We start from the raw sequence: 56,913 nt of genomic DNA on the forward strand, positions 1-56,913 counted from the left end.
GCGTGGTGGCCGGTGGGGCGGCCGGCTCTATGCTGCTCGGATGATCAAGCCGATCGAACTGGTGATATTCGACTGTGACGGGGTTCTGGTCGACAGCGAGCGCATCGCTGTCCAGGTCCAGGTGGCTCTCGGCGGCGAACTGGGCTGGCCGCTCACCGAAGAGGAGGTGGTGGCCCGGTTCATCGGGCGTTCGCATGCCGCCATCCGTGAGCAGATCGCCGAACGGCTCGGTCAGCAGACGGCCGCGGTGTGGGCGGAGCGGTTCGAGCAGTTGCATCGTGAGGCCGTGGACGCAGGCCTTGCTCCGGTCGACGGGCTGGTCGAAGCGCTGGACGAGCTCATGTTGCCGACATGTGTGGCTTCCAGCGGCTCCCATGAGAAGATGCGGCACACCCTGGGCCGCGTCGGCCTGTACGCGCGTTTCGAGGGCCGTATCCACAGTGCCACCGAAGTGGCGCGGGGCAAGCCCGCTCCTGACCTGTTCCTCTACGCCGCCGAGCGCATGGGTGTCGCCCCGGCCGCGTGTGTGGTGGTCGAGGACAGCCGGCCCGGGGTACAGGCCGCCCGCGCAGCCGGCATGCGGGCCCTCGGTTACGCCGGCGGGCTCACTCCGGCCGCACACCTCGAGGGCCCCGGCACCGTCGTCTTCCACGACATGCGCAAGCTGCCCGCCCTGCTGCGCGAGTTGTGACGCGGGACTCCTGCCGTGTCCCTCCGGCAGGAGGGCCGTCTGCCGCCCGGCTGCATCACCTCACGGGTTTTTCGAGGAGCGTGAACGACTTGGTGGGGCCGCCCGGCTGAGGCTTTGCTTCCGTGTGGCCGACGACCTGGTAGCCGGCGTCAAGGTAGTACGCGGTCAGACGGTCGTTGCCTGCCAGGCAGTCGAGGCGGGTCAGCGTACGGCCCACCTCGGCCACGCGCCGTTCAGCGGCCCGCAGAAGCAGCCGTCCCGCTCCCGGAAGGGCGGCGGTGTGGTCCACCATCAGGCGATGCACATAGCCGGCCGTCGGGGGTTGCGGGCCCCAGGCGTCCGGATCCTCCCACCACAGCTCCCAGGCCCCGACCGTACGGCCGTTGTCTTCCGCGACCCAGACTTCGCCGTCCTTCATGATCCGTCGGAAGTGGTCCTCGCCCAGTTCACCGGGCTGCCACTGGCCGGTGGTGCCCCGGGAGTTCATCCACCGGGCGGCATCGTCCCGCAGGCGTACGAGAGCGGAAAGGTCGGCGCCCGAAGCCGGGCGGAAGCGCAGATCATTCACCCGCCGATCCTGTCATGGCAGCCCGGTGCCGCTTCCTGTGGGTGGGTGTGCGCCTTCGGCTGACTCGCCGGGTGGCACGTTCCGGATTCGCGTGTGCTCGGGACGCACGCGGTGAGCCGGTCCCTTGCCGCCCGGCTCCGGCGTCGACGGGTGGTGCCGGGTGGTGAGAGCACCAGGCTGGCGGTGCCTGGCACGGGGACGAACTGCCTAGGCTGGCCAGTGAGTTGACGCCATCCGGTGCAGAAGACAGGAGACGAGACCCATGGCCACGGAGACCGCCGCCCTTGCGATCGCCGAACACTTCCTCACCGCGTTTCAGGCCCGGGACTGGCAGACACTGCATGGTCTTCTCGCGGACGACATCACGTGGACCATGCCCGGAACGGGCACCATCTCCGGCACCGTCCACGGCGCCGAAGCGGTCGTGGAGCGGGCCCGACACATCGCGGGCCGGGGCCTGCGCACCGAGCTGCTGCATGTACTCCTCGGCGCACACGGCGCCGCCCTCTCGCTTCACAACACGGCAACCGCCCCGGACGGCCGCCGACTCGATGAGTACCTCGCGACCGTGCTGACCACACGCAAGGGACGCATCACCGCCATCGACAGCTATCTGTCCGACGTCGACGGCATGAGTTCCTTCTTCACCGCGCCCCCCGGTCCGGCAGAAACCTGAAGCCCGGCTGGTGACGCGACTGGCGCCCGAGAGCGCGGATGAGGCCGCCCTGGAGTCCGTCGCCCACCGCATCGGGTTGCTGGTGGAGGCATGTGAGGCGACGGCTGCGCTGGTTCAGGCCGCGGCCGACGGCGACGTTCCGCTGGCCCGGGTGCTTCGGGAGGTGCCGCCGGTACGCACCGTGCGCCGGGTCGCCGCCCGGGTAGCCGGCCGTGAGATCGCCGAGGGCGATGTGGTGCTTCTGGATGTCGTGAGCGCCCAGCGCACGCACCCCATGCCCCAGGCCGCCCCGCTGCTGCTGCCCCGCCTGGGACTGCGCCTCCGCGGCGGCTCTGGCGGCGAAGGGCTTCCAGGCGATCGGCACCACCAGCCTCGGCGTTGCCGCGGGCACCGGACTGCCGGACGGGGCGGCCGCCACCGCCGACGCGACCCTGGCCCTGGCCCGGCGACTCGGACGCGGTTCCTTCCTGTTCACGGTCGACGCCGAAGGAGGCTTCAGCGATGACCCGGAGGACGTGGCCGAGCTGGCCCGAGGGCTGCACGACGCAGGGGCCGCGGGCGTCAACCTCGAGGACGGCCGCCCGGACGGCACGCTTGCCCCTGCGGATGTGCAGGCCGCGAAGACCGCCGCCGTCAAGGCCGCCGTGCCGGGGCTGTTCGTGAACGCCCGCACAGACACCCACGGGCTGGGGCGCCAGGAGGAAGAGACCGCCCTCCGTCTCGCCGTCTACGAACAGGCCGGTGCGGAGGGTGTGTTCGTGCCGGGGCTGTCGGATCGGGACGCAATCGCCGCCCGGACGGCGACCCTCACCGTCCCGCTGAACATCCTGTACGTGCCGACCGGCCCCACCCTCGCCGAGCTGGCCGCGCTGGGCGTGCGCCGGGTGAGTCTCGGCTCGCTGCTCCACCGCACAGCCCTGGCTGTGGCCGTGACCACCGCCACCACCGTCCGAGACGGCCGCCCGGCGGAATGCGGGACACCCGCCTACGCGGAAGTACAGGCGTTGAGTGTGCTCGACGAGAGTGCGCAGAGGTACATGTGACACCGCCCGCGTCCGAGGTGGGCGAGTGGCTGGTGTCTGTCGGAGAGCTGTCGCTGAGGGGCGGTGCCACGTCCCGGCCCCGCACTCCGCCGTGAGGCGCGACGGTACTGTGCCCCGCCGACTTGGGGCGGACGGCCCGGGCCCGCACCTGACCGTCCTGGGACCACACGAAGCCCCCGCCAGGCCCCCGTGGACCGGGACCGGGAGGCTGGCCTCAAGCGTCGTGATCGCGCGTCGGGAAAAAAGGCCCTCCGGATACCTGTCACATCCTGATGAGCCGGTCCGTCAGTGCGGTGAAGGAGCCGACCAGGCCGATATGAAGGAGCACAGCCATGACGAACCCCTCGATCTCCCGGATGCCGAACCCGGCCGAGTTCGTGCCCGAGCTGAACGACATCAGTGCCGCACTCTTCAGGGCCACGGGCAACCGCTCGGTGCCGCGGGTCACGATGAACCTCGTCCACCTGCGTGCCGGGCAGATCGTCGGCAACACCTACCTGACGATCCTGAACACCGGTTTCCTGCGGAAGGCCGGCGTGTCCGAGGAGCGCATCACCGCCGTGTCCTCGTGGCAGGACGCTCCGTACTTCAGCGATGCCGAACGTGCCGCCCTGGCCTTGGTCGAGGCCACTCTCCAGCCCGCTGCGCACGGCAGGGAGCGCGTTTCCGACGGACTGTACGCCGAGGTGGCCAAGCACTACGACGAGAAGGCGCTGGCCACCCTCACCATCGCGATCGGTCAGATCAACTTCTTCATCGCCCTGGCCGTCATCGGCAAGCCGCAGCCGGTCAGCTCTCTCGCGGACGAGCAGTGGGACTGACCTGGTCCGTCCGCTGCGGAGGCCGGCCCTCCGCGGGCACGACGACGACGCGCTTGACGTGTCGCTCCAGGTGCCTGTCAGGCATGGGCGGCGTCAATAATTGCCTCTTTGGGATTCGCAAAGTATTCATATGAGGGGAAATTCGGCCCTCTATGGACGATTTGGCGACGCGGCCAGCCCGTGTGGGTAGAAATTCCCTGTCGCCCCCGCCTGCCGCCACCTGCCCAAACGGAGTCCGATCGGGTGTGTGTGCGACTCCCGGATCTGTGTGCGGAGGGTAATTCCTGCCATCACCATACAAATGCTCTCTTGTGGTGAAGTGGTCCACAGGAAGACGATCGCTCCTCGTTCCAGTGGCCTACCTGCGAGGAGTTCTCATGAGCGAGCGCTTGAGTCTCGGCCCCGATGCCGCACGGCAACTCGCCAACACGACCAAGACGACACCGCAGATGCGCGGCATCACGCCGCGCTATCTGCTGCGCGCGCTGCCCTGGGTGGACGTCGAGTCCGGCGTCTACCGGGTCAACCGGCGCCGTACGTACGTCCTGGGCGACGACCGCATCAGCACGACCGACGACGGCACGCCGCGCGTCATCGCGGGCGACCTCCGTGAACTGCCGTACCTGCGCGAGGCGGACGACACGCTGCTGGAGGAACTGGCGGGCGCGTTCACACAGGTGTCCTTCGAGCCGGGCGAGGTACTGGCCCAGGAGGGTGCCCCGGCCGACCGGTTGTGGGTGATCGTGCACGGGCGCGCGGAGAAGCGCGCGACCGGGCAGTACGGCGCGGACGCGCTCCTCGACGTCATCGGCGACGGCCAGTACTTCGACCTCGGCGCGTGGACCCGCGACGAAGCCATGCCGTACCGGGTGCACGCACTGACCGCCGGTGTCGCCCTCTGCCTGGAGCGCGCGGAACTGGCCCGGCTCAGCGAGCGGAACGAGACCTTACGGGGCGCGGTGGACGCGTACGTCGCCGGCGCCCACGTCATGGCCGGTGCCGAGGTGCCCGTCGACCTCACCGCGGGACACGACGGCGAGCCGGACCTGCCTGGGACGTTCGTCGACTACGAGGACACGCCCCGCGAGTACCACATGACGCTCGCGCAGACCGTGCTGCGCGTGCACACACGCGTCTCCGACCTCTACAACGGGCCGATCGACCAGACGCGGGCCCAGGCGAACCTCACCGTTCACGCACTGCGCGAACGGCAGGAAGCCTCGATGCTGTACCACCCGGAGTTCGGGCTCTTCCACAATGCCGCCCCCGGGCAGCGCGTACAGACACGCACCGGCGCGCCGACCCCCGACGACCTTGACGAGCTGCTGACGCGGGTGTGGAAGCAGCCCGCGTACTTCCTCGCCCACCCGAAGGCGATCGCGGCGTTCGGCCGCGAATGTACGCGCCGGGGCGTGCCCCCGGTGATCGAGAACCGCTTCGGCAGCCCGCTGCTGACCTGGCGCGGGGTGCCGCTGCTGCCGTCGGACAAGGTGCGGTTCTCCGGAGGCGCGGGCGTGGGCACGACCGAGATCCTGCTGATGCGGCTGGGGGAGGCGGAGCAGGGCGTGGTGGGCCTGCGGCCGTCGAAGGTGGCCGACGAGGTCGAGCCGGGCCTCGCGATGAAGAACATGGGCGTGGACCAGAAGGGCATCACGTCGTACCTGATGACGGCGTACTTCAACGCGGCGGTACTGGTGGAGGACGCACTCGCGGTGCTCCAGAACGTCGAGGTGTCCAAGTACCATGACTACTCCTGACGCCGCCGGGTCGGCCGGCCTGACGGCTCTCACCGCTCCGGCCCTCACCACACCGGCCGCCCTGACCCCTCCGGTTCCGACCCCTCCGGTTCCGACCGCTCCGGATCCGACCGGGGTTCCCGGGCTCACCGGTCAGGCCATGACTCCCCAGCCGTCCGTCGCCTCCCAGGGCTTCTCGCCCGAAGCGGCCCGCCGGGACGTACCGATCCTGCACCGGACGGTCAACGGCCACCCGTTGATCTGGCTGGACAACGGCGCCACCACACAGAAGCCCCGTCAGGTGATCGAGACGCTGGCGGCGTTCTACGCCTCTGCCAACTCGAACATCCACCGGGGCGCGCACACCATGGCGCGCGAGGCGACGGAGATGTACGAGGCGGGCCGGGCCGGGGTCGCTCGCTTCCTGGGCGCGCCCGTGCCCGAGAGCATCGTCTTCACCCGGGGCACGACCGAGGCGATCAACCTGGTCGCCCAGAGCTGGGGGCGCGCCAACCTCGGCCCCGGAGACGACATCCTGGTGCCGGTGCTGGAGCACCACGCGAACATCGTGCCCTGGCAGTTGGTCGCCAAGGAGACACGAGCGCGCGTCGTACCGGTACCCCTGCGGGCGGACGGCAGCATCGACCAGGACGCGTACGCCGATCTGCTCTCCGCGCGGACCAGGCTCGTGGTCATCAGCCACGCCTCGAACGTCCTCGGCACCGTGCCACCGGTGCGGGAGATGACGGCTCTGGCCCACCGTTACCAGGCGAAGGTGCTGGTGGACGGGGCTCAGGCGGTGGCCCACTTTCCTGTCGACGTACAGGACTTGGACGCCGACTTCTACACCTTCTCCGGTCACAAGATCTACGCCCCCACGGGCATCGGCGCCCTGTACGCCAGGCCGGAGATCCTCCAGACCATGGCGCCGTGGCAGTCGGGCGGCAACATGATCGAGTCGGTGAGCTTCGACCGTACGACGTACGCCCCCGTCCCTCACCGCTTCGAAGCCGGCACCGGCCACATCTCGGGCGTGGCCGGACTGCTGTCCGCGCTCAACTGGCTGACGGGCTTCGACCGCAAGGCGGTGGCGGACTACGAGACACACCTGATGGCCTACGCGCAGGAGGCGTTGGCCAAGGTCCCGGGTCTCGAACTGCTGGGCCCGGCGGCCCAGCGGATCGGCGTACTGACCTTCACCCTGCCCGGTCACACCCCGACCGAGATCGCCGACTGGCTGGACCACGACGGCATCGCCGTCCGGGCCGGCCACCACTGCGCCCAGCCGGCCCTGGCCCACTACGGCCTCGACTCGGCGGCCCGCGCTTCGCTGGCGCTGTACAACACGAGGGAGGAGGTGGACCGGCTGGTGGCGTCGCTGCTGGGGCTCCAGGCCGCCTGAGGCAGGACGCTCGGTGGCCCCCGGACAGGGCTGATGGGTCTGCCCGTGCGACCCCGACCAGGGGTGTACGGGCAGACCCGTCCGGTCCTCGCCGGCCTCAGTCCCGGGTCGGCCGGGCGCAGACGCGCACGAAGAGCCTGCCCGGCAGTACGGTTGGGCGGGCGATGGCGCGCACACGAGTCGGCCGGCGGAGTCCGCGCCGCCGGACCTCCCCAGTGAACTCCGCCCACTGCCGCGCGCTCGCCGCGGGAGGGGTGCGCCCATCACCCCAGTTGGCGCGAACGTGCCAAAATGTGGCCGTTGATCGATGGCAGAGCGCTCGCATGCGGCGGTCCGGGGCGGATGGCGAACAACGTGGGCCATCCGCCAACCAGCGTGGTGTGACTGAGCGCTTCAGTTGGCACTGTCCGCCAGGAGCGTCATGTCCATTCCCGAGATTCCACAGCCCGCGCCCGGCGAAGTGCTGTTGGTGTGCACGTGCTACGAGGACGGCAAGGCCCTGTGGGGCGGACTGCTCAACGAGATCGGGGGCCGCCGAGAAGGCGACGTGCTAGTCCTCGGGGACAGCGGAGTGCGGCTTCACCTGGTCGAAGGGCAGGGATGGGACCACGTGCACGGCGGCAACGTACCGGCGCTCGTCCCGGCCGGTGGCCTCGTGCCGCCGGTCGTCGTCTTGGCGGACATCCCCGTGGTGTACGGCGGGGACGGGCCGTTGCTGGTGGACATGGAGGTGATACCCGGGCGCGGCGTACGGGTCCCCTCGGCTCGGCTCGGTGAGATCGTGGCCGCTGTGCTGGGCGGCGCGCTCGCGTTCGACGACCTGGTGCGCAACACGGACAGGTACGGCATGTACCAGGGGAACGGTGGCCGGCCCGCCTTCCCCGCGCCGACGTCGCCGTCACGCCGGGCCTTCCCGGTACTGCCCTCCACCGCAGCGGCCCTGCTGGTCCGGACCTCCTTCGACGACGAGGACGGCTGGCGAGCCCTGCTCGACGAGCTGGGCGGGGTCGACGAGGACGGTTGGGTCGGCGCGGACGTGGACCCGGACGAGATCGACACGGACCACTACCCGTTCGGGGCGCTGGTCGTCGACGACCGGGTCTTCGAAGGCCTCCTGCCCGGCCAGGTCCCGGCGCTGGTCCCGCCCGAGGAGCACGCCACGTTCGTCGCGCTCGCCGACGGCAGGACCTTTGCCGAGCCCGGCCGACCGCTGACCGTCGTCGACCTGTACGACACCCCGGGGCAGCCCGCCGTACTCCCGTGCCGCATGGTCGGATCGATGGCGTGCAACCTGGAGATCGGCAACATGGACTTCCACGAGTTCGTCGCCGAGGAGGGCGTGGAACCGTGGTGGGAGGACTGATCGGCAGGTCCCCGACCGGGTAGGTCCGGGCGTGGTCGCGAGGGGCAGCCCGATCAGAAGTCGACGCGCTCGGTGTCGTCGATGCGGGCCACCGACTCCTGCTGGAACCGCTTGTTGTATCCCGAACGGATCCGCTCGATCTTGCCGCCGTTCGGTCCGGCATCCCCCTTCGGGTAAAGGAGGGTGACCTTGTACGAGCGCTCGTGCTCGATCTTCCCGTGCACATCGCGATACTGGCCGTAGCAGTTCTCGACGGTGAGGCCGTCGGGGAAGCGCGGGGTGATGAACTTGTCCACGAAGGCACGGAACTGCTTGTCCGTGACAGGCGGGCCGCCGTTCGGTTTGGCGGTGCCGAAGAGGAGTTCGGTCCTGATGTACGGCTCGCCCACGGCGGCGAGGGACGTCGATGCCTTGGACGGGCCCGCGCTCTGGTCATCCAGAGCCCCGTATGCGACGGAGCCGCTCCCGCCGAGGAGCGTGGCGACGAGGGCAACAACGACCATGCGGGTGCGGGAGCCGGGCTTGGATGACACAGGGACGGTTCCTTCCGGTCCTGGCGACAAAGCCCCAGGAACGTAGCGAACCGCCAACCCTGACACACCGCGTTCTACGACCACTTCACTCTGCTGTGTGACGGTCCCGTACCGCGCTGTCGCGGCGGCTGCGGTTCTCCCTCACGAGTCCGTCTGTGCGCGCTGACCAGCGCGTTGACCATTTGTTGATCGCGGTGGGGGAGTATCCAGAAGTCAGCTGCGCACCGTCCTCACAACGGAATGTGCGCGATGTCTCCACCCTGAAAGGGGGTGCGGTGATGAAGCTTCTCTTCGCCCTTCGCAACAAGGTGTCGGCCAACAAGAGCCTGAAGGCCAGCGCCTGGTACTTCTGGTACTAAGCCGACCCGTACCCGTAGGTACCTGTAGAAATCGGTGAGGTCGTCCCCGTCACACGGCGGGGACGACGTCGCCGGCCCTCGGCCTTCCCGGAGACTCCACATGCGTACCACGGTGTTCCATCCACGACTTGCCGCACTGCTCCGGGATCACCTCGGGCAGGACGTCTTCCGGCTCGAACCCGACACCGTCGGAGTCGCCGGGCACGAGGTCGCCGACAGGATCCTCGCGGCCCGCCGGGCCACCGAGACCGAACGGCCCACGTTCAAGCCGCTGCACGGGCGCTCGATCTCGCGTAACGAAGCGTCCTCGGTGATGCGGACCATCGGTGGTGACGTGCGCGAGGCGCTGAAAAGGCCGCGGCCCCGGCCTGAGGACGTCGATCTGTCGGGGGTGTGGCCCCTCACGGGGCATCTGTTCCTGCGGGACCTGATCCTCGGCCAGGACCCCTACCGCCTGCGGATCCTGATGAGCCGCAACCTCGAACTGACCCCCAAGCTCACCTGGGCGGTGATAGCGGCGGGCGCCGCGCTGCCGGGACGGGTGGGGCGGCGTGGCGGTCAAGTGACGGGGATCGGCGGTCTGACGGCGGACGCCACCGGCTATCACGAACGCCGGTACGCCATGGGCATGTACCGGCGCGCGGCGGCCCCCGTGTGCTTCACGGTCTCCACCCTGGTCGCGAACGCGCTGTGGCTCGGCTCGCCGTTCGACTCCGGCACCCCGAACCGGCACATCCTCTACGAGGCCATGCGGCTGCTCCCGCCGTCGTGGAACATTCTGCGCAACGCCTGCTCCGAGTACCCTGCGGTCGACCGGCGCATCGGCGCGGGCGACGACGTCCTCGTCCTGCCCCTCCTCTCCCACCGTGACCCCAAGTTGTGGGAGGACCCGCACGAGTTCCGCCCGGAGCGCTGGGACACCCTCGACCCCGACACCGCCCCTGGCTACCTTCCCTTCGGCCACTCCTCCGAGCGCTGCTGGGGCCGGCACATGGTGATGCCGCTCGCCGAGCTGCTCCTGGACCTGGTACGCGGTGCGGGCCTGGTGGTCAGTTCCGCCCAGACCACGGCCAAGGTTCCCCTCGTCGGTCTGCTCGGTGTGGAGGACGTACAGGTGACCAAGGCGGGCGATGATGCCGTCTGAGCCGTCGCACCACTCGGGGACCACGGAGATCGTGGACGAGTCCTTCGCGTCCGATCCGCACGACGTCTACCGGCGCTGGCGCGAGGAGGGCGGCGTCCGCAAGGTCCGGTTCCTGGGTCCTGCCCCCTTGGCCGGCTGGGTCGTCACCGGCCATGCCGCCTGCCGGGCGGCCCTCGCCGACCCCCGGTTGAGCAAGGACGGCGCGACCGAGGCGTTCGCACGCTACGCCGGTCTCCCCGAAGGCGGCCCCGGCGGAGCGCTCACCACACACATGCTGAACTCCGACCCGCCCCGGCACACCCGCCTGCGCCGACTGGTGCAACAGGCGTTCACCATGCGGCGGGTGGCGGACCTGCGTCCCAGGATCGAGGCGCGTGTCACCGCACTGCTGGACGCCTTGGACGCGCTGGACGGAGCGGACGAGGTGGACATGATCGGCCGGTTCGCGCTCCCGCTCCCGCTCGCGGTGGTCTTCGACCTGTTGGGCGCGGATGCCGACGACCACGGGATTCTTCAGGTCCGGGGCCACTCGGTGAACGGCGACGAAGGAGACGGGGAGGTGTCCGCCCTGACGGCCGAGGCGATGCTGGACTGCCTGCGCGCCCTGGTCGAGGACAAACGCGCGCACCCCGGTGACGACCTCCTCTCCGCTCTCCTCGCCGCACAGGACGACGACGGCCGCCTCACGGAGCAGGAGGTCACCTCCATGGCGTTCCTGCTGGTGATCGCCGGACACCAGACCACCGTCAATCTCATCGCCAACGGTCTGCACGCCCTCCTCACGCACCCCCGGCAACTCGCCGCCGTGCGTGCCGACGCCTCACTGATCAGCGGTCTGATCGAGGAAGTCCTGCGCCACGAAAGCCCGTTCGGCATGGCGAGCCTGCGCCGTACCACGCAGCCGGTCAGGATCGCCGGCACGACGATCCCGGCGGGGGAGTTCGTGCAGATCGCGCTGCTGGCCGGCAACCGCGATCCGGACGTCTTCGTGGACCCCGACCGTTTCGACATCACCCGCGACGCCTCCCGGCACCTGGCGTTCGGCCACGGCATCCACCGCTGTCTCGGCGCACCACTGGCCCGCCTGCAGGCCGAGATCGCGTTCGGCCACGTACTGCGACGCTTCCCCGGCATGCGACCGGCGGACCCGGCGCATCGTGCCCCCCGGTGGCAGAACAATCCGCGACACCGCGGACTGCTCAGCCTGCCGGTCCGGCTGCGCTGACATCGTGCGAGGGGATGGGTTCGTACTCCGCAAACGAGCTTCTCCCGCGTTGCCACCCCTCCACGCGGGTCTCAGGGCAGGTTGATCACGGACGCCCGCGGGACGACCTGCGGGAAGACGGCGGCCTCGCCGAACGGGGACCCGGCCGGGGCCGGCTCCTGCCCGGCGTCCCGATCGCCGACCACGCCAGTGTGGACGGCCTGGACATCGGTAACCGTCCTCGCCGTCCTGGCTGCGCGACCGGCTGAGACCCGCCGGCGACACCGTCCCCTTGCGCCTGGCCACCTCCTCCAGGGCCTGCATGTGGTGCCCGACCACTGACCTCGCAGTCGCCGGCCGCGGCAAGGGCCCCGTAAGGTCACCGCGAGGGCGGGCCCGGCCGCGCCTGTGGAGCCGAGTGGGTGGTTGGGCGACCGGCCGATGCAGGTCCCCGACTGGTGCCTGGCCGCCGTCGGGCCCGCTCTCGTTTCAGGGTATGAGCGCACCGGGCGTTCAGCGGGTGTGCGCGGGGTGGTGACACGGCTGCGCCGACGACGTCCATCTGTTGAGGGGGGGATGGACGCCGTCGGCGTTGAGGGGCCGTTGTGCCGTGGGCGGGGCAGGGCACCCCCGTGACCCTGGCGCGCTTGGGGCACTGGGCCTGTTGAGCGACCGGGATCAATGATGTGCCTGTGCGTCGGCGGTTGTCATTCGCACAGCGTCCACTTCGGTGTGCATTCCGTCCACGGCTGTTCGGGTCGGCAACTGGTCGCGCAGCTCGCTGGGTGTGATGCCGTGTGCGGTGCGGAAGGCCCGGGTGAAGTCGCCGGGGCGCGGGTAGCCCCAGCGGGTGGCTATGGCGTGGATGGGGAGTTGGCGCAGACGGGGGTCGGTGAGGTCCTGGTGGGCGTGGGCCAGCCGCTGGTCGCGTATGTACGAGGCCACGGTCAGCTGCTCTTGCTGGAAGAGGCGGTAGAGGTAGCTGCGTGAGATGTGGTGGGCCGCGGCGATTTTCGCGGGGGTCAGATCCGGATCGCCCAGATGCTGTTGGACGAACGACTTGATGCGCAGGATCAGGGCGCGGTCCTGCGTCTCGGGCGCCAGGTGCGGCTCCGCGTCCACGGCATGGGCGAAGACGGCGGTGACGAGATCGGTGACGACCCTGCCCAGCCGCTCGGCGTCGGCCTCCCGGTAGGAGGAGGTGTCCGAGGCCAGTTGCACGAGCAGCCCCGCGAGCAACGCGCCGATGCCCTCGCGGCCGGATATCCGCCGTCCGACCACCCCGTCCGCGCGGCCGGCCGGGAGGTCCACCGCGGCGCGCGGGATCTCCACCCCGACGATGGTGACCGGGTCGGGACCGGTGGATATCTCGTAGGACCGGGACGAGTAGTTCACGTGGAAGTCGTCGATCCGGTACCCCACGTGCTGCCTGCCCCAGCTTGCCGCGCCGTCACCGCGCCGCAACAGGGACAGGTGGAAGAACTCCGGGTCGGACTGGCGCACGAGCCTCGGCGTCCGGCGGAACACCAGGTGGTCGAAGGTCGCGGGCCACACCGTCACCTCGCCCAGCCCGATCACGCGCTGGTGCCCCCGGTAGTCGGCGCTGCGATCGCTGCTCAGGTGCATCGGTGCGTGCGTACGCCCCAGTTGCTCCGTCCACGCCTCGAAACGGTCGCTCGCCGGCAATTCCTTGGTGGTGAAGACGGTTTCAGGCAACACGAGGGTAGTCAACCACAGGGCTGGGCAGGGCCGTCAGGTGCGCAGCCTGTTCGGGCGCCGCGCTCACGACGCGCCACCAAAGAGCCGACACCACACGCTCCTGGGGGAAGCATGTCCTTGAACCGTCCGGCTGCCCGCCGTCTCGGTCTGCTGGGTGCCGCCACCGTTGCCGCCCTCGTCCCGGTCGTGGGCGTCATGCCTGCCGCCATGGCCGCACCCGCCTCCGCGCCGCTGTCCATCTCCCACTCCACGCCGTCCCCCGACGCACCGCTGAGCCGGGGCTACTCCACCAGCACCATCGAGCTGGCGGTCGCCGACGAAAGCGGCACGGCCAGGGACTACACCGGCCTGCTCGAGGTGTCCCCGGTCGGTCCGAGGGGCCTGGACACCAAGAAGGTCACCGTGGGCGTCAAGGCCTTGAACGCTCCGTCGGTGCCTCCGCGTATCGGCGCCACCGACCACGGCACCGTAGAGGCCGACTTCGGGCCGCTGCACACCCCGATCCGTGTTCCCGCACACACCACCTACCGCTGGCGGATCACCCTCGGTGCCACGCCCTCCTTCCCCCGCCTCGACAGGACTGGCCTGCGAACTTCTCGGTCTTCACCCACCAGGACAGCATCCACAGTCCCCTGGTGGGCCGGACCGACGGCACCATCGCTCTGGGCAGCACCACCGACTGACCCGGGCCGGCCCCGGCACACCGTTGCGACGGAACCAGCCGCGCCGGGACACAACCGGCGCGGCGGAACCGGTACCCAGGACGCGCGGACGGGACCGGCCCACCGTACGGAGGCGGAAGCGGAGACGGGCCGCGCTGGCCCTGATGCGGCCACCGCCGGCCCGGCGCACGGCGTCTCCGGGTCGGCCACGCGGTACGGCAACCCGCCCCACTCGTACGGATGAGCCCGTAGCGGTCCCGGCCGGATCGGCGGGCTACAAGGAAGCCGACTGACTGCGGGGTGGGGGACAGTCAGGTCGGCTTCGCTGGAAGCCGGTTGTCAGTGACACCTCGTACGGTCCTCACATGGGTATCACCTCGGCCTGGTCCATCACCGCCCACAACGACGACTTCATCAGGACACTTGCTCCGCGGCTGCTCCCGCTGATCGCCGCGGAGCGGGACGACCCGTTCACACGTGAACGCTGGGACCGCTGGTGCCGGGAGCCTCTGCCCGACTTCCGGACCTGGTGGAATCCCTTCGGCCGGTCCTGCCGAAGGGAGGCGGACGCGCTGGACTCATTCCACGAGCTGACCGCTTCCGGGGGCCACGTGCAGAAGATGTACGACGGCCTGTCGCCCGACGACGACTTCTCACTGCTCACGGACGTGTGGGACCTGGTAACTGGCGCTGAGGAGATCTTCCTTTCCGTCCAGAGCAAGGAGTTCGCGCTGAGATCCTTCCTTCACGCCACAGGCCCGGAGCGTGCCGTCCTCCTGCCTGGCTGGTGCGGCAACTTCCTGCTCACTTCCGCAGAGGTGCGCGAGACGCTGCCTGCTGTCGAGCGGGCACTGGGCTTCACCCCAGAACAGCGCGCGGCGGCCGAGGACCAGGACTGGCTGGACTACCGCGAGGATGAGGAGAGCGTGTTGGACGGACCGCTCCGGATGTGGCGGCAGGCGGCGGCGGACGCACGCGGCCTGTGTGGGGTGTCCGTAACCATTTACTGAGAGGGAGGGCGACCACGCATCGCCTGCCACGGAAAGCTCCCGGACGGCGCCGAACGCCGCTGACCGGACCTGAGGGCGGGGCACTGCCCACCCACCCGTCCGCGTTAGCCTCCCGGTATGACCGCCGTGTCGTTCTCACCCGCCCGCGCCGCACGGATGACCGCTGACGCGCTGCGTGGGCGTTCCATCGAATGCCCGCAGTCCGGCACCATCCAGGTCAGGGGCGTCACCCCTGACGGGAGCAGTTGGCCCCTCCGTATCCGGTTCACCACGCATGCCGACCGCTGGTCGGTCCCGCGCATGTGGGAGACCGCCTTCGAGCCGGCCGACGTCGTCGACGAAGACGAGCCCTGCACGGGCGAGTTCGGCGACGACCACGCACAGGAACTGGCTGCGAACTGCCTCACCCGGCTTCTGGAGTACCTCGCCACCGGCCCCGGAGGGGGCATCCGTGAAATCGGCGCCTCCCCATGCTGAACCCGGCTGGGGCATGAAGAGGTCTTACGACATCGCCACCGCGCCCTCCGGCGAGATCCAGGACCCCTACAGCGCCCACTGCCATACCCACGGCGTGGCTGACGACGAAGCCGACCCGGTGAAGGCCGACTTCGGCTGCCCGCTGTTGACCAGGCCCCGTGCATCGAGCCCATCGGGACGAGGCCGGTGGCCTCACCGACCCTGACTGGGTGGGGAGGATGCAGGAGGGCCGCGTCCGCTGGACGAGGAGGGCGACGAGGACGCGCGGATCGCGATGGGCCGGGACTGGCGGCCAGAGCGGCTACCGACGCTGCGGGCCGGCGGTAACGAAGCCGGGACCCAGCGCCTGGCCAGACCCACCGCGCCCCGCTACGTTGGCATCTGCCCACAACGGGACAGGAGAGGGGGGCCTCGCGTGACGAGCGGGGAGGGCGTCGGCGGTACATCCGCCACCGCAACAGCCGATACGGAGACCACAACCGGCACGGACCCGCACACGAACCCGGACGCGCAGCCCGACCCGGGTGACGGACCGGACCACTTAACGGGGAGCGATCCGGGGCAAGGTGAAGCCGGCCTCGCCGAGTACCTGTTCTTCTTCCTCGGCCTGTTGCCCACACTCATCGCCGGCACGCGGATCTATCTGATCGCTCACGGCGACCGTACGACCATGCTGGAACTGCTCGGCACGCTCAACGTGAGCGCCCTGGTGCTGGACACCTTCATCCGCTTCATCGGTGTGATCGGCGGGGCGCTGACGGCGTTCCTCCTGATGCGGCTCCTCCTCGAACGCCCGGAATCCCCTCCCCGCACCTGGCTCCGCCGCGTCATCTGGGACCACCGCCGGGCGGCACTCTGGCTGCTCGCAGGCACCTTCGCGGCTTTCATCAGTACCGCCTACCTGGAAGAGTTCTACGACACCGACAACAAGTGGACCTGGCAGCCCGTCGACCTGTTCAGGATCTACGCCTGGCTCGCGGTGCTGTACGTCGGCCGCGCGCTCGCGCTCCGTGCCTGGCGACGCCGGTCCACGTCCCGGCGACCCAGCCTGGACGGCACAACGGACGGCACCACCGAGGACACCTGCGCCCCGGACCCGGCGCAGACACCGGCTGCGCCCGCCCGCAGCCCCTGGCGTATGTGGGGAGTGGCGACGTACACCCTTCTCCCGGTCGCCGTCCTGATGACGTGGTCATTGCTCAAGCAGTCAGACGACCGCATGTGGCTGCCCGCCCAGGTGATCACCCTCGACCGCGTCCCGGCCGTGGTCGTGCAGGAGGGCATTCGGCAGGACCCGGATTTCCCGCATCTGAACGTCGAGCACGACGGTCACTACACCTTCGTCGGCTACGTTCTCGACGACAGCGACACCACGGAGACCATTCTCTCCTCCAACGGAGTTCTGCTGACCACCGACTCCAAGCGCGTCGTCGACCAGGAGTTCTGCCAGTACGAGCCCACCCACGACGTCGCGGAGGACACCCCTGTCATCGACCGCATCCTGAACCAAGACGACTCCTGGAACCCCGGATTCACCTGTGAGGATCTCCTCAAGAAGGCGATCGGGTCGCCTCTGCCTCGATCCGGAAGCACCAACTGATCGTTTCAGGCAGGTCCCGCCACGGCACCTCGTGAGGGCCTGCATCTCCCACGGCACCGTAAACCCGCATCGATCCGGCTCTGGCTCCGCCCATAACCCACCCGCCAGGCCCCAGGACCGACCCGGCCCCGGAGGTCGCCTACCTCGGCGAGGTCCTCGTCGGCTGCACCACCGTGCGCCCGCCCACCGAGGACAACGGCGCCACCGCCACGGTCATCGCGCGCGTCCTGCCCGAGTACCGCCGCCGCGGCCTCGGCACCCAACTCTACGAGCGCTCCGCCGACCAGCACGGCTTCGTCGAGCTCGAGCGCTGTCTGCTGCGTGAGGGCGACACCGTGCCCTGGATCGACCTGCGTCTAACCTCCGGCCACGAAGGCCAGGATGTCGGGTAGCGCCTCGCGCAGGCTCTCGTACTGGCGGTGCACGCCGTCCAACGCGACCGGAGTGTTGACTCCCCACACCGTCATCCCGGCCCGTCGCCCGGACTCGATGCCCGACGGCGCGTCCTCAATGACCAGGCATTCCTCCGGCTTGGCACCAAGTAGCTCAGCGGCCAGCACATAGGGGACCGGCGACGGTTTGCCTTCGTCGACGGCGGCGGCATCCACGAGCACGCGGGGAACCGGCAGGCCGGTCCGGGCGAACCGTCCACGCACCCGATGCTCATAGTTGGACGTCACCAGCCCCCAGCATCCCGAAGGCAGGGTGGACAGCAGCTCGGACGCACCATCGAAGGCCTCGTAGACACCCGACCGAACGTCGTCGTCCTCCAGTTCATGCAGCACAGCCAGGCACTCTTGTGGGTCCCGGCCCGGGGCGACCTCCGCGAAGGTCTCCATCGGCCGCGTCCGCAGCGCCAGCTCGTACACCGCGTCAGGATCCAGCCCGTATCGACCCGCCCACGTCTTCCAGACCTGACGCTGGTTGTCCACCGCGTCGATCAACGTGCCGTCGACATCAAACAGGACGTACTTCCCGGAACTGGGCTGAACGAATTCGCTGGTCACCCGTTGATCATGCCATCGACCCACCCGTCCGCTCGTCACCCAACTGCCGAGCCCCGCAACGCGCGCACCCGAAACGGCGTCAATTACAAGTTGACGGTGACCTATCGTCAACTTACGATTGACGCATGAGTCCACTCGACGTGAACCTCGCCGACCTGATCGCCCGCCTCGATGAAGAGCTGCCCGAGGCCAACGAACTGGCCCGTATCAGCGAGGCGCGACTTCGTGCTCAGACGCTGTCCGATCTCGGTGACCAGCTCATCGACCACTACGTCAGCAAGGCCAAGCAGGCCGGCGCCTCGTGGACCGAGATCGGCGACGCCATAGGGGTGTCCAAGCAGGCCGCCCAGCAACGCCACGCGCCCGCCGCGTTCGAGCGGTTCACCAACCTGAACCGGCACAGCGTCGTACTGGCGCAGGAGGCCGCCCGAACGCACAAGCACGACTTCATCGGCACCGAACACATCCTGCTGGGCCTGCTCGGCGAACCGCGGGGCCTGGCCTATGAGGTGCTGGTGGCGAAAACCGAGTCGGAGCAACGCATCCGCGACGCGATCGAGGAAGCGATGCCGCCGGCCGGGGAGAAGGCGCTGAGGGGTCACATCGCGTTCCGGCCGGAGAGCAAGGAGGTCATCGAGCAGGCGCGCCGCGCTTCGGCCGACCTCGGCCACGACTGGGTCGGCACGGAACACACGCTGCTGGGCCTGATCCGCGTCGAGGAGAGCGGGGCCGCACAGATCCTGCGCAACCTCGGCTTCACGTCGGACGAGCTGCACGAGACGGTCAAGACCGAGATCACCAAACGGCTCGCCGGGCGCGACAAGTAGGAGCGAAACGATCAGCCGCCGCTTGTGGTACACGGTGGGTGAGAGGCAGCCGACACGTCGACTCACTTCCCATGGGAAGCACGGTGGCGGTCCGTTCGGTGTCTTCCTGTCGTCGCCGTGTGGTGGTTGTCACTGTTCCGTCACAGCCTACGGTCGGTGAAACCCATGCCCGCGGTCCGGTATCTCCCTTTGCGTCAGCATGGCCTTCTTAGCAGAGGATGTTCATGAAGCACCGTTATGTCTCCGTCGCCGTCGTCCTCGCCTCCTCCGCCGCGCTCCTCGCCACCACGTGCGGGTCTTCCAGCGCCAGCCCGAGTGGAACGGCAAACGCCCCGGACGTGTACGTCCAAGCCGGTTCGGCCAGCCCCACGGGGTCTGCGGCCTGGAGGCCGTGCTACCTGCCCGCGGGGTACAAGCACTTCTTCAAGCTGGACTCCGCGAAGAGCGTCCGGGGCAGGACCGTGGTGCGCGTCACCCCGGAGACGTGCAAGGTGAACACGGAGAACGACGAGGACGTCGTGTACACCCCGAGTGGAGCGGCCCGGTCGCTCGCCTTCGCGTCCGGCGCCTCCGTCAAGGTCCTCAAGGACACCACGACCGTGAAGGTCGCCCCGAAGTGGCTGGTGAACCACAGGCTCGCCAACAGCCCGTACTTCTACTACCGCGTCAACAGCAAGAGCCAGATCACCGCCATGCAGGAGATCTACCACCCGTAGAGGGGTGAGGCGAGCTTCCTGAAGTCTGCGGTGCGCGAACACATCGGGTGTTGGGGGGGCGCGGCGGTGTGTGGGGGGGGCGGGGGGCGGGGGGGCCAGAGGGGGCGCGCGGGCCGCTCCCCACCCGCAGCCGCGAACCTCGTCCGACATTTCGAACACATCGGGTGTTCGCGGACCGCAGCTGTATGTGGGTGGGCCGGACGACTGGGCGACCAGAGGCGGCACGCTGCTCGCACATTAAAGGGTAAATCGAAAGATAAAAGTAACGGCAAATCCGTGGGTAAATTGTGGTAGGATTCAGTGTGGAGGTGAGCCATGCCGACGGAGGATGAGCTGTTCGCAGCCGTGGACGCGCTGCTCGCGGGAGAGCCGGAGTTGCCCGAAGCGGCCGAACGGACCCGACTGCGCGAAGCGGCCGGGGTCACCCAGGCCCGGCTCGCGCAGGTACTGCAGACGACGACGCAGACGGTGAAGAACTGGGAGGCCGGCCGCTCCGAGCCACGCCCCCCGCGCCGCCAGGCATATCAGCGACTCCTTGACGGATGGGCGGAGCAATTCCCCGCCGACGCCAACCCGGCGACACCCGTGCAGGAACCGGCGGTGCCGGAGGCGCTCACCGGCCCAGCGGCCCCGTCGCCGGAAGCGCGGACCCTGTCCGCGGCCCCGGCACCCGAGGCCGCGGACATGACTGAATCCGAGAACACCCGGGCTCGCCCCACCGCAGGCACCGCAGACACCACTGCTCCGGCTGCCGTGACGCGTCCGGCGCGCACCGCCAAGCCGTCGTCGTCGCGCCACCCGACCGTACGGAAGGCCCCCCCGACAAACAATCCGGCGGGCGGCGCGGATCCACGCTTCGCGCATGGGCCGCTCGCGGTGGTCGACGTCGAGGACGGCCAAGCGGTGGCGTACTGCACTGGCGGCCTGGTCCTGGACGTGCCGGCCAAGTCCCTCCCGGCCCTGGTGGAGTGGACCCTGAAGGAGGCCAAGCTCGGGCAGCCGAGGCTGTCCGGCCCGGGCAAGGACGCCGACCCGCTGCTCGTGCTCACCGAGTCCGCGTTGGAGCGCTACGGCCTGCCGGTCACCCTCACCGATGAGGAGCGGCTCGCCGGTCGGATTCCGGAGGGCCACAAGGTCATCGCACAGCTCGCCCGCGCCGACTGGAAGCTGACCAAGAGGGGCTTCGGACCGTGGGCGCGGATCTACCGCCCGGCGCAGGGCTCGGAGCGGGCCTGCGTCCAGCTGTGCATCCCGTCCTGGCAAGCGCTGGACTCCCGTCACTGGGGCAATGCTGCTCAGCTCGCGCCGGCCGAACTCGCCCGGCTCTTGGGCGTGTACGCCTCCCGCGTGATGACGCCGCGCGGCTCCACGGCCGTGACCGGCCTGGAGCTGATGACCGCGCTGCACCCGCCGACCCGCGCTTCCGAGCCCGACGCCGACGGCCGCCGACACTCCGAGCACAACCCCGGCTCGCTGGGCAAGGACCCGGTGGACTGCGCGCCGTGTGAGGCCCCGGACGGGCACCCGATCCTGGCGGACCTGCCGCGGTTCCACGTGCGCGGTCCCGCGGAGAAGCTGTACGAGGAGGCGTACGACTGGGCACGGCCGATGACCGATGCCGAATGCACCCTGCGGCACCTGGTCGGCATCGACGTGAACGTCGCGTTCGGCGCCGGCGCCAACGGCCTGACCGTGGGCCTCGGTGCGCCCACACACGTCAAGAACCCGGTGTTCGACCCGAAGTTGCCCGGATCGTGGCTGGTCGACCTGTCCCACGTCGACCTGTCCCGGGTAAAGGTCGGCAAGGACAAGTGGGCGGACCTGGACGCGAGTCTGCTGCCCAGCCCCTTCACCCCGAAGGGCGAGGACCCCGAGGGCCCGGCCTGGTACACGACGCCGACCGTGGCGTACGCGGTGGAGCTGGGCTACGAGGTGCGCCCGATCGAGGCGTGGGTCCGCCACGAGAACGGCCGCTATCTGGACGGCTGGTACAACCGGCTCCGTGACGCCTTCCTCGCCACGATGGCCGACCTCGGCGTGCACGCGGACATGGCGCCGGCCGACTTCCTGGCCGCCATGGACGGCTACAAGGACCGCGACCCGCAGCTGGCGATCGTCGTCTCCGCGATCAAGGCCACGGTCAAGGGCGGCATCGGCAAGCTCCGCGAGCGCCCGCGCGGCGAGGGCTGGCGGCCGGGCCGGCCGTGGCGCGCGCTGTCCCGCCCGACATGGCGGCCGGACATCCGCGCGGCGGTCATCTCCCGCACGCGGATCAACCTCCACAGGAAGATCGTCAAGCACGCGGCGTTCACCGGGCAGTACCCGGTCGCGATCCTGTCCGACTGCGTCGTGTACGCGTCCGACGGGCCGTCGCCGCTGGACTTCCTGCCCTACCGGGACGGCAAGCCGCTGCCCGGCGGCTTCAAGCTCGGCATCAACCCCGGCCTGGTCAAGCACGAGGGCACCCAGACCGTCCTGTGGGGCGAAGAGGTACGCGAGCGGTTCAACGCGCCGGAGCTCAACCTCGCCCGGTACATCAAGGACGGCACCGTCACCGACGCCGACAACGGAGAGTAGGGGAGGGCGATGACCCTGTTCGGGGACGGGCTGGACGCCGCGGTGCAAAAGGCGTTCACCCGCCCGGCGCCCAAGAGCGCCGGCGCGCAGATGCGGTACCTGGTCAAGCAGCTCAAGGGCACCAAGGCGGTCGCCCAACTGCTGAGCATCTCCCAGCGCACCGTCGAACGGTACGTGAAGGACCAGATCAAGAAGCCCCGGCCCGACCTCGCCGCGCGCTTGGAGCGCGAGGTGAAGAAGCGGTGGCAGCCGCAGGTCCGCGCCAGGGCGCGCCAGAGGGCGGCGACGACCGGCGGTATCGTCATCGACACCCAGGCCCGCATCGGCTACACCGCGCCCATCGGGTCGACGGACGATGCACGGCTCCGCCACCTGACCGTGGCACTGCCGCCCCGCTACGCCGCCCGCCTCTTCGAAGCCCAGGCGGCCGGTGCCGGCGACCAGCAGCTCACGGAGATCGCGGCCGAAGGGCTCAAGGAGGTGTACTTCCAGGACGATGGCCGCCGGGCCGGCCAGCTGGAGGAGGTCCGCCTCACGGACATCGAGTACGTGGAGTTCGACCTGTAGCAGACGCACCCCGCAGAGCCGGCCAAAGCATCATGTCGAGCCGAAGCACGCTCGTTGCCGCATAGGAAGGCTTGTTGCCACCTGCGAGGCTTCCACGCCGACAGGTCGTTCCTTCTTCTCGGCGTCGAATTCCCGTAATCCGGGGTCAGTTGCTGTACGAGCGCACTGGTCGTCGTCTTGCCCGCGCCATGGGTGCCGTTGAACCACACGATGGTGTCCTCGTCGGTTCCGGTGTCGCCTTGTGAGGGAGCCCCGCCGGCTCGAAGGGGGTCAGTCGATCGGGCCGGCGGTGTCCGTGTCAGGCCGCTCTCAGCCGGTCGGCAGGTAGTTGTAGCACTTCTGGTGGTACAGGTCGTCCCGCAGCAACTCGTACATGTACTGACCGGTTACGGGTCCAACGACGCCGTCCGCCCTGATCCCGTGGTGCTCCTGGAACTCGATGACCCCGTCCTGTGTCCGGGGGCCCCAGACACCGTCGACGGTCACGAGGTCACTCACCGTTCCCATACCGGCCTCCTGGATGGCCAGTTGCACACACCTCACGCCCTGGCCGGTGGCGCCGTAGCGCAGGTTGGCCACGCCCGGCTTCGCCTGAGCGGTTCCGCTCACGGTGACCAGGGCGGCGAACGCCACGGCTGTCGCCGCAGCCGCGTTCACGCATCGCTTCAGAGTTCGGTTCATTCAATCCACCCGTTTCAACGGGGGCGCGAACGCAGACGTCGTTGTCACTGCCCTCGGCCCCCCTGGTAGTAGTGATCACAAGTCGCCGGCCCGGCGCAGGGACGGTGCCGCCCACATGCGGGGCGTCATACGAGGCCCCCCGGCGGTGCTCATGCCGAACGCACGCCGTCGCGGTCGCCTCCCATGCAACCAGCCGACCGGTTCAGCGGGTTGGTGGAAAGCCTCGAACCACTTTCCGCCTCACCGCGAACGTTGTCGATCTTGACGCATAGAACATACCGCCTTTCAGGGGGTGCGCGTACCGGGCCGCGTTCTGCTGGTACTCCGCCCCATCGCCTGCACCGTCGTCTGCTACGGGCGGGACACCAATGGAGATGACTGGTTGTGCTTCGCCGTCCAGCACAACCTTGAGCGCAGTCGCACCGCCGGATGGTGGGAAGGTCCCATCGATGTCAGGTTCCACGGGGCCGGGCGGTAGTGGCATTTACACGTACCATCCCGTAGTGAAGGGTGTGGCCGGCTTCGGGTCCAGCCCTGCAACTCGGTCGGACGACGACCGGCGCAAGAACTGCGGTACGCACCGGCCCTAGGAGGAGCCATGCCTGACGTGCCCCAGAAGTACTCACCCGAAGGAACACCGCTCGCACCGCTGTCGGACTGGCAGCACGTGCCGACCGTCAACTACACGGCGGACACGCCGGCGGTAGTGCGGTGGTGGCGGCACCTGAGGGACGTGATGCCGTGGCCCCGTCGGGCACACCGCCTGACGCGCTGACAACCGAAGGTCCCCAAGGTCCCCGGCGTGAGCGGATTCAGGATGCCAGCCCGTCGACGAAGCAGCCCCCGCTGCCCGGGCCGCCGGATCAGAGGGACGCCAACCAGGCCGCTGTGTCATCAGGGTGGCCGAAGCGGAGGGTGTCGAGAGGGGCGAAGCGGGGATCGCGGACGCGGCGCGGTGGGCCGGGTCGTCGAGCGCACCGTCGCCTGACCCCGCCACTTCAAACGCCTGCGCATACGCTACGAACGTCGCTGTGGTGCGGGGTGGACGCGGGCCCACCGTGGTCGCCTCCGTCGCAGGCGCCGGCGGAGTCGGCTGGGGCTTCCGGGGTGCTGCCCCCGACCCGCGGCTCGGACACCGGCTGGTCGGACCAGGCCAGGCTCCGGCTCCCAAGACCGAAGGCGACGCCGGAGTCGCCGGGCCCCGGCTTCGGACGCCGGCGGGCCGGACGGACCAGGCCTCGGCCGAGACGTCGGCGGGTCGGACTTGTACAACCAGTCCCCGACACCGCACAGTTGGCCGGTATTCGTCCATACGGTCAGGAGTCCCGGCTTGTCCTCCCACACCCCCGTTCCCGCACCCGCCCACGTCGTCGACCCCGCCGGCGGATGCCCGCACGCCCTGAACGCCGACCTTCGGGCCCGGGGGCCCGTAGCGGACGTCGTCCTGCCCGGCGGGGTGCCCGCAGCGGTCGTCCTGGGGCACGACGCGCTCAAGGAGTTCCTCTCCCACCCCGACGTGGCCAAGGACGCCCGCCACTGCCCGGCCCTGAACGACGGCAGGATCCCCGCCGACTGGCCCCTACGGGTCTTCGCCAACGCCCAGGGCATGCACACCGCCGACGGGGCCGACCACCGCCGACTGCGCTCCCTCGTCGGCAACGCCTTCACCGCCCGCCAGGTGGAGCGGCTGCGACCGCGCATCGAGGAACTGACAGCCGGCCTCCTCGACGACCTCGGCCGAGCCGCCGCCGAGGACCCGGACGGCATTGCGGACCTGCGCACCCACTTCGCGCTCCCGCTTCCGATGAGCGTCATCTGCGAGCTGCTCGGCGTGGACCCCGAGCACCGCGGCCGGCTGCACGACCTCACCTACACGGTGGTCATCGCCACCGACACCACCCCGGCGGAGGTGATGGCCGCCGTGCACGAGCTCATGGAACTGCTCGGCACGATCGCAGCCGCCCGCAGGGCCGTCCCCGGCGACGACCTGACCAGCGCCCTGATAGCCGCCCGCGAGGACGGCGGCGACCGGCTCAGCGAGGCCGAACTCATCGGCACCATGCGCCTGATGCTGGTCGCCGGCCACGAGACCACCCTCAACCTGATCAGCAACGCCGTACGGGCCCTGTGCACCCACCGCGACCAGCTGGCACTGGTCCTGGACGGCAAGGCCACCTGGTCGGACGTGGTGGACGAGACGCTGCGCTGGGACGGCCCGGTCAGCTGGTTCCCCTTCCGCTACCCCACCCGCGACCTGGCCCTCGGCGGCACCGTAATCCCGCAGGGCACCCCCGTCCTCGCCGGCTACACCGCCGCCGGGCGCGACGAGGCCTTCCACGGCCCCGACGCCGACCGCTTCGACATCACCCGGCCCGGCGCGGCCCGGCACCTCTCCTTCGGCCAGGGCGCGCACTACTGCGTGGGCGCCCCGCTCGCCCGCCTCGAGGCCACGATCGCCCTGGAACGGCTCTTCACCCGCTTCCCGGACCTCGACCTCGCCATCCCCGAGGCCGAACTGCCCCGCCAGCGCAGCTTCATCGGCAACAGCGTCGAAGCGCTCCCGGTCCGCCCGGTGCGCCCGACCCGGCGCTGAGGCGCGTTTTCCCGCTGACTCCCAGCGGTCTGTGGCAAGGCGCGGACAGTTCTGTCCTCCGCCAGCCCAGCGCCCCGGGGCACATCCCGCCCCCAGATCGGGGAGTTGTGGCCGTCGGCGGGGCGGACGAGGATCTTGGCGCGGACCCGCTGCCCACCGCAGCTCGGACGAACGCCTCCAACTGCTGCGGCGGGCTGTCCCGGTCCTGCGCGGAGATGGCCATGAACGGCCTGACGTCGGTGTTCGCACCTGCCGGACCAGCCACATCGGGGCTGTCGCGCCCAGGCAGCACCGCATCCGGCAGCACCTCGGGATCCGCGGTCAGCGGGTCCGGATCCAGGGCCGCACCAGCCCGGAACACCTTCGGGTACGGCCGCGGCAGCTTCGCCGCGCACACCCCCGGTCGACCCGCCCACCAGCCCCCGGCCCGCCGGCTCGCGCGGCGTGCGGACGTTCCCCGCGCTCAGCTCCGACACATCCCGTGCGAGCCAGTCGGCCACCTTCCGGCCGCCCGTGTCGCTGCAGTCGGTGTTCGCCACCGAGCGAGGTGCTTCAGCTACCCTCGGTATCCCTCTCCCATACCTCACCCACCTGCTGCGATACGCTGTGAAAAAGGCGTCTGTGCCCGCCGGTCTCCCGACGTAGTGACCCCGAACAGTGCGGCCTGGCGGCCACATTTCCTCGGTCAGCGGGAAAATCAACTCAAAAAGTGGCACGGGACAGTTGTCTTCCGCAGGTCCGTTCTCCCGTAGGTCGGTTCTCATGGACCTCAACACCATCACCGAAGTAATCCGGCGACCGTCCGAGCGGCCAGGCACGGACTGGCACGAGGGCGACGCCTGGCTCGCAGGCGGCACATGGCTCTACTCCACGGAGCAGCCGGACCTGCGAAGGCTGATCGACCTGACGGCGTTGCGTTGGGAGCCTCTTGTCCCGACGGACGAGGGCCTGGAGATCAGCGCCACCTGCACCATCCGCGACCTGTACGCCTTCCCGTGGCCGAAGGACTGGACCGCCGGAATTCTCTTCCGGAAAAGCTGTGAGGCATTTCTTTCCTCGTTCAAGGTCTGGAACGCGGCGACCGTCGGCGGAAACATCTGTATGTCCCTGCCCGCCGGCCCAATGATCACGCTGACGGTCGCCCTCGAGGCCCAGTACGAGCTATGGGCGACCGACGGCTCCGTACGTTTCGTCGACGCCCTCGATTTCGTCACGGGCGACCACCGTAACGTTCTCGCCCCGGGGGAAATTCTCCGGCGCGTCACCATTCCGGCGTACGCGCTGCGGAAATGCACCGCGCACCGTCGCTTCACGCTGACCCGGCTCGGCCGTTCTACGGTGTTCCTCATCGGCACGCAACGCCTGGGAGCGAGTGACCTGCTGCTCACCGTCACCGCCGGGACCACCCGGCCGGTCCGTATCGCCTTCGCCTCCCTGCCCGATGCCCGCACCCTGCGGCAGAGCATCGACGCCGTACCGGCCGACGTCTGGTTCGCCGATCCCAACGGGACCCCCGACCACCGCCGCCATCTGACCCACCACTTCGCCGAAGAGATTCGCCGCGAACTCATGGCTGGGGACCTGCCATGACCTACGTCGTGAACGGCCGGAAGTTCGACCGGGAACCGGCCCCGGGCCAGTGTCTGCGCACCTTCCTGCGCGAGCTCGGCCACTTCGGCGTCAAGAAGGGGTGCGACGCGGGTGACTGCGGGGCCTGCACGGTGTGGCTGGACGGAACACCGGTACACAGCTGCATCACCCCCGCGTTCCGCGCGGACGGCCGTGAGGTGACCACGATCGAGGGCCTGGGACGGCCCGGCGCCCCGCATCCCGTGCAGCGGCAGTTCGAGGAGGCCCCGGGGTTCCAGTGCGGATTCTGCACTGCCGGGATGATCATGACGTCGGCGACCTTCACCGAGGAGCAGAAGGCGGATCTGCCCCGGGCGTTGAAGGGGAACCTCTGCCGCTGCACCGGATACCGGGCGATCGAGGACGCCGTGAAGGGCGTCAGCGCGGTGGAGACGGCGGTACCGGGCAAGGCCGTGGGGACGAGCGTCGGCGCGCCCGCGGGCCACGACGTGGTGACGGGTCACGCCGAGTTCACCATGGACACACACATCGACGGCATGCTGCATCTCAAGGTGCTGCACTCACCCCACGCGCACGCCCGGATCGTCTTGGTCGACAGGAGTGCCGCCCTCGCGGTTCCCGGCGTGCACCGGGTCTACACCTGGGAAGACGTACCCCGCAGACGCTTCACCACGGCGATCCACACCGACCACCTCGTGGACCCGGACGACACCTACATCCTCGACGACACGGTCCGCTTCGCCGGCCAGCGCGTCGCCGCGGTCCTGGCCGACACGGTCGGGGCGGCGGAGGAGGGCTGCCGGCGTCTCGCGGTCGAGTACGAGGTGCTGCCGGCGGTGTTCGACCCTGAGGCGGCGATGGCCGACGGCGCCCCCCAGCTGCACGGTTCCCACGATCCGTTCGTCCGCGACCCCGTCCACAACATCCTGGTCGAACTCCATGCGCACATCGGTGACGTCGACGCCGGATTCGCCGCGGCCGACGTGATCCACGAAGGCACGTACTTCTCGCCGCGGGTGCAGCACGCGCATCTCGAGACCCATGGCTCGATCGCCTGGATGGAGGACGGCCGGCTGAACGTCCGCACCAGTTCGCAGTCGCCCTCGATCGCGAAGGTCAAACTGGAGTACCTGTTCGCGCTGCGCCCGGACCAGGTGAGGGTGTTCTGCAAGCGGGTCGGTGGCGGATTCGGCGGCAAGCAGGAGGTGATCGCGGAGGACCTGGTCGCGCTCGCCACCCTGGACACAGGGCGGCCCACCTGTCTCGAGTACACCCGTGAGGAGGAGTTCACCACGGCCTCGCCGCGGCATCCGATGACGCTGACGGTCAAGCTCGGCGCGAAGGCCGACGGCACGCTCACCGCGTTCCAGGTACGCAACGTCTCCAACACGGGCGCCTACGGCAACCACGGCGGTGAAACGGTGTACGCGGGCGGTGCCGCCGTCATGATCTACCGCTGCCCCCACAAGAAGTACGACGCGTACTCCGTCTACACGAACACCGTGCCGAGCGGGGCGCTGCGCGGCTACGGCATGACGCAGCCGGCGTTCGCCGTGGAGTCGGCGATGGACGAACTGGCCCGCGCCCTGCACATCGACCCGCTCGAACTGCGCCGACGCAACATCGTGCGTCCGGGGGAGCCCCTGGTCGCCCTGCACGACGGCCCCGACGACGTGATCTTCACGGAGGACGGACTCGCGGAGTGCATCGACCTGGTGGGCGACGCCCTGGCCCGTACGGCCGGCCAGCCGCCCCCCGGCCCCGAGTGGTTCGTCGGCACCGGCGTGGCCAGCTCTTTGCACGAGACCGCGCCCCCGACCGAGCACCTCTCCGAGGCCTGGGTCACGCTGGGCGACGACCTCATCTACGAACTGGCGGTCGGGACCGTCGAGTTCGGAGAGGGCACCTCCACGGCCCATGTCCAGATCGCGGCCAACCAGCTCGGCACGACACCGTCGCGGATCCGTCTGGTGCAGTCCGACACCGACCGCACGGGATTCGACACCGGAGCCTTCGCGAGCGCGGGCCTGTTCGTGGCGGGCAACGCGGTCCTGCGGGCGGCCAATGCCGTGCGCGACCGCATTCTGGATTTCGCCGCGGCGCACACGGGCGTCCACGTCGTGATGTGCACGATGGACGACGACGGTGTCGTCTGCGGGGACCGGCGGGTGTCGCTGGCCGAGCTCGTCGCGCTGGCCCGGGCGCGTGGAATCCGGTTCACCGCCGCACGCAAGGCATACGGCTCGCCCCGGAGCGTCACCTCCAACACGCAGGGGTTCCGGGTCGCCGTGCACCGCGTGACGGGTGAGATCCGGATCCTGTACAGCGTGCAGGCGGCGGACGCCGGGGTGATCATCAACCCGGCGCAGGTCCGGGGACAGGTGGAGGGCGGTGTCGCCCAGGGGATCGGCTTCGCACTGACCGAGAACCACCATGTCGACGACAGCGGCGTCATGGTCAACCCGAACCTCCGGAACTACCGCATCCCCACCTACGCCGACACCCCCCGTACCGAGGTCCTCCTCGTGGGCTCGGCGGATTCGGTCGGACCCATGCGGGCGAAGGGGATGGCGGAGTGCTGTATCAACCCGGTGGCCCCCGCACTCGCGAACGCGGTCCATGACGCGACGGGTGTCCGCTACCGTGCGCTGCCGCTGACGCCGGAACGCATCTACGGCCGGCTCCTCGCGGAGCAGTCGGTGTCGACAGGGTGAACCACCATGAACACCCAGAAGAACGTGGCTGCCGCGGCCACGGCGATCATCGGCCAGAAGGTGCTGCCCGGGACGGAGCGGGAGTTCGAGAGATGGCAGCAGGACCTCAACGCCGCGGCCGCCTACTACCCCGGATTCCTGGGCGCCGAGGTCTCCCCGCCGACACCGCTGCAACCCGACTGGGTCGTCGTGTACCGGTTCGACTCGGTGGCGCATCTGCAGGCGTGGATCAACAGCGCGACCAGGCAGACGTATCTCGATGTCGGCGCCAAGTACTTCGACGGCCCGGCGACCCAGCAGGTGGTCAGCAGCGGCACCCAGTCACTGGATCCGCTGGTCACCGTGGTGGTCACCCACCGCGTCCACCCGCACCAGATCGACGACTTCCTCGTCTGGCAGCACCACATGGTCCAGGAGGAGAGCAAGTTCGACGGGTTCCGCGGGACCGAGCTCTTCCGTCCCATCGAGGGCCTCCAGGAGGAATGGACCACGCTGTACCGCTACGACAGCGCCGAGCACCTCGACGCCTGGCTGACGTCGCCCCAACGGCGGGAGATCCTTGCCGAGGGCGAGAAGTTCAGCGACTTCACACTGCGCACGATCGACAACTCGTTCGGCAGTTGGTTCGCTTTCGAGGGCAACGGCAAGGAGGCACCGCCGCCGCCTTCCGAGACCAGGACCTCCCTCGCCGTCTGGGTCGGCCTGTACCCGACGGTCGTGCTGCTGACGCTCGCCCTGTCCCCGCTGCACATGCCGCTCTGGATCGGCCTGCTCGTGGGAAATCTGCTGTCGAGTTTCATCATGAGTTTCTTCACCATGCCCTACTACGTGAACCCGCTGCTCGGGCGGTGGCTGCGGCCACCACCGGACGAACGAGCGGCAAGGACGAACGTCCGTGGACTCGGCATCGTCGTGGTCGCGATGGCCTTCTGGGCAGCCCTCTTCTACCTCGTCACAGTCCGGTTCTGGACGCTGCCCTGACCAGTGGGCGCCACCTGCATGTTGATGATTCACACATTCAGGCGGTATCAGGATGCGGACACACCCTCTGGATGTCGACATCGATCTGGTGACCTGATATTTCGTCACACGATGTGTGATCCTTCGCGGATGTACCGACACCGGTAGCCCCCCACCTTGGTGTACCGGGGAATCTGCTGTTGCAGACCTGGCTGTGCGATGATCGCGCAAGGACGCCGCGCCGGACTGATCTCCCTCATGGGTATTGCCGTAGGTTTCCTCGTTTATCTGGCGGCTGCCATCGCAGGAAACACAACGGTTTTCACGCTGGTGCCCGCGCTGTACACGACGATCCAGATCGCCGGTGTCGCCTACCTGCTCTGGCTGGCGTGGAAGACGGTGCGGCCCGGCGGTGTGTCGGCTTTCGATCCCCAAGCGCTGCCCGTGGACAGGCCGCGCAAGCTCCTCACCATGGGGATGGGCACGACACTGCTGAATCCCGAGATCGCCATCATGTACGTCTCGCTGCTCCCGCAGTTCGTCAACCCGGCGCGCGGCCACGTCGCGACGCAGTCCCTCACCCGTGTACGTGCTGACCGCCGGCTCGATCGCGGGTTTCCTGCGCAATCGGCCAGGGTGGCAGCGCGCTCAGCGGTATGCGATGGGCGCCGCGTTGGCGGGGTTTGCGCTGCGCATCCTTACAGCCTGACGTGCACAGCTGCGCATCGAACCCCTTTCTTCCACTCCCTGCGAACCGGGCTCTGTGGTGCTGCGTGCCCATAGGCGCCGGACAATCACCGCTTTCCCGAACGGAGACCGTCATGTCCCCTCGTGCTGCCCTGACTCCGCAAATGCTGCAGTACGCTGAGAAGTTCGACGACCGTGGCGACATCCGCTGGCTTCCCTACTGATGTACTTCCATGAGGCAAGCTCATGGGTCTGGCCCCCTACGGAAAGCCCCGCTACGCGCAGCTGATCAAGGAAAAGCTGATCGACATCGAGCCGGACGGCTCCTTCCGGCTCGACTTGCGCTACTTCGAGTACCTGCGCGGTCAGGTGATGACCGGCCGCGGCTTCGAGCGGCTGTTCGGCGGACCGTGGCGCACACCGGAGGGGCCGCTCATCGAGCGGGAGTTCGACCTGGCGGCCTTGGTGCAGCAGGTCACCGAGGAAGTGGTCGTACTGCTGGCCCGGCACGCCCGCGAGCTCACCGGTGAGCGGCACCTCGTCCTGGCCGGCGGCGTGGCGCCAACTGCGTCGCCAACGGAAAGGTCATCAACGAGCAGATCTTCGACGAGGTCTGGATTCAGCCCGCCGCGGGCGACGCCGGGGGCTCGCTCGGGGCGGCCCTCGCCGTTGCCGCGGACCTCGGCGCGCCCCGGGCACACGTGGGCACCGGCCGCGACGGCATGTCCGGTTCACTGCTCGGACCGGAGTTCAGCGATGAGGAGATCGCCGCCTACCTGGACAGCCGGCGGCTTCCGTACACCCGTCTGGATCCGGAAGAGCTCTGCCGACGGGTCGCCGAAGGGCTCGCCGACGGCAGGATCGTCGGCTGGTTCCAGGGGCGGATGGAGTGCGGGCCCCGGGCGCTCGGGGCCCGGTCGGTCATCGGAGACCCGCGGGATCCGGCCATGCAGTCCGCCATGAACCTCAAGATCAAGTTCCGGGAGTCCTTCCGGCCGTTCGCACCCTCGGTGCTCGCCGAGGACGCCAAGGACTATTTCGAGCCCGGTCCTGCTGAACACCTCGTTCAACGTGCGCGACGAACCGATCGTGGCCTCGCCCGCCGAGGCATACGCCTGCTTCATGCGCACCGACGTCGACCTGCTCGCGGTCGGCACCTTCGTGCTCCACAAGGCAGACCAGCCCGAGTGGCACGAGGAGACCGACTGGCGGGAGGCCATCCCCCTCGACTGACGAAGACCACCGCCCGCGCCAACCATCGCCGAAGAGAAAGGCAGGGGACCAGATGCGCAAGGCACTCCTCACCATCACGTACTTTCTGCTGATCACGCCGATCGGCCTGCTGAGCCGACTCGTACGCGATCCGCTTGCCCGAAAGTGGGACCAGAAGGCCGACACCTACTGGATCAGTACGGCCCCGTCTCCCTGACAGGGGACTCGCGGATCGGCACGGCACGGGCTCGCCCCGCCGGCCGCCGAGCCGACCGGGCTGCCCACCGCGAGAACAGAGGCTTTCGAGGTGGGCAGAGCGTCTCCCACGAAACCGAGGAGCGCACGCCCACCTGCCCCCCGACCCCCCGCGAACCGGGGTTCATCAGCCTGAGGTCTGCCGTTCCCCGCGCCGACACCGCCGATCGGCTGAGCCGAGAGCCACACCGTGGACAGCTGCGTTTTGTCTCGCGTGTGCGTTCCTTTGGCGTTGCGGCACACTCCAGATGAATGACTCTGAGTGACAGACTGGTTGCCATGCAGAGCGAGAAGGGCACAGCCGCCGGCGCGCAGCCGTCGGTACACAGCGCAGGCCGCCAGCGGCCTGCGGCCGGCTCGACTGAGGTCACCCTGGGGGTGGAAGAAGAGTATCTGCTGGTGGACCCGGTATCGCGGCAGTTGAGTCCGCAAGCGGACAAGGTGGTGGATCAGGCGGCCGGGGATCTCGGCGACCGCGTCACCACCGAGATCACTCTCTACCAGGTCGAGGTCCGCACCGATCCGCACACGGCCCTCGCGGACCTGGGGGAACAGCTGCGTACGACCCGCAACGCCGTCGCGCGCGCCGCGGCCCGGCTGGGGCTGCGCGTCATCTCCAGCGGCACACCCATCCTGGGCCAGCTCAACCCACCGCCTTTGTCTCCTGGGGTCCGCTACGCCAAAAGCCTGGCCAGGTTCGGCGCCTTGGACCACGAGCAGAGCGTCTGCGCCTGCCACATCCACGTCGGCGTCCCCGACGTGGCCACAGCACTGCGGTTGAGCAACCACCTGCGTCCCTGGCTCCCCACTCTCCTGGCCATGACCGCCAACTCTCCCTACTGGGAGGGCAAGGACACCGGCTACGCCAGCTGGCGCACCATGACATGGGGCCGGTGGCCGGTCGCGGGGCCGCCTCCCTACTTCGAGTCTCCCCGCCACTTCGAGGACCTCCTCGACCGCCTCGTCGCGAGTGAGACTCTCCTGGACCGTGGTGGCCTCTACTGGGACATCCGCCCCTCCCACCACGTGCCCACCCTCGAGATCCGTATCGCTGACGCCGCACCCACCGTGGACGACACCCTGCTGCTCGCCGGCACGGTCAAAGGCCTCGCCATCACCGCCATGGCTGCCATCCACAACTCCCAGGCCGCCCCGCGCCCGCAGCCGGAGATGCTGCGCGCCGCATGCTGGCGCGCCGCGCGGGACGGACTGAGCGGAAAGAGCATCAATCTGGACACCGGCCGGCTCGAACCCGCTGCCGTACACCTCGGCCGTCTCTGGGACACCGCTCTGCCGGCCGTGGCGGCCTCGGATGACCACTCGCTCCTGCATGCCGCACACACGCGCCTCCGCGCCGAAGGAAACGGCGCCGACCGCCAAAGAGCGGCCTTTCGCCGGCGGGACAGTCACATCGACGTCGTCGACTACCTGATCGGGACGGCCGCCGTAGCTCCGGACCGCCCCCGCCCCACCGAGCCCGGCCTCGACGTCCTCGAATGATCCGGGACCGCCTGGCCGTCAGGCGGTCCATCGGAGTCGGAGCGCCGCCGGCACGGCTTGTCGACGCTGTGTCAGGGGCGGGCTTTCGCCATCGTGTGACGGGCGTGGAAGAGGCCCCAGCGCAGCAGTCGCCGGCGGGTGATGTCGGTCCACAGGGGCAGGTTGGCCAGCAGGTCGTCGAGGTAGGCCGGGCTGATGACGCCGCGCAGTTCGGGCGTGCGGCGGCGCACCTCCTCCTCGAGGCGTGCGTAGTGGGTGGTGAGGTCCGCGGTGCGGTCCTCAAAGCCGGCTTCCAGGCCGAGCCCGGACAGGCTTTCCAGGTAGAAGGAGGGCGTTGCCAGGCTCTGCACGCCCAGACGGGACAGGGCGAGCCGCACGGCCTCGGCCGGAGTGTCCTCGGCCGTCATGATGTCCGAGAAGACCAGCGCTCCGCCCGGTTTGAGCACGCGGACCGCCTCGGCCAGTGCGGCGTCCCGGTCGGCCACATGGCACAGGACCTCCAGGGACCAGACCACGTCGAAGCGCTCCGCCTCGTAGGGGAGGCGGTTGAGGGATCCGGTGACGACCTCGATCAGACCGTCCAGGCCGCGTCGGACGTTGGCCGCACGGTGGCGCCGGTTGTGCTCCTCGCTGAGGTCCAGGGCCACCACCCGGCAGCCGAAGCGCTCGGCGAGCGCACGGGCGGAACCGCCGTACCCCGACCCGAGGTCGAGCACGGTGGCGTCCGGGCCGAGCACGTCCGCGACCCGGTCCGCGGCGTGCTGCACGGTGCGGTGCGAGGCGCTGGCGATCGCCTCCCGGGTGTGGGCGTAGACGCCGACGTGGATGTCCTCACCACCCCAGACGGCGTCGTAGAAGGCGTCGACATCGCTGGTCTCGTAGTAGCTGCGGGTCGATTCCTCCAGGTCCGGTGCGCTGCTGTCATCCCTCGTGCGATCGCTCATGACGGCTGCTTTCCCTGCATCGGCACGGGCGATTCTCCCCACCTGTGATCATCGGTGACTATCCGCCATCGGTGTATCGGCTGTGCGCATGGGCGGACGGGTGTCACCGCTGACCAACGACTTCGGTCAGCCGTTTCCAGTAGGGCTTCGTCCCATCACCGGCCGAGTTCGTTGCCTGAAGCGCCTGTTCTGCGAGGAAGGTCGATCTACCGCATATTGGGAGAGGTGACCTTGTTCAGGCCTTCCTCTCCGACGCTGGCGTCAGGGACGAGGCGGCATCCCGGATGGGGACGGGCCCGAAGAGACCGTAACCGGCCAGGCCGTCATCACGTAGGCCGTAGAGCTGACCGGACACGCGCCCTTTCGCATCTCAGCGAAAGGGCGCGGACGAGCCCCCGGTCCTCACCAACCGGTCGACCTTCCACCGGGAGAGCCCGGACACGGCTCCCGCACGAGGCCGGCAAGGGACGGCGGGGATCGGATCGGCGGTGTCTTCGGCATGGACGCCGGGACCTTGGAGTCCGGGTGACACCTGCCCGTCAAGCCTGGCCTCTACGGCTGCTCGCACCACGACTTCAGCCCCACGCGGCCGCCGCAACGCCAGCTGAACGGCCGGCGGGGGAAGGACCGACACCTCGGAAGTGATGCGCCTGGCGGCGCACGAAGGAGGCTGTATGCCGCTCCACGACCCGGCAGTACTCGACTGTCCCTTCGACTTCGCTCACGCGTTGGAGTTCGACCCCTCGCTCGCCTTGTTGGCGCAGCGCGGTCCGGTCAGCCGGATCCGATTGCCCTATGGCGAGGCCGAGGCGTGGCTGGTGACCAGCTTCGACGGAGTCCGTCAGGTGACGTGCGATCCGCGATTCAGCCGGGCGGCGATCATCGGACGTGACTACCCGAGGATGACGCCCGAACCCATCGTGTCGCCCGAATCGATCAACGTGACGGACCCGCCGCACGCCACCCGGCTGCGGCACGTGGCAGCCCAGGCGTTCACACGGGAGCGGGTGGCAGACATGCGGCCGGCCGTGGACCGGGTGGTGGCCGGGCTGCTCGAAGCGATGGCCGAGGCGGGGCCACCCGTGGATCTGGTGGCCCACCTGTCGGTCCCGCTGCCCCACGTGACGATCTGCGAGCTGCTCGCCGTCCCTGAGGCCGACCGCGAGGAACTGCGTGCGTGGACCATGCGGCTACTGGCCACCTCGCCGGACACCCAGCAGGACGCGGCCGACGCCAAAGCCTGCCTGCGTGCGTACTTCGCCGACATGGTCCCGGCCCGGCGGAACTCCTCAGGCGAGGACTTGCTCAGCGCGATGGCCAATGCCCCCATGCCGTCGGGCGTCGAGCCCCTGAGCGACGACGAGCTGGCGGTGCTCGCCGTGACGCTCATCCTCAGCGGAAACGACACGGCGACCTGCCAGATCAGCAACATCACCTACCAGCTGCTGATCCGACCCGAGGAGCGGGCCGCGCTCCTGCGCGACCCCGACCGGTTCCCCGGCGCGCTGGAGGAGCTCCTGCGGTTCATCCCCTTCCGCAAGGGCGTGGGCATTCCACGGATCGCGCTGGAGGACGTAAAGGTCGAGGGAACCGTCATCAGAGCCGGCGACTACGTGCACGTGTCGTACCTGGCCGCCAACCGCGACCCGTCGGTGTACCCCGACCCGCACACGCTCGACCTCGAACGGCCGGCACACCCCAACATGACCTTCGGTTGGGGAGGGCACCACTGCCTCGCCGCACCGCTCGCGCGGGCGGAGCTGGAGAGCGCGGTCACCGGTTTGCTGACCCGCTTCCCCCACCTGCGCCTCGACATCGACCCCGACGACATCCGATGGGACACCGAGACCATCCGCCGCTTCCCGCTGCGCCTACCGGTCACCTGGTGAATCCCGGGCGGGCCGGCACCCGGCCCGCCCAGCAGTACTCCGCATGAGTGACGCGCCGCCCGACCGCCCGGGTGTCCGAGAGCGCCATCCGTCCAGCACCCCCTGGCAGCGCCCACACGGTGACCTCCGGGCGGTCGCCGCGGACGCGTCCCACGCGGTGAATGAGTGGGCCGACGATCCGCGCGGCCTGAGCGAACGAGCTGTCCGATCCCCGGTGACGTACCGCTGAAGCAGCGCGCCGGCCTCGATCTGCCCGGTACCCCCGGCCGCCAGGGCGTGCCCCTGCGCCTGTTCGACGGGGAGACGGAACACCTACGCCACCCCGTAATCGCTTGCCGGCCCTTCGTGCGTTCGCCTCAGCAACGGCACGCTCATGCCGGCGCAGCAGTGAGTGCGCAGCTGCTCTCCCGGTTTTAACCTGGGGGAATGGACGGTGGGAAACACGTCTGTCCTGACTGCGGACGGCCCGTGGAGGCGGTCGTGCGGCGGCACAAGACCCTGGGTGTCTGGGTGCCGGTGTGGCGGCGGGGGCCGTGTCAGAACCCTGAGTGCGGGGCCGTCACCCCCACCTCGCGTCGACGGAAGGGCGAGCCGCCCACGAAGGGAGCGGGCAACGAACGTCCGGACCCGCCCCGGTGAAACCCTCCGGTCGTACGAGTGTGTACGCCTCCGGAGCAGGTAAAAAAAGGGGGGCGGCCCGCTTCAGCGAGCCCGCCGACCACGCGCTCGGACGCTCAGCGGGAGAGCCAGGGTGTCAAGCTCAGCTCCCGGCCAGGGCCGCGCCTAGCGCGAGCGCGAACAGCATCGGAAGGAGGACGCATCCGAGCCCGGCGCCGGCGGCCAGTACGCGTGGTGTCCGCAGGGACCGGCGGTGCGGCAGTGCCCAGGAGAGGGCGAGCAGGCCGACCGACCAGTAGAACACTCCTCCGAAGGCGCCGACGCCGTCCTGGGACCGGAACCACTTGTACTCCAGCACGAGGAACGGCAGACCGAGCAGGGACGCCACGAGAGGCGCCTTCCACCATGTCCGGTGGGCGTGGCGCGGTTGTACGTCGTTCGGACGCACTTCGTCGGGAAGCATGCGACCACCCCATCACCGCCGCCGGGCCGGGGCATCGGGTCACGTACTCACCTCGCACGCGCGCGTACTCAGACCAGCGGGGCGAGCTTGCTGTCCCACGCCTCCTCAGCCGTCGGCTTCGTCCTCCTGGCCGGGCGCGTCGCCGATGGCGACGCGCAGGTCATGCATGCCTTGCAGAATGTCGATGAGGGCTTCTTCCGCGCCGCTCAGAGCGTGTCGGGTTCCTTCCGTATCGCCGCGCTCCGCGTGCAGCTGGGCCCCGAGCACGTACACCGCTGTCATGACGGCCGCGAAGGCCGCCTCCCGACCCGGTGGCAGTTCTTCCCCCTCGGGTTCGGAGACCTGCACCGCGGTGCGCTGCAGCCGGTTCGTCAGGATGTTGACCGCCAGACCGGGATCGGCTCCCACCTGTTCCCCCCAGCCGAGCAACGTCTCCAGGACGTCCTCGATCTCCCTTTCCTCGGTCAGATGGGTTGCGGCGGTGATCTCGAGCTCCGTCTTCGCCAGCAGCCTGCCGAGCAGCTGCAGACGGTCCTCTTCCTGCGGCTCCCCTGGCCGCCTGTCCGCATCTGCCACCGGCTCAGCCGCCAGAGCGGCCAGTGCTGCGTAGATCTGCTCAGCACTTACCGGACCCTTGCTACTGGTACTCACGCCTTCAGCTTCGCCCAGCGAAGGGGCACCCGCATGCCCGGCGCATTCGAGTCCCAGGGAGTTCCACCACCCGGACCAGTGCGTCGGCGCCGCCGCCGCGTCGGGCGACGAGGGTGCCGCGGGCCGGTGCGGGCGCAGCCACGCAGCACGCAGCGACGGTGGACCACTCCTGCGCGACCCGGCCTGCGGGCGGTTGTCCGGGACGCGGACCATGCACGTGTGGATTGATGGCTGATACACCGGGCTGTGGCACACGCAAGGCTGCGGGTGCCCGGACCGCGGCTTTGCGTGTCCGGGTGACTTTCTTGGTCAGCACACGGCGCGGACGTCCGCTTCCGTACACGTTCTGCCCTTCGGATATCCCCGCACAGACCGCATGCCGCCCCCCTCCCGCACTGCCTGAGGAGAACCCTTGTCCCGACGTTCGGCATGTCCGGCCCGTCCGGCTCGTACGGTCACCGTGGCAGCCGCTGCGCTCGCCGCTGCCGGCGTGCTCACCGCCACGGCCATCGAGCCCGCCTCGGCGCGCGCGCCCGGACACCCGGCCGCCCGGCACGTCCTGCTGCTGTCGGTCGACGGTCTGCACCAGTCCGACCTGGCCTGGTACATCGCCCGCCACCCGCACTCGGCGCTCGCCCGTCTCGCCGACGGCGGCGAGGAGTACACGCACGCGAGAACCACCGTCCCCTCCGACTCGTTCCCCGGCATGGTCGCCCAGCTCACCGGCGGCAACCCGGGCACCACGGGCGTCTACTACGACGACAGTTACGACGCCGGCCTTCTCCCGGCCGGCACGACCACGCGCGCGGGCGCCAAGCCCGGCGTCGAAGTCGACCTCACCGAGGACCTCGACAAGAACAAGGACTCCCTCGACGCGGGCCAGGGCCTGTCCCAACTTCCTGGCAGCATCCTGAAGATGACCCCTCACGCCGCGGACCTCATCGACCCGGCGAAGCTGCCGGTCGACCCGAAGTCCTGCGCACCCCTCTCCCCGCACGCGTACCTGCGGGTGAACACGGTCTTCAACGTGGCCCGCAGCGCCGGGCTGCGGACCGCGTGGTCCGACAAGCACGTCGCGTACGACATCCTCAACGGCCCCTCGGGCAACGGCATCCAGGACCTGTTCGCCCCCGAGATCAACAGCACCGCCATCGGCTACCCCGCGGGCGACGACTGGACCAAGGACAACGCGGCGACCGAGCAGTACGACGGCTACAAGGTGCAGGCCGTGCTCAACGAGATCGACGGCTACGACCACAGCGGCACCCGCAAGGTCGGCACCCCGGCGATATTCGGCATGAACTTCCAGTCGGTGTCGACCGCCCAGAAGCTGCCCGCCTCCGACGGACTGGCCGGCGGCTACCAGGCCCAGGGCGTGCCCGGCCCGCTGCTGGAGAAGAACCTCGCCTTCGTCGACAAGGAGATCGGCGCGTTCGTCAACGAGCTGGGCAAGCGGCACCTGGACGGCAGCACCACGATCGTCCTGTCCGCCAAGCACGGCCAGTCGCCGACCGACCCCAAGGCGCTCACCCGCATCGACGACGGACCCCTCCTGGACGGTCTCAACGCCGCCTGGAAGAAGGCCCACCCGGGCTCCGGCGACCTGGTCGCGCACGCCGTGGACGACGACGCCATGCTGATCTGGCTCACCGACCGGTCGAAGGCGGCCACCGACTTCGCCAAGGCGTACCTGCTCGCCCTCTCCGGCAACGGCAACGGCATCGACGGCAACGCCAAGCCCTTCACGGCGAGCGGCCTGAGGGCCCTGTACGCGGGCGCGGACGCCGCCCGGTACTTCCACGTGAAGCCGGGTGACTCCCGGGTGCCCGACCTGTTCGGCATCACCCGCTACGGCGTCGTCTACACCGGCGGCAAGGGCAAGATCGCCGAGCACGGCGGCGCCCACGCCGACGACCTTGACGTCCCGCTCGTCGTCTTCGGCGCCCTCACCCGGCACGGCGTGCGGGTCGCCACCCCGGTCGAGACCACCCGGATCGCCCCGACCATCCTGCGGCTCCTCAGCCTCGACCCGCGGGCCCTGGACGCCGTACGTGCCGAGCACACCCCCGCACTGCCCGTGCGCTGACCTCACGGTCCTCCGGCCGGGGAGCCGCCCCCTGGGCTCCCCGGCCCCGGCCGATCCGCGCGCAGGTCGCCGATCCGCGCGCGGTTCTGCGTCTGCGCCCTGTGGGTCCCAGGGGCGCACTGCTACGGCATACTGACGCCTCACCGATGCAACAAAATGTTTAAGGAGGCGAAGTTGGCAGCCAGCTTCAGGACAGTCACTGAGGTGGGGGAGGCTCACCGTGCCCAAGCGGAGGCCCTTGGGCGTGCCTTCCAGGAGGCGATCGCGCCCGCCACCGTCAACTACGACTTCGGTCACATTCGCGACGCCGCGGCCAAGCTTCCCGACAGCGACATCGTCAAGGTGGTCCGTGGCTGGGGGCTCAAGGAGGAGGCGCCGATCCTGGTGATGGCGCTCTCCCTCAAGGAGGCGGTCCGCCAGGCGCTTCCGCCCGAGGCGGCCCAGGCGTCGTTCTGGGACACCGTCGAGCGCGACCTCGTCCATGCCTTCACCCATCTCGCGGCACAGGAGGGCGAGGCGGGACTGGCTTACCACGAGGAGGGGCCGGACCACACGAGCTACTACCGCGATCTGTTCTTCGCCCTCCAGGACGAGGAAGCCGGCGAGTACCTGTACGCCGTCGCCTTCTGCGCCGACGTCACCGTCGGCCTCGGCAAGTCCCGTGTGGGGACCCTGGGTCTCACCGACACCGCACCGTTCGCGGTGCGGCTCAACGCGATCGTCGTGCGCCAGAAGCTGACGAACGTGGCCTGATCCTGCGGGCACCACCCGTCGCCTCCTTCTCGGGGCCGCCCCGCGCATGTCCTGCGGCCGGTCCCCCCGCAGGTCCCCACGACCAGTCCCGGCCCGCCGTCCCGGGCCGCGACATCGCGCACCGCTGCGCGGTGGTGACACCGATGGGTGCGGGCCGTGACCCTCCCGGGCGGCTACGAACCGTCTGCGTGGACCGCGTAGACACACCGCTTGCCGACGTACTCGCTGAGGTTCCGGATGACGGACTCGCTGTAGGCCCAGCCGGATGCTCCACTGCTGTGGTAACTGAGATCGTCGCAGCCGAGGGCCAGGTCACAGATGGTGGTGGCGGCCGAGTCGCCGGAGCTGACCGTGCGCAGCGAACCCTTCGTGGACGGACCGGCGCTCGTCGCGAGGTAGTGCTTGCTGTTGCGCGACACCACTCCTTGAATCTTCTGCTGCGCGACGGTGACGGCTTCGGACGCGGTGAGAGAGGCGACCTGCCGGTCGGTGTAGTCGAGGTTCCAGCGGACCACCTTGGGTGTGGTCGTACCGGGGCCCGTGCCGTTGAAGGCGCCGTCTGTGTAGTCGACGGTCCCGGACAGGGAGTACCCGCTCACCACCAGGCTGTCGGGGGTGCTGGCCCGGTCGAGCCCGATCGTGGTGTAGCGCTGGTACGTCCCCGCGTTGTTGTAGGCGTGGCTCTGCGGCAGGACGTACTGGTACCCGTAGCCACCGGAGTGGCGAACGTCGGCGGAGGCAGCAGGGTCTCGCTCAACCATGCCATCGAGGTGCTCCAGTCACTGGCGGGTTCCGTGGATCTGCGTCATGTGAGAACCGCCTGTGGCAACTCCGCCGGACTCGAAAGCCGACAACCTCGCCCATCTCGGCGCCACGAGAGAAGTCCAGGTCAACCTGGATGCCGACAACTTCATCGGCGAGACAGCCCTGACTGGCGCACCCAGTGGACGCGGTACTGCGACACACTCGTCCACGGGCTCGTCGCCGAGACCGACAAGGGGCGGATCGGCGAGCGGGACGCTCTGCCGGCCGAGGGCAACGGGACCAGCGGACGCATCGGTCTGCCCCGCCGGCGCGAGCCGGCATCGGCTTCAGGCCGTCATGCCTGGACAAGTGGTCTCCACCGCTAACACCGGCAGGAACTCTGTCCTTCGACTCTCAGGCCATCCGAGAATGGGCAAGAGGGAACGGATACGACATTCCGGTGCGTGGACGCATTCCCGCGGTTGTCCTACAGGCTTGGGAACAGGCACGCGGAGATTGCTGATCACACTGGCACGCCTTAGCTGCATCTATGAGGGCGTCTCCAGATGCGACACACCTTCACTCGTCGTCGCCGGATCCCAACTTGAACGTCGTGCCGAGGTCGTACTGCGCGATCCCGAAAGGCTGGAAATCGGCATCGGCAAGGATGCGGTAGAGGAACTCAGAGGTGGACATGTCGTACTGGTGCCACCCGTCGACGTCGTGGGACCGCGCAAGGATGAGGTACTCGTCCGGCCGCTCGGCATCGAGCAGCCAGAAGTACTCGTCGGCCCATTCGGTGGAGCCCCACTCAACCAGCCCCTTGCCGCCCGGCGTGTAGATCGCATAGGGATCGACGGCGGATACGCTGCTGAGCTTGCTGTCCTGGTCGGTCCACACGGAGGCCCGCCACTGTGCCAGGAAGTCGAAGGAGATGCCCTCGTCGCGTCCCAGGAAATAGACGGAATCACTGAAGACACCGCCGCTGAACGCTTCGTAGAGCTCCTTGTAGTCCGCCGGCAGCGGAACCCCCAGCTCTCCTTCGATCGCCGCCCAGTCGACGGAGATCCCGAGCGGCTCCCACCCGGTCAGTTCGATCACTCGCTGAACCCACATACAACCGTCTTTTAGCACCTGCTTTCCTTCCGGTGCCCCGCGGCCCCCTCGTTGCCCATGTCAAGATCGGCATTTATCGGACTCAATCGACCTTGACGAGGGGGTGAAGGTCTTGGTCCAGCCATCTGGGCCTGGCTCTCGTTCCCTCACAAGGGTTGCCGCTGCCACCCGGCCGTATCATGCTCCTGGGGTCCTCGCTGATTCTCGTGGTGGCACCCCGGTTTTCAAGGTGCTGCCTTGACCGTTCAGGTGCGAGGAAGGTGTGCCGGTGGCCGAGGCGAGACTGCAAGTCATCGCGGGCGGGGCCGTCCCGCAGGGGCCGCTGACCACGGACCCGTGGCAGTTCCGGACCATGTGCGTCGACGCGTTCGTCGCCTCGTGGAGGGCCTGCGGGTTCAGCCCGGTGACCATCGACGATGACATCGGCCTGCTGGAGCGGACACTCACCGCACTGGGACGGCCTGCGTGGGAAGTCACGCCCGAGGACATTGACCGGGTGGTCGGTGATCTAGCAGTGAAGGGACGGGCGACGTCGACCCGCCGCGAGTACGTGCAGATCTTCAAGGGCTTCCACCGGTTCCTACGGGCTCGCAAAGGGGCTGAGATCGAGGCCGCATTGGGCATCCGACTGGGTTGCCCGGTCGACGAATTCAACGCCTCCCGCCATGTCGGCGACGACTCTCCGGCCCTGCTGCCATCGCCGACACCAGAGCGGGTGAACGAGTTCTTCTCCTTCACGAAACAGGGGATCGCGACCGCGAGGAAGTACGGACCCGCAGCGAGGGACTATGCGATGTTCCGGACGCTGTATCACGCCGGGCTCCGCTCGGAGGAGGCATCGCTGCTGGAGAAGCGGACCTGCACTTCACCCGCGGCCCGTTCGGCAAGCTCCACGCCCGCTTCGGCAAGGGAGCCCACACGTCCGGGCCACGGCCTCGGTGGGTGCCCGTGCTCGACGGCCTGGACCTGGTCCTGCGGTGGTTCCTGGAGGATGTGCGGCCCAAGTTCCCAGACTCGCCGGTGCTCTTCGCCGACGAGTCCGGCGGCAGCCTGCATCGCGGGACCATCCGTAACCGGCTCCGCTCTCTCATGGAACTCGAAGGACGTCCGGCATCCGAGCGGTTCAGCCCGCCTCTGCGTGGAGCTTGCGCGACGCACAACTGCGAACGTGGAGTCGATCTCGTCGCGATCCAGCAGATGCTCGGTCACTGAACCGTCAGCTCGACCATGCGGTATGTCCGGCCCTCCGCGACCTTCATCGAGGACGCCTATCAACGCGCGGTCGCCAGCACTCTGGCCGAGCTGACCGGGAAGGACACCATGGCATGAAGATCCAGTGGCGGCTGCGGATGGCTGCCGCCCAGCGCGAGGTGTGGACCGGGACCGAGTTGCGGCGGCTGCTGGCCGAGAAGGCCGGCCCGGAACTGTCCTCGGCTTCGGTGTCCGCGCAGTTCACCAAGGAACCCTCGCAGGTGAAGATGACCACGCTGGCCGCGTTGTGCACCGCGCTGGAGTCCACTCCCAACGACCTGATCGAGGTCGACACCACCCCCGTCGAACGGCCCCTCGCACCGTGCACCCGCATGAAGCGGTGATGGGGATGCTCGCTCTGCTGCATGACGCCTCCAGCTCCGAGATGCGGATGCTGAAGACCGACGACATCGACCAGCAGGCCCATACCGTCCGGCGGGGAAAGCGGCCCCATCCCGGTCCCCCTGGACCCCGCCCCGCGGACAGTGCTGCAGCGGTGCCTGGCCCACCGTGAGGCATGGCCGACGGCCCACCCGCACGTGATGGTCACCAAAGGAACCAAGGCCGGGCGGAGCCCGGCCTCAACTGCCCACCTTTCCCACGTTGTTGACGACTGCGGCTTCCCACCTCGCTGGTCCGCAGCACCCGGCTCGTCGACCTGGTGAACACCATGGACCCCAAGCTCGTCGCCGCGGCCTTCGCCATGCCTCAGACTCGGACGGATGCGAGAGGCCCTCGGAAATCAGCACAGGGAACCCGCGGCCGAAAGAAGGGAACGAGGATGGCCCACCTGCGACTCGTATGGGTCCTGTCCGGACGTGGTTGGGCCGACTGCATCGTCAGCGACCACCAGGCGGAAGCCAAAGTCACGGCCTCCTATATCACCACCGCCCCCGAAGATCTCTTGACGGCAGTAACCCGGCTGATCGTCGGCGAGGCCGAATGCCGAGCGCAGTTCGAGGCCGAGCCCACCGCCTTCCGATGGATCTTCTACCGTGAGGGCACCAACGTGTGGATCCGCCTACTCGAGCTGGCCAATGGTGGCGCCCACGACAACAGGGGGACCGAGATCTGGTCCACCCAGCAGAACATCGACGTCGTTGCCCGAGCAGTGATCCGCTGCTTCGACGAGGTCGTGAGGGAGTACGGCGAGAGCACATACCGCGGCAAGTGGGGTGAGCACCTCCCCCGAGCCGAGCTCGAAGCCCTCAGGACCGCGTGGCGCGAACATCGAGGCGACTGGGCAGCCTCCTCCACACCATCGAACCCGTGAAGTCTCGGCAGCATCTGGCACGGGTTCGCCGGAACATGTGCGCTTTGCCGAACGACTCGTTCGAGGTAGCCGCAACGCTGTTCTTCTCCTCGCGTTCGGTGAGGACCTGACAGAGCCCCAGCCCACAGCACACCGCGGGCGTTGCCGTGCGCAACTCCAGTGGCCACGAACACTTCTTCGCCTACTTGTAGACTCATGACATGGCATTCATGAGCACCCCGCACTGCTGCTTCCTGTGACCGGGAGAGGTTGAGGGCGATGCCGGACGGCGTCGCCTCCCTTGGTGTGCCTGCAGCGAGAACCACGTTCCCGACGCTGCCCTTTGCTGAGGCAGCGACGCTCTGAGCGCATGTGCAGGCACGTTCTCTTCCCCCCACGCCCGCCAGGAGTGCTTCGTGCCCGTGTCGCTTCCCCCTGCCCTCGAAATGTCCCTTGACCTGTTGCGCTGCCCGACGTGCCGTACACATCACCTGTACCTCGACCGCGGCGCATTGCGCTGCCCGCTGGGCCACACCTTCGACATCGCCCGCCACGGCTACGCCGGCCTACTGACGGGCACGCGCGCCACGAGCGGCGACGACACAGCCATGGTCCAGGCCCGAGACCGATTCCTGCCGACTGGCACCTACGAGCCCATCCGCGAAGCCACGGCCCGCCTGGCGGCCGACGCGGTGTCTGAGCAGACCACAGTGGTGGACGTGGGATGTGGCACGGGCTACTACCTGGCGGGTGTTCTCGACCAGTTCCCCGGCGCCCGTGGTCTGGGCCTGGACACATCGGTGCGCGCACTGCGCTCGGCAGCACGAGCCCACGAACGAGCAGCCGCGGTGGCCTGGGACGTCTTCCGCCCCTTCCCGCTGGCCGACGATACGGCCGATGTCGTGCTGGACGTCTTCGCCCCGCGCAACCCGGCCGAGTTCCACCGCGTGCTGCGTCCGACCGGCCGGCTGATCGTGGTCCGTCCCACAGGGCGGCACCTGGCTGAGCTGCACGGCCGGCTGCCCGCGATGGTCACGATCGACCCGGCCAAGGAACAGCGCCTGCACCGAGCGCTGGGCCCCTTCTTCAAGGCTGACGTCACCGAACACGTCGAATACACCGCGACCCTGGCCAGGCCGGATGTCCTGGACCTGATAGCGATGACGCCGAGCGCACGCCACGTGAGCCGCGCAGACCTCAACGACCAAGGCCTCCTGCCCGACCACATCACCGTCTCCGTGCTGGCCACCGTCTACCAGCCTCGGTGACCACGAGCGAGCGCACGCGCCTGCCGACCGACGCGCGGTGGGCCCGCCTGGTGCCCTGCCCTCCTCACAACGCAGGAAAGGCAGGGCGCCCGTTCGCCGACCACCGTCGCATCATCGGACGGACCCTCTACCGGCTGCCACCGCCTCTCCCGGGACGAAGTGTCGCCCCCTACAGGAACGCAGGGCCTTGGAGCTTGTCCCGCATGACGTCCGCGTCGCCCGCGTCCGAGTCGAAGGCCTCCGGGTTCAGGCCCTCCAACAGGTCGGCCAAGTGCGCGGGCCAGAGGCCGGGCTCGTCGAGGAGCGGGTGTCCGTCCACATCGGGCGACGAGGAGTACCAGCGCCGTGCCGTCGCCATGCCGAGATTCTCTCCCTTCCTGGTCAGGAGCGTTCGAAGACCCCAGCTCTCAAAGACCGACCGACTTGACGGCGTCGAACGAGGTCGGTGCCACGGCCGCGATCACTCGCTCTCCGACTGATCGTGTGACTGAGGGTGCCGCCCGTGCAACCGCTACGTGCTGGACGGCTCCGGATCGTCGTAGGTCACCCCCGTAGGGCCCTTGCCCGGACCCGGGCCGGGTTGTGCCCGGTCGTCCCGTGCAGCAACGCCGCTTCCGCCTCGCGCCCGCCTGGGCGCCGGCACTTGAGCCCGCGGCGTGGGCCCGATGGCCGGGAGCCATGGGCCCTATGGCCGGGGGTGGCGGCCGTGGATCGGTGGCCATGGCGTCACGAGGGACGATGGTCCGGGTAGGCAGCGAGGCGGTCCTGGAGGCGAGCATGCCGGAACTGGTAGACGGCTCCGCTCTGGCGTAGCACTCCGCGCTGGTGGGCATCGTCGAGGAAGCGCATGAGGCGCCATGGCAGTCGACCGCGTAGAGCCAGCCAGGTGCGGCTGATCAGGTACCAGCCCCAGGAACTGGCCGCGAGGCCGGTTTGGAATCGGCCTGCGAACCGGCCGGCCACGCCTATGGTGAGACCGCCACCGAGGCCTGCCGCGAGGGCCCAGGTGAACCCGACGTCCATGCCGAACCCGTGCCTTCCCGAGGCGAGGCCGGCCAGTAGGCCGGAGCCAAGGGATTCCACGACGAGCCGGATGCCGCTGATCGACCGGTCACCGTGCAAGGCGGCCTGGGGACTGGGCGAACGGATGGCATCCGCGGGACTGTTCAGCCACATCATGACCGCGAAGGCGAACCCGACGCTGATCCCGGCCGCGGAGGCGATCTTCAAGATGACCCCCATGTCTCCTCTCACCTGCATCCCGAGTCCCATCGCGAGGACAAGCCCGGACGCGGCGCCGATTCCCATCAACAGGCCGAGAGCCAAGCCCTGAACGATTTTCATGGCGAACAGCCGAAGTCGGCCGCGTAGGTGCAGGTTGGCGTATCCGGCGTGGGCTGGTGCCATGGCCACGAGCCCGGCGCTGAATCCGCCTGCGACCCCGACCACCACGCCCATCGACCGCCCGAGCCCGATTGCCACCCCGATCCCCGCGACGACCCCTGTGAGCAACTCCAACACCATGCCGATCACTCGGCGTCCGGCGCGGGGAAAGGCCCAGTGCAGCTGCCACCAGGCCAGATCACGGGTCTGATGCCGTTGCAGGTTGCCGGCGAGAAAGGACAGCCATTGGCGGGCCAGATGGGAGGGATAGCGGGTTGGCTCGCCGCCTGGGCGGCCCTGCGTAGGAGGCGGCGGGTAGTCGGCGTAGACGGCGGGGATGAACGCGTCCAGCAGATGTTCCTCGATGGCAGCCGGGCCGGTGAACCGGCTGCTGTCGAGGAGTTCAGAAGGATCGGAGGCGGGAGCGGTATAGACGGCCCGGGCCAAGGCCGTCATCAACGGTGACGACAGTACTTGGGCCAGCGGGCCCTCGGCACACGTGCGCAGGTGGGCCGACACCGGTTCCCAACGATCCTCGCTCGCCGCGCCGTTGGCGGTCAGGAACGCGATCACTTCCGGTACGCCCACGGGTTCCAGTTCCACCACCGCCGCGGTGGTCAATACGGTGCCACCGGCAGCCACCGCGGTCTCGTACTCCAGACTGCGGCAGGTGACCACCAAAGGGCGGCCGGAGGCGGTGTGGTCGAGCGTGTCGATCGCCGCGGCGTGCAACTCGGCGGGTAGCTCGTCCAGGCCGTCCAGGACCGGGAGGATGTGGCCGTCGGTGACCAGTCGGCGGGCGGCCTGGGGACCGAAGACATCGGTGTTCGCCAGGGCTGGGTAGTCCTCGATCAGACGGTGGGTCACCCAGGCGTGCAGATGCTCGGTACGTGGGTCCCAGGACGACAGCGACAACAGCACCGGTACCGGGCCGCCGTGCTCCCGCCTGTGCTCCAGCAGCCCCAGGGTGAGCAGGATGGCCAGCACGGTCTTGCCGGCCCCCGGAGCTCCCAGCAGGACCAACTGCCGCTTGGGCAGGCGGACGAACTTCTCGACGATGTCGTCGACCCCGCCCCGTAACCGCAGCCGTACCGGCCGCCCACCCACCACTCCCTCTCCCAGGACCGCGGCCGTGGGCGCGGTGACTGGTCGGCCGGTGGAAGACCACCTCACGCTGAGTGGCCGGGGCCGGTGGAGCGTCCGCATGTGAGCCTCGGCGGTCCACTGACGTTGTACCGTCTGCGCCAACTTCTCCATCGCGTGCTGCAGCCGCTCTTCTTGGTCAGGTCTGCTCCCGCTGCCACCGGGGGCGGCGTCTTCCTGGCGGCGGTGTACCTCCAGTACCGCTGCCACCACCGCCGATACCGCGGCGATCGGCCAGGCCAGCCACAGATGGGGCCGGATCTTCTCCGGCACGGCACCGCTGGCGATGCTGGTGGTCACCGGCACCACCAATACAGTCAGGACAAAAACCAGGACTGCCGTGAACTGCGAGGGACGCCACATGGTTTCCTGCTATCGCAACGTCGGCCGTTTGGGCCGGTCGCCTGGTCATGAGGTGATGAGTGTCCAGGTCAGGGTTGCCTGGCTGGGCTGCGGGAGGCGTTCGTGGTCGTGGACGTGGCGACGCGCGTGCATGATCCAGCCATGGTGGGAAGTCGGACGGCGTCGTATGCCTTGTGATCTCGGGACGCTCCTCGCACACCACGGCCTGTTCGCTCGTGAGCGTGCGTGTGAGCTGTTCGTCGAGGGTGAACGTGCGGTGTCGATCGCTGTCTGCGGCCTGTCGGTCACAACCCGGACCTTCGTGATGCCGTGTCGCACTGTCTTCCGTTCGTCGTCGGTGAGCTCCTTGCCCGGGAGCCGGTGTTCGATCTTCCGCACGGCAGGAGTGCGCTCCCGAAGTTGGTGGCGAACCCGCTCGGAGTTGTCGACCCGGACCCGGTTGACCAGGAGTCGGGCAGTGTCAGGTGGCTCGGGGGGCATCCTCGGCCCGCCGCGGCAGGTCGGTTGTCACCGCCTGGGCCTTCTCGTCCACGGTGACCAGGCGGTCGACGCGCTGACCGACGACGCGTTCGGTTTCGTCTCGAGCCCACCGCGGGTGACCGGTGCGGGGACGGGACGGCGGGTCGTGGATCGCCGCCCACCGCTCGGCCTGGTCGTGGACCGAGGCGAGGAAGCGGCGGATGGTGAACGGCATCCCGTCCCGGTGTTCAGCCGGCAGGCGGGCGGCGGTCCACCGTCAGTCCTCCGCGGTTGTCGCCGGCACCACGATCTCATCGGTGAGCATCGCCGGGGACTGTGCCCTCGTGGACAGGTCGTCGCTGCCGCTGGGCATCGCTGCGCCGTGCGGCCCGGTCGGCTCGATCTCCAGGGGGTTACCCCCCAAGGGGGGTGGGCTTGCGACAGCTGCGCGACCAGTTCACGGTCACGGTCCGCGGCCATGAGCCGGGCGTAGCGGTCCGGCATGATGTTCCCGACCAACTGTGACATGTCGCGCCCACCACCCCACACGGTCCGGACGCGGCAGCGAAAGGTGTCCGCCGAAAGGAAGGGGGGTCCGTCCCAGGTCGGGACCAGCGTGACGGGCAGCCGAACGTCCCCGGGAGGGCGTGGGCCGGAGTGCACGCGCGGCGCTCGAGGCGCACACGGTCGCGTTTTCTGCAGCCGTGCGCATCGGGGAAAGCCTACTGAGGCAGAGGTGAAGTGGAGTGAAGGGGGACGCCTCCACTCGGCACGCCCCCATCGCCCTGCACATCGGCCGTTCGCTTACGGCGTCACCGAGACGTCGTTGCGTGCCGCCTTCGGCTCGCGCCAGACCTGCGGACGGCAACCGCGCCGATGGAGGTCGCTCCACTCCGACCGCCACGGCAGATGCCCGTGCCTGGCGCGCCTTCGGCCTGAGCCGGCACTGCCGGGACGTGACCCTCCTCGGAGACGGCGCCCATCTGAACTGCGGGATGGCGGTGCCTCGCCGCAAACGCCCTGGGCGGGCTCTGCTGAAGGGAGAGGAGGACGACCACGCCGGGCACCGCAGGAGTCGCGCCCGTGTGGAACATGTCATCGGCCGGACGAAGAACTACACGGTTCCCCGCGACTGCCGCCAGCGCGGCGACGGTCTTCATTACGCCGCCCAGGCTCGTCGCCCGCATGCGCGAGTTGGGCGGCGAGGACGTCTTCGAAGGCGGCGCGGCGGTCTGCCCCGGGGCTGGACGTCGCGGGCGAGGCTGGCCGGCCTCGGAGGCGATCAGGGAGGCGAGGAGGCCCGCGATCCGGTGGTAGCGCGCCGGGATCTCGGCGTGGAGCAGGCCCGACGCCCGCAGGGCCTGCAGTGCTTCCAGTCGCCTTCGGGGCGGTAGCCGTCCGTGGCGGCCATGAGGATCCGGTCGGCGAAGCGCCCGCAGCGGCTCGGTCTTGTTGTGGAAGTGCCGGTGGAGGCTGGAGGAATCGGCTCCCAGCACTGCGGCGAGCTTGCGCACGCTGAACGAATCGGCGTCGCTCGCGCGCGGCAACTCGGCCGCCGCATCCAGGATCTCCTCGGTCGACCAGCGCTTTCGACCTGCCACCTCTCTCCTCCCGCCGATGGGCATGAGAACCTGATGCGCTTGCTGTTGCACGCACCGAGTGCATAATGAGGACATGTGAATGCCGAGGGTCCCGGCAGCGGGCGGGTCGGCGTGCCACTCGTGCCCTGTCACCTCGGTCTGGCGACCGACTTGGGGCTCCCCCGGGGGAGTAGGAAAGGACGCATGTCGTGAGGAATCCACTGGATCCGGCGGAGCTGAACGCCGCCATGGAAAACGTCCACCGTGCCGGGATACCGGGCCTGTTCGCCGAGGTGCGGGACGGCGACCAGGTCTGGCGCGGCGCCGCCGGAGTCGCCGATGTCGCCACCGGCCGCCCCGTCAGCGCCGACATGCGGCACCGCGTCGGCAGTATCACCAAGACCTTCACCGCCGCCGCGGTTCTGCAGCAGGTTGAGAGCGGTCAGATCGGTCTCGACGCGCCGATCGGCCGGTACCTCCCGAGGTTGGTTCCCGGAGAACGGGGAGACGCGATCACGGTCCGGATGTTGATCAATCACACCAGCGGCCTCGCCGAGTACCTCCCTTATGCCTACCCCTCGCTCAAGGCGTATCCGGCCCTCGAGGGGACCGGGCCCCAGAGCCTGGACGACAACCGACTCACGCGGTTTCATCCCACCGAACTCATCGAGCTGGGGGTCACCGCACCTGCTGTCGGCGCCCCGGGCGGTACTCCGGGGGTGTACTCCAACACCAACTACCTGCTCCTCGGTGAACTCCTGGAACAGGTGACCGGCACCACGGCCGAGAAGTACATCACCCGGAACATCATCGAGCGTGCCGGGCTTCACGACACCGAACTGCCCACAGAACCGTACATCGACGGACCGCACTCGCGGATGTACGAGGCGTGGTTCGGCATGATCGACCCGCCACGCGACTACAGCGTCTACGACATGTCATGGGTGGGGCCGGCTGCCTCACTGATATCGACCGTCACGGACCTGAACGTCTTCTTCGGCATGCTGCTGGCCGGCGAGATCGTCAGCCCGGCTTCGCTGGCACAGATGCAACGCACCGTCCCGGTCGTCTCCCAGGAGCGGAAGACGATCGACTACGGCCTTGGCCTGTATCCGATGGACGCGATCGGGCAAGACACCTTCTGGGGCCACGGCGGCTCGGCCTGGGGTGCTGGAGCGCTGGCCATGACCCGTGCCGACGGAAAGCGGCAGATGGCCGTCGCGGTAAACCTGCAGAGGTGGAACAGGCTCGACTCCTCGGGCAAGCCGCAGCCCCATCCCATCGACGACGCACTCGCGGCTTTCTACCGCGTGGCGATGTACGGCTGACCGGACGGGAGAGAGCCGCCTTCCCCGAGCCGGCAGGTGCCGATCAGAGCGAGCCGGCAGCAGGAATGACCGCGGCCCGTCGGCAAGGCAACGCCGCAAACTCCTGACGGTGGTGTGGGTCGAGTTCACCGTGACCACCGTCCGCAGCCGCCCCCGGTTCGTCGACCGTGCCACCACCCCTCTGCCGGCGGCCACCTCCCGGCCGGCCGTCCCGCATTCAGCCGGCCGGGGATCGGTGCGGCGTCCCTACGTACCTGGTCCTGTTCTCCGACGTACGGCCGCTCGGTGTCATCGTGTTCGGCAGTGCTCGCGCCCCTGCTCTACGACCCGCCTGGCTGCGGTGGTGGCGATGGGTCCGTCGAGGTCGCCCCGTAAGCTGCCTCGGGTTTCTGATTCACGGGAGGCGTGGGTGGGGCGGGAAAAGGTCCTCAGCGGCCGGTACGAGCTGGTTGAGAAGCTCGGCCAAGGTGGCATGGGAACGGTCCACCGTGCGGTGGACCGGCAGCTGCGCCGCACCGTCGCGGTCAAGCTGCTCTCCTCGGAGTTGGCCCACGATCCGCAGTCGCGAGCCCGCTTCCGGCGGGAGGCGCACGCGGCCGCCGCGCTGAACCATCCAGCGGTGGCCACCATTCACGACGTCGGCGAGGAACCGCACCCGGATGGCCCGCGGCCCTACCTGGTCATGGAGTACGTGCAAGGCGCCACGCTCGCCGAGGCCCTGAGCAACGGCCCGCTCCCCGTCGCCGAGGCGATCGACGCGGCCTGTGCGGTACTGGATGCGCTGCGGCACAGCCACGAACGCGGCATCGTGCACAGGGACATCAAGCCCTCGAACATCATGCTCACCGGACCCGACACCGTGAAGGTCCTCGACTTCGGCATCGCCAAGGCGTTCACCGAGGCAGCCACCCGCATCACTGGTAGCGGTGCGGCGATTGGCACTCCCGCCTACCTTTCTCCCGAGCAGATCAACGGGGCGGAGATCGACCATCGGGCCGATCTGTACGCGATGGGGTGTCTGCTGCACGAACTGCTGACCGGGCAGACACCGTTCCGTGGCGAATCGGCCTTCGCCGTCATGCATCAGCATCTGTTCGCCGAACCCGAGCCGGTCTCCCGATTCCGGCCGCACATACCGCCGGCGGTGGAGGCAGTGATACTGCGCGCACTACGCAAGGATCCGGCCGAACGGTTCGACGATGCGGGACAGATGCGCGAAGCCCTCACCGACGCCCTGACACAGGCCTCCATGCCGACCGCCCAGGCCACCGCGCCGCGGCCCCCGGCGACGCGGTCCGGCGGCCGAACCACTCCCCGGAACAAGTTCCCTGTCTCGCTGCGCCCTTCAGTGGACCACGCTCTGGCCCTGCTCGGATGCCTGCTGTCGGTGCTGTGCGCACGTGGCCACCTGGTGGACACCGCTCATTTCGGCCGGGTCGCGCTCGCGGCCGGCCTGTGGGGAGTGGTGACGCTGCCGTGGTCGACACGCCTGGCGTGCGCGGTGAGCTGGGGGCCGGTGGCCGAAGCCGTGGCGGTCAACTCCGAACTGCGGCGCGCCGACGTCGGCTGGGGGCACTCGTACGTCGCCATCGCTGCCCTGCTGGCGCTGGTCGCCGCCTGCTGCTTCGTCGGTGCGGTACGCAGCCAGGAGCGTGGCGCCGGCTCACTGGTCGCCTTCTGGTTCAGTGCCACCGCGTCGATCTGGTACTTCCTCGACGACCTGCACAAGCTCTTCGTCTTCTACCTGCTGCTGACACTGGTGGTCATGGCCACGGTGTCGTGGGAGACCGTCGCACTCGTGCGGCGCCGGGTCCGGGACAGGCGGGCAGTGCCAGAAGGGCCGTCCGTCAGCGTGACGCCTCCTGGCCGCCGGCGCATGGGCGCATTGAGCCGAAACCTCAGGACATGACGAGTGCGGCGAACGGCCCGGACTCGCCAAACGCGCCTGGGACCGTGGCTGCTCGAGGCAGAGCTCACCGAGGACGGGTGCATCGCGCTCTGCGCATCGTGGACGGCAGCGGTGGTGCGGAACCCGGGTGCCTACGTCCATCCGTTCGGCTCATCTCCAGCGGAGGACCCGGTCGCCGCGGATACGCGGTGCCCTCTCTGGATCGGGCGACAGCGGCGCTTTGGCCACGGCCTGGTCCGTGGGCTCATCGAGTGAGGGCGGACGGTAGGTTGCCGCCAAGTGGGAGAACCGGACCCTCGATGCTTTCCTCGAGGGGCTCGCCGCATGGGTGAACGACTCGGAGGGCTGGTACCGACACGCCGTTCGCGAGGTCTGTCCACTGTTCACAAGACCCCTCCCGCGCAGCCGACCCGGCTTTCAGCCGCCTTTGCCGACCCCGAAGTCACCCTGCGCTGGGCGCCCAACGTCGAGGCGGACCTCGGCGGATACCAGATCTACCGTTCCCCCACCTCGCCCGTCCCTCTGAACGCCGCACACCTCATCAGCGCCCGGACCACAGGCTCGTTGACTGACACTCCGCCCGCCACCGGCGATCGCTACTACTACGCGGTCACCGCCGTTGACCGAGTGGTCAACCGCTCCGCGGCCACCACCAGCCTGGTCTCCGAGGACTACACCGCACCCACGGCCCCCACCGGCCTGACGGTGGCCGTGAACCAGTCCCGGGACCTCGACTTCACCTGGCAGCCCTCGCCGGCGCAGTGAGCTATGACGTCTGCCGCGCCGAACGTGCCGACGGTCCCTTCACGAAGATCGCCG

At 69.2% G+C, this 56,913-nt stretch carries 50 protein-coding genes and 7 pseudogenes; 41 read left to right on the top strand and 16 right to left on the bottom strand.

Translation table 11 applies throughout. The features are described from left to right. Window positions 1-40 precede the first annotated feature (40 nt). Window positions 41-691: an HAD family hydrolase gene (locus ACWC94_RS16285; protein ID WP_450797205.1), complete on the top strand. Its 651-nt coding sequence runs from the start codon at window positions 41-43 to the stop codon at window positions 689-691. 55 nt (window positions 692-746) lie between these two features. Here ACWC94_RS16285 and ACWC94_RS16290 read toward each other — a convergent pair whose 3' ends face one another. Beyond that, window positions 747-1,259, bottom strand: coding sequence for a GNAT family N-acetyltransferase (locus tag ACWC94_RS16290; RefSeq protein ID WP_450797206.1), 513 nt, complete (start codon window positions 1,257-1,259; stop codon window positions 747-749). A gap of 262 nt (window positions 1,260-1,521) precedes the next feature. On the opposite strand from ACWC94_RS16290, the gene ACWC94_RS16295 reads away from it, so the two are divergent. From ACWC94_RS16295 to ACWC94_RS16320, 6 genes and pseudogenes are all read left to right on the top strand, one after another. Continuing rightward, window positions 1,522-1,935, top strand: coding sequence for a nuclear transport factor 2 family protein (locus ACWC94_RS16295; protein WP_450797207.1), 414 nt, complete (start codon window positions 1,522-1,524; stop codon window positions 1,933-1,935). A gap of 1 nt (window position 1,936) precedes the next feature. Next, window positions 1,937-2,978: pseudogene (locus tag ACWC94_RS16300) on the top strand (isocitrate lyase/phosphoenolpyruvate mutase family protein); the annotation flags it as partial. Between the two features lie 332 nt (window positions 2,979-3,310). Further along, window positions 3,311-3,799 (top strand): carboxymuconolactone decarboxylase family protein, encoded by a 489-nt coding sequence (locus ACWC94_RS16305; protein ID WP_450797208.1) that lies wholly within the window; start codon window positions 3,311-3,313, stop codon window positions 3,797-3,799. A gap of 377 nt (window positions 3,800-4,176) precedes the next feature. Further along, entirely contained in the window at window positions 4,177-5,556 is a 1,380-nt protein-coding gene (locus ACWC94_RS16310; RefSeq protein ID WP_450797209.1) for a family 2B encapsulin nanocompartment shell protein, read from the top strand. After that, window positions 5,543-6,937 carry a SufS family cysteine desulfurase gene (locus tag ACWC94_RS16315; protein ID WP_450797210.1) on the top strand — a complete coding sequence of 465 codons (1,395 nt, stop codon included), beginning with the start codon at window positions 5,543-5,545 and terminating at the stop codon, window positions 6,935-6,937. The genes ACWC94_RS16310 and ACWC94_RS16315 overlap by 14 nt, the downstream gene beginning before the upstream one ends. A 421-nt stretch (window positions 6,938-7,358) precedes the next feature. After that, window positions 7,359-8,300 carry a DUF6924 domain-containing protein gene (locus ACWC94_RS16320; protein WP_450797211.1) on the top strand — a complete coding sequence of 314 codons (942 nt, stop codon included), beginning with the start codon at window positions 7,359-7,361 and terminating at the stop codon, window positions 8,298-8,300. Window positions 8,301-8,353: 53 nt separating this feature from the next. Here the strand turns inward: ACWC94_RS16320 and ACWC94_RS16325 are convergent, their stop codons facing one another. Continuing rightward, window positions 8,354-8,833 carry a DUF3574 domain-containing protein gene (locus ACWC94_RS16325; protein WP_450797212.1) on the bottom strand — a complete coding sequence of 160 codons (480 nt, stop codon included), beginning with the start codon at window positions 8,831-8,833 and terminating at the stop codon, window positions 8,354-8,356. A 155-nt stretch (window positions 8,834-8,988) separates the two neighbouring features. Between ACWC94_RS16325 and ACWC94_RS16330 the strand changes: the two genes are divergently transcribed. The 3 genes from ACWC94_RS16330 (at window position 8,989) to ACWC94_RS16340 (ending at window position 11,561) form a co-directional block, all read left to right on the top strand. Then, window positions 8,989-9,192 carry a tryptorubin family RiPP precursor gene (locus ACWC94_RS16330; RefSeq protein WP_450797213.1) on the top strand — a complete coding sequence of 68 codons (204 nt, stop codon included), beginning with the start codon at window positions 8,989-8,991 and terminating at the stop codon, window positions 9,190-9,192. A gap of 100 nt (window positions 9,193-9,292) precedes the next feature. Further along, window positions 9,293-10,336, top strand: a complete 1,044-nt coding sequence (locus ACWC94_RS16335) for a cytochrome P450 (RefSeq protein ID WP_450797214.1) — start codon at window positions 9,293-9,295, stop codon at window positions 10,334-10,336. Then, the gene (locus ACWC94_RS16340; RefSeq protein WP_450797215.1) at window positions 10,326-11,561 is read left to right on the top strand and encodes a cytochrome P450 family protein; all 1,236 of its coding nucleotides are present in this window, start codon (window positions 10,326-10,328) and stop codon (window positions 11,559-11,561) included. Before ACWC94_RS16335 ends, ACWC94_RS16340 begins: the two co-directional genes overlap by 11 nt. A 657-nt stretch (window positions 11,562-12,218) precedes the next feature. Here the strand turns inward: ACWC94_RS16340 and ACWC94_RS16345 are convergent. Further along, complete coding sequence (locus tag ACWC94_RS16345) at window positions 12,219-13,259, bottom strand: helix-turn-helix domain-containing protein (RefSeq protein ID WP_450797216.1); 1,041 nt, start codon at window positions 13,257-13,259, stop codon at window positions 12,219-12,221. Between the two features lie 111 nt (window positions 13,260-13,370). Between ACWC94_RS16345 and ACWC94_RS16350 the strand changes: the two genes are divergently transcribed. From ACWC94_RS16350 to ACWC94_RS16370, 5 genes and pseudogenes are all read left to right on the top strand, one after another. Continuing rightward, the gene (locus ACWC94_RS16350) at window positions 13,371-14,165 is read left to right on the top strand and encodes a hypothetical protein (protein ID WP_450797217.1); all 795 of its coding nucleotides are present in this window, start codon (window positions 13,371-13,373) and stop codon (window positions 14,163-14,165) included. Window positions 14,166-14,286: 121 nt separating this feature from the next. Continuing rightward, entirely contained in the window at window positions 14,287-14,931 is a 645-nt protein-coding gene (locus ACWC94_RS16355) for a hypothetical protein (protein WP_450797218.1), read from the top strand. A 117-nt stretch (window positions 14,932-15,048) separates the two neighbouring features. Continuing rightward, window positions 15,049-15,408 carry a hypothetical protein gene (locus ACWC94_RS16360; protein WP_450797219.1) on the top strand — a complete coding sequence of 120 codons (360 nt, stop codon included), beginning with the start codon at window positions 15,049-15,051 and terminating at the stop codon, window positions 15,406-15,408. Between the two features lie 415 nt (window positions 15,409-15,823). Then, on the top strand, window positions 15,824-17,008 hold the full coding sequence (locus ACWC94_RS16365) for a hypothetical protein (RefSeq protein ID WP_450797220.1): 1,185 nt from the start codon (window positions 15,824-15,826) through the stop codon (window positions 17,006-17,008). A 131-nt stretch (window positions 17,009-17,139) separates the two neighbouring features. Next, a pseudogene (locus tag ACWC94_RS16370) lies at window positions 17,140-17,400 on the top strand (GNAT family N-acetyltransferase); the annotation flags it as partial. On the opposite strand, the gene ACWC94_RS16375 reads toward ACWC94_RS16370, so the two are convergent. After that, entirely contained in the window at window positions 17,365-18,015 is a 651-nt protein-coding gene (locus ACWC94_RS16375) for an HAD family hydrolase (RefSeq protein ID WP_450797221.1), read from the bottom strand. The pseudogene ACWC94_RS16370 and the gene ACWC94_RS16375 overlap by 36 nt on opposite strands. Before the next feature lie 125 nt (window positions 18,016-18,140). On the opposite strand from ACWC94_RS16375, the gene ACWC94_RS16380 reads away from it, so the two are divergent. The 4 genes from ACWC94_RS16380 (at window position 18,141) to tpg (ending at window position 22,702) form a co-directional block, all read left to right on the top strand. Continuing rightward, window positions 18,141-18,842, top strand: coding sequence for a Clp protease N-terminal domain-containing protein (locus ACWC94_RS16380; RefSeq protein WP_450797222.1), 702 nt, complete (start codon window positions 18,141-18,143; stop codon window positions 18,840-18,842). Window positions 18,843-19,066: 224 nt separating this feature from the next. Next, entirely contained in the window at window positions 19,067-19,558 is a 492-nt protein-coding gene (locus tag ACWC94_RS16385; protein WP_450797223.1) for a hypothetical protein, read from the top strand. 315 nt (window positions 19,559-19,873) lie between these two features. Continuing rightward, window positions 19,874-22,135 carry a telomere-associated protein Tap gene (tap, locus tag ACWC94_RS16390; RefSeq protein WP_450797224.1) on the top strand — a complete coding sequence of 754 codons (2,262 nt, stop codon included), beginning with the start codon at window positions 19,874-19,876 and terminating at the stop codon, window positions 22,133-22,135. A 9-nt stretch (window positions 22,136-22,144) separates the two neighbouring features. Next, window positions 22,145-22,702 carry a telomere-protecting terminal protein Tpg gene (tpg, locus tag ACWC94_RS16395; RefSeq protein WP_450797225.1) on the top strand — a complete coding sequence of 186 codons (558 nt, stop codon included), beginning with the start codon at window positions 22,145-22,147 and terminating at the stop codon, window positions 22,700-22,702. A 63-nt stretch (window positions 22,703-22,765) separates the two neighbouring features. Here the strand turns inward: tpg and ACWC94_RS16400 are convergent. Then, window positions 22,766-22,914, bottom strand: a pseudogene (locus tag ACWC94_RS16400) (ATP-binding protein); the annotation flags it as partial. Between the two features lie 97 nt (window positions 22,915-23,011). Further along, window positions 23,012-23,383, bottom strand: a complete 372-nt coding sequence (locus tag ACWC94_RS16405) for a peptidoglycan-binding domain-containing protein (RefSeq protein ID WP_450797226.1) — start codon at window positions 23,381-23,383, stop codon at window positions 23,012-23,014. 598 nt (window positions 23,384-23,981) lie between these two features. Here ACWC94_RS16405 and ACWC94_RS16410 point away from each other — a divergent pair. The 9 genes and pseudogenes from ACWC94_RS16410 to ACWC94_RS16450 all read left to right on the top strand — a co-directional run bounded on the left by ACWC94_RS16410 (window position 23,982) and on the right by ACWC94_RS16450 (window position 34,894). Next, complete coding sequence (locus ACWC94_RS16410) at window positions 23,982-24,158, top strand: hypothetical protein (RefSeq protein ID WP_450797227.1); 177 nt, start codon at window positions 23,982-23,984, stop codon at window positions 24,156-24,158. Window positions 24,159-24,713: 555 nt separating this feature from the next. Further along, on the top strand, window positions 24,714-25,976 hold the full coding sequence (locus ACWC94_RS16415) for a cytochrome P450 family protein (RefSeq protein WP_450797228.1): 1,263 nt from the start codon (window positions 24,714-24,716) through the stop codon (window positions 25,974-25,976). A 762-nt stretch (window positions 25,977-26,738) separates the two neighbouring features. Continuing rightward, the gene (locus tag ACWC94_RS16420) at window positions 26,739-27,566 is read left to right on the top strand and encodes an FAD binding domain-containing protein (RefSeq protein ID WP_450797229.1); all 828 of its coding nucleotides are present in this window, start codon (window positions 26,739-26,741) and stop codon (window positions 27,564-27,566) included. Beyond that, window positions 27,563-30,280: a molybdopterin-dependent oxidoreductase gene (locus ACWC94_RS16425; RefSeq protein ID WP_450797230.1), complete on the top strand. Its 2,718-nt coding sequence runs from the start codon at window positions 27,563-27,565 to the stop codon at window positions 30,278-30,280. The genes ACWC94_RS16420 and ACWC94_RS16425 overlap by 4 nt, the downstream gene beginning before the upstream one ends. A 6-nt stretch (window positions 30,281-30,286) precedes the next feature. Beyond that, complete coding sequence (locus ACWC94_RS16430) at window positions 30,287-31,261, top strand: antibiotic biosynthesis monooxygenase (protein ID WP_450797231.1); 975 nt, start codon at window positions 30,287-30,289, stop codon at window positions 31,259-31,261. Between the two features lie 198 nt (window positions 31,262-31,459). Beyond that, window positions 31,460-32,023, top strand: coding sequence for a LysE family translocator (locus ACWC94_RS16435; RefSeq protein WP_450797232.1), 564 nt, complete (start codon window positions 31,460-31,462; stop codon window positions 32,021-32,023). A 144-nt stretch (window positions 32,024-32,167) separates the two neighbouring features. Continuing rightward, window positions 32,168-33,160: pseudogene (locus tag ACWC94_RS16440) on the top strand (carbamoyltransferase C-terminal domain-containing protein); the annotation flags it as partial. 52 nt (window positions 33,161-33,212) lie between these two features. Beyond that, the gene (locus ACWC94_RS16445) at window positions 33,213-33,356 is read left to right on the top strand and encodes a hypothetical protein (RefSeq protein WP_450797233.1); all 144 of its coding nucleotides are present in this window, start codon (window positions 33,213-33,215) and stop codon (window positions 33,354-33,356) included. A gap of 317 nt (window positions 33,357-33,673) precedes the next feature. After that, on the top strand, window positions 33,674-34,894 hold the full coding sequence (locus ACWC94_RS16450) for a carboxylate-amine ligase (protein ID WP_450797234.1): 1,221 nt from the start codon (window positions 33,674-33,676) through the stop codon (window positions 34,892-34,894). A 71-nt stretch (window positions 34,895-34,965) separates the two neighbouring features. Here ACWC94_RS16450 and ACWC94_RS16455 read toward each other — a convergent pair whose 3' ends face one another. Then, the gene (locus ACWC94_RS16455; protein WP_450797235.1) at window positions 34,966-35,838 is read right to left on the bottom strand and encodes an SAM-dependent methyltransferase; all 873 of its coding nucleotides are present in this window, start codon (window positions 35,836-35,838) and stop codon (window positions 34,966-34,968) included. 674 nt (window positions 35,839-36,512) lie between these two features. Between ACWC94_RS16455 and ACWC94_RS16460 the strand changes: the two genes are divergently transcribed. After that, window positions 36,513-37,727 (top strand): cytochrome P450, encoded by a 1,215-nt coding sequence (locus ACWC94_RS16460; protein ID WP_450797236.1) that lies wholly within the window; start codon window positions 36,513-36,515, stop codon window positions 37,725-37,727. Window positions 37,728-38,487: 760 nt separating this feature from the next. Here ACWC94_RS16460 and ACWC94_RS16465 read toward each other — a convergent pair. Then, window positions 38,488-38,733: a hypothetical protein gene (locus ACWC94_RS16465; RefSeq protein ID WP_450797237.1), complete on the bottom strand. Its 246-nt coding sequence runs from the start codon at window positions 38,731-38,733 to the stop codon at window positions 38,488-38,490. Between the two features lie 180 nt (window positions 38,734-38,913). Further along, window positions 38,914-39,459 (bottom strand): hypothetical protein, encoded by a 546-nt coding sequence (locus ACWC94_RS16470; RefSeq protein ID WP_450797238.1) that lies wholly within the window; start codon window positions 39,457-39,459, stop codon window positions 38,914-38,916. Between the two features lie 460 nt (window positions 39,460-39,919). Here ACWC94_RS16470 and ACWC94_RS16475 point away from each other — a divergent pair, with 460 nt between their 5' ends. After that, complete coding sequence (locus ACWC94_RS16475; protein WP_450797239.1) at window positions 39,920-41,545, top strand: alkaline phosphatase family protein; 1,626 nt, start codon at window positions 39,920-39,922, stop codon at window positions 41,543-41,545. A gap of 156 nt (window positions 41,546-41,701) precedes the next feature. Next, the gene (locus ACWC94_RS16480; protein WP_450797241.1) at window positions 41,702-42,298 is read left to right on the top strand and encodes a Type-2Aa cytolytic delta-endotoxin; all 597 of its coding nucleotides are present in this window, start codon (window positions 41,702-41,704) and stop codon (window positions 42,296-42,298) included. Window positions 42,299-42,471: 173 nt separating this feature from the next. On the opposite strand, the gene ACWC94_RS16485 is transcribed toward ACWC94_RS16480, so the two are convergent. After that, complete coding sequence (locus ACWC94_RS16485; RefSeq protein ID WP_450797242.1) at window positions 42,472-43,059, bottom strand: hypothetical protein; 588 nt, start codon at window positions 43,057-43,059, stop codon at window positions 42,472-42,474. 182 nt (window positions 43,060-43,241) lie between these two features. Here ACWC94_RS16485 and ACWC94_RS16490 point away from each other — a divergent pair, with 182 nt between their 5' ends. Beyond that, window positions 43,242-43,565 (top strand): Lsr2 family DNA-binding protein, encoded by a 324-nt coding sequence (locus ACWC94_RS16490; RefSeq protein ID WP_450797243.1) that lies wholly within the window; start codon window positions 43,242-43,244, stop codon window positions 43,563-43,565. A gap of 56 nt (window positions 43,566-43,621) precedes the next feature. Here ACWC94_RS16490 and ACWC94_RS16495 read toward each other — a convergent pair whose 3' ends face one another. After that, on the bottom strand, window positions 43,622-44,143 hold the full coding sequence (locus tag ACWC94_RS16495; RefSeq protein ID WP_450797244.1) for an SMI1/KNR4 family protein: 522 nt from the start codon (window positions 44,141-44,143) through the stop codon (window positions 43,622-43,624). A gap of 963 nt (window positions 44,144-45,106) precedes the next feature. On the opposite strand from ACWC94_RS16495, the gene ACWC94_RS16500 reads away from it, so the two are divergent. The 4 genes from ACWC94_RS16500 (at window position 45,107) to ACWC94_RS16515 (ending at window position 47,929) form a co-directional block, all read left to right on the top strand. Further along, the gene (locus ACWC94_RS16500) at window positions 45,107-45,370 is read left to right on the top strand and encodes a tyrosine-type recombinase/integrase (RefSeq protein WP_450797245.1); all 264 of its coding nucleotides are present in this window, start codon (window positions 45,107-45,109) and stop codon (window positions 45,368-45,370) included. Window positions 45,371-45,483: 113 nt separating this feature from the next. Then, complete coding sequence (locus tag ACWC94_RS16505; protein ID WP_450797246.1) at window positions 45,484-45,753, top strand: helix-turn-helix domain-containing protein; 270 nt, start codon at window positions 45,484-45,486, stop codon at window positions 45,751-45,753. Between the two features lie 437 nt (window positions 45,754-46,190). Next, on the top strand, window positions 46,191-46,682 hold the full coding sequence (locus ACWC94_RS16510) for a hypothetical protein (protein ID WP_450797247.1): 492 nt from the start codon (window positions 46,191-46,193) through the stop codon (window positions 46,680-46,682). Window positions 46,683-47,077: 395 nt separating this feature from the next. Next, window positions 47,078-47,929: a methyltransferase domain-containing protein gene (locus ACWC94_RS16515; protein ID WP_450797248.1), complete on the top strand. Its 852-nt coding sequence runs from the start codon at window positions 47,078-47,080 to the stop codon at window positions 47,927-47,929. 169 nt (window positions 47,930-48,098) lie between these two features. Here ACWC94_RS16515 and ACWC94_RS16520 read toward each other — a convergent pair whose 3' ends face one another. From ACWC94_RS16520 to ACWC94_RS16535, 4 genes are all read right to left on the bottom strand, one after another. Further along, window positions 48,099-48,287 (bottom strand): hypothetical protein, encoded by a 189-nt coding sequence (locus tag ACWC94_RS16520; protein WP_450797249.1) that lies wholly within the window; start codon window positions 48,285-48,287, stop codon window positions 48,099-48,101. A 368-nt stretch (window positions 48,288-48,655) separates the two neighbouring features. Then, window positions 48,656-50,755: an NACHT domain-containing protein gene (locus ACWC94_RS16525; RefSeq protein ID WP_450797250.1), complete on the bottom strand. Its 2,100-nt coding sequence runs from the start codon at window positions 50,753-50,755 to the stop codon at window positions 48,656-48,658. A gap of 523 nt (window positions 50,756-51,278) precedes the next feature. Further along, window positions 51,279-51,536, bottom strand: coding sequence for a DUF6192 family protein (locus tag ACWC94_RS16530; RefSeq protein WP_450797275.1), 258 nt, complete (start codon window positions 51,534-51,536; stop codon window positions 51,279-51,281). A gap of 18 nt (window positions 51,537-51,554) precedes the next feature. Continuing rightward, complete coding sequence (locus ACWC94_RS16535) at window positions 51,555-51,701, bottom strand: hypothetical protein (protein ID WP_450797251.1); 147 nt, start codon at window positions 51,699-51,701, stop codon at window positions 51,555-51,557. A gap of 460 nt (window positions 51,702-52,161) precedes the next feature. Between ACWC94_RS16535 and ACWC94_RS16540 the strand changes: the two are divergent. After that, window positions 52,162-52,452: pseudogene (locus tag ACWC94_RS16540) on the top strand (IS5/IS1182 family transposase); the annotation flags it as partial. Here the strand turns inward: ACWC94_RS16540 and ACWC94_RS16545 are convergent. After that, a pseudogene (locus tag ACWC94_RS16545) lies at window positions 52,373-52,878 on the bottom strand (TetR/AcrR family transcriptional regulator). The pseudogenes ACWC94_RS16540 and ACWC94_RS16545 overlap by 80 nt on opposite strands. Before the next feature lie 188 nt (window positions 52,879-53,066). Between ACWC94_RS16545 and ACWC94_RS16550 the strand changes: the two are divergent. The 4 genes and pseudogenes from ACWC94_RS16550 to ACWC94_RS16565 all read left to right on the top strand — a co-directional run bounded on the left by ACWC94_RS16550 (window position 53,067) and on the right by ACWC94_RS16565 (window position 56,859). Beyond that, window positions 53,067-54,185, top strand: a complete 1,119-nt coding sequence (locus ACWC94_RS16550) for a serine hydrolase domain-containing protein (protein ID WP_450797252.1) — start codon at window positions 53,067-53,069, stop codon at window positions 54,183-54,185. Between the two features lie 349 nt (window positions 54,186-54,534). Beyond that, window positions 54,535-56,094 carry a protein kinase domain-containing protein gene (locus ACWC94_RS16555; protein ID WP_450797253.1) on the top strand — a complete coding sequence of 520 codons (1,560 nt, stop codon included), beginning with the start codon at window positions 54,535-54,537 and terminating at the stop codon, window positions 56,092-56,094. A gap of 286 nt (window positions 56,095-56,380) precedes the next feature. After that, window positions 56,381-56,620, top strand: a pseudogene (locus tag ACWC94_RS16560) (hypothetical protein); the annotation flags it as partial. Between the two features lie 38 nt (window positions 56,621-56,658). Continuing rightward, window positions 56,659-56,859 (top strand): hypothetical protein, encoded by a 201-nt coding sequence (locus tag ACWC94_RS16565; protein ID WP_450797254.1) that lies wholly within the window; start codon window positions 56,659-56,661, stop codon window positions 56,857-56,859. Window positions 56,860-56,913 lie beyond the last annotated feature (54 nt).

This window comes from Streptomyces sp. NPDC001135, from assembly GCF_053598395.1.

Coding starts and splice junctions, on each gene's coding strand:
- ACWC94_RS16285 (WP_450797205.1), top strand. CDS start 41: ATGATCAAGCCGATCGAACTGGTGATATTCGACTGTGACGGGGTTCTG.
- ACWC94_RS16295 (WP_450797207.1), top strand. CDS start 1,522: ATGGCCACGGAGACCGCCGCCCTTGCGATCGCCGAACACTTCCTCACC.
- ACWC94_RS16305 (WP_450797208.1), top strand. CDS start 3,311: ATGACGAACCCCTCGATCTCCCGGATGCCGAACCCGGCCGAGTTCGTG.
- ACWC94_RS16310 (WP_450797209.1), top strand. CDS start 4,177: ATGAGCGAGCGCTTGAGTCTCGGCCCCGATGCCGCACGGCAACTCGCC.
- ACWC94_RS16315 (WP_450797210.1), top strand. CDS start 5,543: ATGACTACTCCTGACGCCGCCGGGTCGGCCGGCCTGACGGCTCTCACC.
- ACWC94_RS16320 (WP_450797211.1), top strand. CDS start 7,359: ATGTCCATTCCCGAGATTCCACAGCCCGCGCCCGGCGAAGTGCTGTTG.
- ACWC94_RS16335 (WP_450797214.1), top strand. CDS start 9,293: ATGCGTACCACGGTGTTCCATCCACGACTTGCCGCACTGCTCCGGGAT.
- ACWC94_RS16340 (WP_450797215.1), top strand. CDS start 10,326: ATGCCGTCTGAGCCGTCGCACCACTCGGGGACCACGGAGATCGTGGAC.
- ACWC94_RS16350 (WP_450797217.1), top strand. CDS start 13,371: ATGTCCTTGAACCGTCCGGCTGCCCGCCGTCTCGGTCTGCTGGGTGCC.
- ACWC94_RS16355 (WP_450797218.1), top strand. CDS start 14,287: ATGGGTATCACCTCGGCCTGGTCCATCACCGCCCACAACGACGACTTC.
- ACWC94_RS16360 (WP_450797219.1), top strand. CDS start 15,049: ATGACCGCCGTGTCGTTCTCACCCGCCCGCGCCGCACGGATGACCGCT.
- ACWC94_RS16380 (WP_450797222.1), top strand. CDS start 18,141: ATGAGTCCACTCGACGTGAACCTCGCCGACCTGATCGCCCGCCTCGAT.
- ACWC94_RS16385 (WP_450797223.1), top strand. CDS start 19,067: ATGAAGCACCGTTATGTCTCCGTCGCCGTCGTCCTCGCCTCCTCCGCC.
- tap (WP_450797224.1), top strand. CDS start 19,874: ATGCCGACGGAGGATGAGCTGTTCGCAGCCGTGGACGCGCTGCTCGCG.
- tpg (WP_450797225.1), top strand. CDS start 22,145: ATGACCCTGTTCGGGGACGGGCTGGACGCCGCGGTGCAAAAGGCGTTC.
- ACWC94_RS16405 (WP_450797226.1), bottom strand. CDS start 23,383: ATGAACCGAACTCTGAAGCGATGCGTGAACGCGGCTGCGGCGACAGCC.
- ACWC94_RS16410 (WP_450797227.1), top strand. CDS start 23,982: ATGCCTGACGTGCCCCAGAAGTACTCACCCGAAGGAACACCGCTCGCA.
- ACWC94_RS16420 (WP_450797229.1), top strand. CDS start 26,739: ATGGACCTCAACACCATCACCGAAGTAATCCGGCGACCGTCCGAGCGG.
- ACWC94_RS16425 (WP_450797230.1), top strand. CDS start 27,563: ATGACCTACGTCGTGAACGGCCGGAAGTTCGACCGGGAACCGGCCCCG.
- ACWC94_RS16430 (WP_450797231.1), top strand. CDS start 30,287: ATGAACACCCAGAAGAACGTGGCTGCCGCGGCCACGGCGATCATCGGC.
- ACWC94_RS16435 (WP_450797232.1), top strand. CDS start 31,460: ATGATCGCGCAAGGACGCCGCGCCGGACTGATCTCCCTCATGGGTATT.
- ACWC94_RS16445 (WP_450797233.1), top strand. CDS start 33,213: ATGCGCAAGGCACTCCTCACCATCACGTACTTTCTGCTGATCACGCCG.
- ACWC94_RS16450 (WP_450797234.1), top strand. CDS start 33,674: ATGCAGAGCGAGAAGGGCACAGCCGCCGGCGCGCAGCCGTCGGTACAC.
- ACWC94_RS16455 (WP_450797235.1), bottom strand. CDS start 35,838: ATGAGCGATCGCACGAGGGATGACAGCAGCGCACCGGACCTGGAGGAA.
- ACWC94_RS16460 (WP_450797236.1), top strand. CDS start 36,513: ATGCCGCTCCACGACCCGGCAGTACTCGACTGTCCCTTCGACTTCGCT.
- ACWC94_RS16480 (WP_450797241.1), top strand. CDS start 41,702: ATGTTTAAGGAGGCGAAGTTGGCAGCCAGCTTCAGGACAGTCACTGAG.
- ACWC94_RS16485 (WP_450797242.1), bottom strand. CDS start 43,059: ATGGTTGAGCGAGACCCTGCTGCCTCCGCCGACGTTCGCCACTCCGGT.
- ACWC94_RS16505 (WP_450797246.1), top strand. CDS start 45,484: ATGAAGATCCAGTGGCGGCTGCGGATGGCTGCCGCCCAGCGCGAGGTG.
- ACWC94_RS16510 (WP_450797247.1), top strand. CDS start 46,191: ATGGCCCACCTGCGACTCGTATGGGTCCTGTCCGGACGTGGTTGGGCC.
- ACWC94_RS16520 (WP_450797249.1), bottom strand. CDS start 48,287: ATGGCGACGGCACGGCGCTGGTACTCCTCGTCGCCCGATGTGGACGGA.
- ACWC94_RS16555 (WP_450797253.1), top strand. CDS start 54,535: ATGGGTCCGTCGAGGTCGCCCCGTAAGCTGCCTCGGGTTTCTGATTCA.